Source organism: Streptomyces sp. CB00455 (assembly GCF_001905445.1).
Lineage (GTDB): Bacteria > Actinomycetota > Actinomycetes > Streptomycetales > Streptomycetaceae > Streptomyces.
The window spans coordinates 10,953-67,074 of the sequence record NZ_LIVQ01000007.1 but is presented as its reverse complement, the minus strand read 5'-3'; the positions used below and the strand labels follow the sequence as shown (position 1 = coordinate 67,074).

Below are 56,122 nucleotides of genomic sequence, written 5' to 3'. Positions count from 1 at the left end.
TTGGCGAAGTCGGCGGGCCGGCTCGTCCGCGACACCACCCTCGCCCACGACATCCCGGCGAGCACGGTACTGGGCGACGACGACATCCGCGCGATCCGCTGTCCGGTCCTCGCCCTCTACGGCGCCGACTCCGACCTGGCCGCGCAGGCACCCCGCATGCGGTCGCTGCTGCCGCGGTGCGTGACCGAATCGCTCCCCGGCCACCGGCACTCGGTCCTGGTGGAGGCGCCCGGCCGGGTGCGCGACCTCGTGCTGGACTGGATCGGCCGGCACTCGCGCACCCCCGTGGGCACCCGGGTGCGTACCCGGTGAGCCGCTTCCTGTTCGTGGTGCCGCCGCTGGTGGGACACATCAACCCGGCCGTGGGGGTGGCGGCCGCGCTCGTCGCCCGGGGCCACCGGGTGGCGTGGGCGGGCGAGCCCGCCCTCGTACACCGCCTCGCGGGACGGGACGCGACCGTCCACCCGTGCCCGCAGCCCGGGGCGGGCCGGGGACCGGCAACGGAGCCGGACGCCGCCCGGCCCGCCGACATCCGGGGGCCGGAGGCCTTGCGGTTCCTGTGGGAGCGCTTTCTCGTCCCGCTCGCCGAGGCGATGGCCCCGGGCGTACGGCAGGCGGTCGGCGCCTTCCGGCCGGACGTGGTCGTCGCCGACCAACAGGCACTGGCCGGCGCCCTCGTCGCCGAGGACCTGCGACTGCCGTGGGCCACCTCGGCGACCACCTCGGCCGAATTCACGGACGCCCTGGCGTCCATGCCCCGGGTCGCCGCGTGGAACGAGGCCCTGTTGCGCGACCTGCGCGCCCGGATCGGCGATCCGGCGGGCAGCGGCGACCCGCGCTTCTCCCCGCACCTCGTCCTCGCCTTCAGCACGCCGGAGCTGGCGGGTCCGGCCGTGCGGGGCGGGGACCGGGTGCGGTGGGTCGGGCCGTCCCTGACCGCCCGGCCCTCCACCGCCGCCTTCCCCTGGGAGCGGCTCGATCCGGGGCGCTCACTGGTCCTGGTCACCCTCGGCACCGCCAACACCGATGTGGGGGCGCGCTTCCTGGACCAGGCGGCCCGGGCGCTGCGGGCCCGGGCCGACCGGGTGCAGGCCGTCGTCGTGGACCCGGAGGGCACGCTCGGCCCCGGTCCCGGCTCCGGACCGGGCTCCGGACCGGGCTCCGGACCGGGCTCCGGACCGGGCTGCTCAGGTACCGACGGCTCGGGTACCGGCTCCGGGGACCGGGATGTCATCGCCCTGCCGGTGGTCCCCCAGCTGGAACTGCTCGCACGCGCTGACGCCGTCGTCTGCCACGCGGGGCACAACACCGTGTGCGAGGCGCTGTGGCACGGCGTCCCCCTGGTGGTCGCTCCCATCCGCGACGACCAGCCGGTGGTCGCCGCGCAGGTGGCGGGAGCCGGGGCCGGCGTACGGATCCGCTTCGGTCGGGCCGGCGCCGACACGATCGGCGCGGCGCTCGACACCGTCCTGCACGACCCCCGGCCCCGGGCCGCCGCCCGTACGATCGCGCGGTCCTTCCGCGGCGCCGGCGGCGCCCCGGCGGCCGCCCTCCACCTGGAACGACTGGCCGACGGCCGGAAGGACGAGGCATGAGCTCCGCATCCCGAAAGGCCCGTACGCTCCGGGTGGCCGCGCTGCGCACCGCCTACCGGGAGGAGCTTGCCGAGGGCACCGGCGTCTTCTTCTCACCACGCGCCCACTCGTGCCCCTGGTGCGGCTCGGCCCGCCTCGGCGGGTACCTGCACACCACGGACCTGTTCCAGCACAAGCCCGGCGTCTTCACCCTCGACCGCTGCCACGACTGCGGGCACCTCTTCCAGAACCCCCGGCTGAACGAGCGCGGGCTCGCCTTCTACTACCGCGACTTCTACGACGGCCTCGGTGAGGAGCGACTCGGCGGCGTGTTCGGCGGACGCACCGCGTCCTACCGCTCCCGGGCACGGTCCGTGCGGCCGCACCTGCCGGGAGCCGCCGAGTGGCTGGACGTCGGCACGGGCCACGGGCACTTCTGCGAGAGCGCCCGCGCCGTGCTCCCGGCGGTGGCCTTCGACGGGCTGGACCGCTCCGACGGCGCGGAGCTCGCCGAACGGGCCGGCCGGGTGCGCCGGGGCCGCCGGGGGTCGTTCCCCGATCTGGCCGAGCGGCTGCCCGGCTCGTACGACGTGGTGAGCATGTTCCACTACCTGGAGCACTGCGCCGCTCCCCAGCGCGAACTGGAGGCCGCCCGAGCCGTGTTGCGGCCGGGTGGACTGCTGGTGATCGACGTACCGGATCCCGGGAGCCGGTTCGCGCGGTGGCTGGGCCGCTGGTGGCTGCCGTGGCTCCAGCCCCAGCACCTGCACCTCGCGCCGGCGGCCAACCTGCGCCGCCGGCTGGCCGAGAGCGGCTTCACGGTCCTGGCCGAGGAACACACCGAGGCGCACGACCCGGTCGACCTGCTGGCCGCCGTGTGGGTCGCGCTGGATGCGGTGGCACCGCGGGAGGACCTGCCGTGGCTGTCCTCACCGCCCGGGGCCTGGCGCCGGGCGCTGCGCTCCGCCGTGTTCCTCGCCGGGGTGCCGCTGCTGGTGGCGGCGACCGTGCTGGACCGGCTGGCCGTGGGGCCGCTGGCCGGCCGGCTGCGGCTGGCGAACGCGTACCGCCTGATCGCCAGGCGGGAAGCGGATGACGGCGCGCGGACACCCCCGGCCTGACGACACCCCCCGGCCTGACGGACACCCCCGGCCTGCCGGATCGCCCCGGTCCACGGGCCATGCGGGCGAGGCAGCGCACCCCGTCCCTGCCCCGGGTGGCGCCGGGAGCGCACCGCACGTGCGACGGCCCGGCCCGGGCCGGGTGGGGCACCATGGGGTCATGAGAATGCGTCCGGTGCTCGTCTACGACGGGGACTGCGGTTTCTGTACGGCTTCGGCCCGGGCGGCCCGGCGCCGGCTCGACCCCTCCTGCGAGTTCACCCCGTGGCAACGCGCAGACCTGCACTCCCTGGGTGTCTCCCAGGCGCGGGCCGAGTACGAGGCGCTGTGGGTGACCCCCGGTGGGCAGGTGTACGGCGGCGCGCAGGCGGTGGCGAAGCTCCTGCTGCGCACCGGCGGGGCCTGGGCGGTCGTGGGTGCGGTGCTCACCCTGGCACCGGTCCGCTGGATCGCCCACGGCGTCTACCGGATCATCGCGGTCAACCGGCAGCGGTTGCCGGGCGGCACGCCGGCTTGCGCCACTCCCCCACAACGGCCACCCCTCGGGTGACCCGTCCCCCCGACGGGGACGGGCGGGCGCAGGTGTCAGCGTCGCAGAGCCGTACGGAGGGTGAGGCCGTGGTGGCGCCGCAGCCGGTACAGCTCCCAACAGGACAGGGCCGTCACGGTGAGGGGGGCGCCGAGGATGAAGACCACGCGGGCACCCGCCGGGACCTGGCCGTAGGCGCCGGTGATCACGTCCAGGAGCGCCATCTCCCACACCAGGACGCCGGCGAGGATCGGCGGCAGCACTTCGTGGATGTCGGCGGTGCGGAAGACGTGCACGAGCGACAGTCCGATGCCGTAGAGGGCGAAGACGACCGCCCACAGGCACATCACGACGATGGCGATCTTTCCTGGCAGCCCCACGGCGTCCCGCACCCCCGCCAGCTCCGGCGCCATGGCGAGGGCGGCGGTGCCCATGGACACCATGATGGCCACCACCGAGCCGAGCGGGCGCAGGGCCCGGCGCAGGTACACCCTGCGCAGCCCGTCCCGGGCGGCTGCCACGAAGGCGCCGACCACCACGGGGAAGGTACAGACGAGCACCAGGACGCTGGACCAGCTCTGGTCGAGGCGTTCGTTCGCCACGCCCTGGACGTCGGCGGCGCTCGCGACGGCGTTGTAGGTGACCATCAGGCCCACCCAGGCGACGAGTCCGAGGCCGGTCCGCCACAACTGGAGCCTGCGGACCTCCCGGTCGTCGATGATCCCGGGGCGTGCGGGGCGGAAGGTCCGCCGGGCGGCGTACAGGGGGTTGTAGAGGCCGCGCAGGATCCTCCGGGCCCGCGACGGCTCCAGGTGCGGGGGCGGGAGCGGCGGGTAGGGCGCCGCGTAGGGGTATCCCGGCGGCGGACCGGGCTGAACGTACGGGTATCCAGGCGGCAGACCGGGCTGGGCGTACGGGGACCCCTGCGGGGGGACCGGCGGGGCGTAGGGGTGTGCCGGCGGCGGGTTCGCGGCGCCGCCGCCCGCCGGGTCACCGTACCCGCCACTGCCGAAACCACCGCCGCCGTACCCGCCGCCGCCGTAACCGCTCATGCCACGCACCCCCGATGTCCTGCCGGTCGAACCCAGGCATCCTAGTAGGGCTTCGTCCACCCGCCGCGGTGCCGGCGTTCGCCCTCGCCCGGGGCTCGTGGCAGTGGTTCGCCACCTTCTACAGACCCAGCGGACGGGCTTCCGTGATGCTCGCCCAGTCGTTCTCCGGGTTGGCCCAGAAGGAGATCTTCAGGTAGCGCGCGTCCGTGGATCCCTGGCCGAAGAGCACGGTCTCGGGCAGAAGGGTCGTGCCGGAGCTGCGGCCTTCCCAGACCTTGGTGTACGAGACTCCGTCCTGCGAGGCGTGGATCGTGTAGTCGTTCCACCGGACGTCGCCGCGGTGCCAGGCCGTGGAGGCGCCGCACAGCCGGCGGACCGCGCCGGTGTCGATGGTCAGCGCTGCCCCGAAGCCCTGGCCGGACCAGCGTGTCACCAGGTCGCCGTCGACCGCGTTGGCCGGCGGGTTGGCCGGCTCGTAGGTGGTGGCCGAGGCGCCCGCCACCGCGGCCGGCCGCGCGCAGGACCGCTGCGGGGTGACGTCCTGGTGGGCGGCGCGCTCGTCACCCAGACGCAGGGAGTCGAAGTACATGACGCGCTCGGTGGTGCCGGAGGGAGCACCGGTGTTCCAGTCCCACTTGTAGATCCCGAACTTGAAGTAGGGCGAGCGCGGTCCGCCTCCGTGCGTCGCGCCGGTGCGGTGCACGACCCGCTCGCCGTTCCTCCACACCTCCAGCAGGCCCGTGCTGTCCGTACGCCAGGTCACGTGGAAGACCCAGTCGGTCCACGCTCCCGTGGAGTACGGGCCCAAGTCGATGCTCTCGCCCCGGAAATCGATCTTCCACCGGCCTTCGTCGGTGAGGAGCGCCAAGGGGGGCGAGCCGCCGGGGCAGCCCGCATCGCACTGGTGCCACTGGCTGACGATCTCGGCCGAGCTGTCGGCCACCCAGGTCGACGGCAGGTTGATGCCGAAGCCGTACCAGCGTTCGGCGCCGGCTGGTTGCTCGTCGCGCTGGGACACTTCCGCGCGCTTGCTCGCCGAGACGACCGGGTCGGATTTGCGCAGCTCGAAGCGGGCGGCGTAGGAGCCGTCACGGGCGGGGGCCGTGACGTTGGTGGCGCCGTACGCTGTTCCCCACTGCTTGTTGAGACCGGCGGGCGCCGTGGCGGGGAGGGTGCGGTCTGCGGACTGCTCCCAGTCAAGGGTTCGCAGTACACCTGCGGGGTCGGCCTGCGCCGTCTGTACGGGCGCCAGCGCCAGGCCTGCGGCAGCCACGGCCGAGGCCAGGGCGCAGAGCCACACCCTGGCATGCGATCGGTTCATACTCGTGCTCCTCCGGGGACGCTACGCGGACTGTTCCGATGACGCTCTGCGGTGCTGGGCACGGACTCTTCTCCCTGCGCCGGAGCCGGGCAAGGGTCGGGGCCCCGGCGCGCGGTGGCACTCGGGAAGGCCGAATGCGCCACTGCCGGAGCGCAGACCTCCCCCGCCTGAGGCCAGCCGCCGAACGGGCCGGGTTCGAAGGCAGGCGCGCGCATCGGTGGGAAGCCACAGGGGCCTGCGGCCGTCTACTCGGACCGCGCCCTGCAGATACGGTTCCGCCTCGGCGGAAGCGACTCCAGCAGCGGTCCCGGTGTCCCGGCACGTGTCCTCACCGGGGCCCGGGACGCGAAGGACAGCGGCGACTCCTTCGACGTGACCGTCTGGCGCTGGACCCCGGACGGCCACGGCCGGACCGGGCCGGCGAGGTTCCCCGGGCCGAAGGCGACCGGATCCGGGACGGAGGAAGCGCCGGTGAACACGCTCGGCATCCGCCGCCGCATCCTGCTCGCCGTCGAAGACATCGAGGACGTCGTCGCCCGCCCGCGCGCCTTCGGCGCGGAACTCGTCGCCGGGCCGGCCCCGTTACCTGGACACCTTGACTCCGCCGTGACGTCAGGCCGCCACGCCGTCCCGGTGCGCCGGAAGCACCCCCTGCGCCGGCGGTGCGACCGGCGGCTCGAGCCTTGTGGAATAGGTCATCCGGCTGAGGGACAGTGAGCCCTTGCCGCCGAACTCACTGCGTTCCAGGATGTACGGCTTGCCCTTGGCCGATACGGATTCCGTGACGGTGCCGCCCCCGGGCCCGGGTGTCTTGAAGACCGCGACCGGCTGCGTGTCGATGTACGAAGCGGAATCCAGGACGGTGGCCGAACGGTCGAGACGGAACGGGGTCATCGGACGAGCCGCCTCGCACACGGCGGTGATCGGCTGCACCAAAGGGTCGGAGACGTCGAAGTCCGCCCAGCTGCCGCGCAACCTGTCCCGCTCCCCCTCCGCGAACAGGCTTTCCAGATAGCCGTCGTCGCCCTTGACGTACACGCGTGCCCCGACCACGAGCACCGTGGCCGTTCCCGCCCTGGGGAACGTGAGGTCCCCTTCACAGCTGCCGTGGTCGTCGACGAACAGTCCGCCCATGACGGAACGGCCGTCCTCAAGGGTCAGGTGCGCCGACACCGACGAGGAACGCACGCGCTCGGCGGCCTTGCGGGACTTGGCGAAGACGTCGGCGGCCGTCGGCGTGGAAGAGCCGCACGCCGTGAGGACGAGCATTGTGGTGCAGACGAGCACGGGCAAGGTGAAGCGGTCCGTACGGATGGTGTCCCCCGATACGCATGTTCGATTTCTGTCCGGAGGGTATACACACCGGATCCCCTCCGCCATCAAGTTCTCCCGGCATCCCGTGTGCCCTGTACCGCCTGGAGCGAAGGCCCCCTCCCGTCCGCTCCCCACGGCGCCGGTGAGGGTCACGCTCGCGGCGCTGTCGGCGGCTGCCGGGGTGGGGGCGTGATGCCGGTAGAGTCACCCACCTGTACCAGGGAACTTGCCGACTGGGGGACACGTGAAGCGGCCGACGATCGCGGACATCGCGCGGCGTGCCGGGCTGTCCAAGGTGGCCGTCTCCTACGCGCTGAACGACCGGCCCGGTGTGTCCGCCGCGACCCGCGCGTCCGTCAAGGCGATCGCGGAGGAGCTCGGCTGGCGCCCCAACAGCGCCGCCCGCGCGCTCAGCGGGGCCAATGCCCAGGCCGTGGGCCTCGTCGTGCGCAGGCCCGCGCGCACACTCGGCGTCGAGCCGTTCTTCATGGAGTTCATCAGCGGCATCGAGAGCGTCCTCTACGAGCGGTCGTACGCGTTGATGCTCCAGATGGTGGATACGCACGAGCAGGAACTCGAGGTCCACCGGCGCTGGTGGGGCGAGGGCCGGGTGGACGGGGTGCTCCTCGTGGACATGCACGCCGGCGACCCGCGCGTACCCGCGGTCGAGGCGCTCGGTCTGCCCGCCGTCGTGATCGGACCGCCCGAGACCTCCGGCAGCCTGCCCGCCGTGTGGTCCGACGACGGCGAGAGCGTCCGCGAGATCGTGCGGTACCTGGCCGCGCTCGGTCACCGGCGTATCGCCAGGATCGCGGGCCCCCCGGATCTCGCGCACACCGAGGTGCGGGACGGCGCCATGCGTAGCGCTTCGCAGGAGGCAGGTCTGGCCGAGCCCACCGTCGTCCACACCGACTACTCCGGCGACGAAGGCGCCCGCGCCGCCCGGCGTCTGCTGATCGCGTCCGAGCGTCCCACCGCGATGGTCTTCGACAACGACATCATGGCGGTGGCGGCGCTGTCGGTGGCCCAGGAGCTCGGTCTCGACGTGCCCGGCGACCTTTCGATCGTCGCGTGGGACGAGTCCCCGCTGACGCAGGTCGTCCGCCCCGCGCTCTCCGCGGTCGTGCGGGACATCCCCGCCTACGGGGCGCACGCGGCCGAGGCCCTGCTCGCACGCGTGGCAGGTGAGACCGTCCTCGATGTGCGGGAGGGGTACGCCCGGTTCGTGCCCCGGGGAAGCACCTGCCCGCCGCGCGCCTGACGGAGCCCTCCCCCGCCTGCGTGCCCGTCCCGCTTCGGCCGGGCTACTTCGTGGCGCCCTGCGCGAACCCGTTGTAGATCCATCGCTGGAGCAGCAGGAAGACGGCCAGGGTCGGAAGGATGACGAGGATCGCGCCGGCCGAGATCGCCTCCCAGTGCGCTCCGAACGGCCCCTTGAACCGGAACAGCGCGGTGGAGATCGTGCCGAGGTCCGCGGAGTGCATGTAGAGGAAGGGGATGTAGAAGTCGTTGTAGGTGGTGATCCCCTTGATGATGACGACGGTGGCGATCGCAGGTTTGAGCAGGGGAAAGATGATCTTCCGGTAGATCGTGAAGGTGTTGGCGCCGTCCAGACGGGCCGCCTCGTCCAGTGAGGTGGGGATGCCCCGGATGAACTGCAGGAAGATGTACACGGAGACGATGTCCGTGCCCATGTAGAGCAGGATCGGGGCCCAGCGGGTGTCCACCAGGCCGAAGCTGTTGATCACCTGGAAGGTCGCGACCTGGGTCGTCACCCCCGGAACGAGGGTCGCGACGAGGAACAGCCCCATCACGGACTTCCTCGCCCGGAAGTCGAAGCGGTCGATGGCGTAGGCCGTCATCGACCCGATGATGACGGTCCCGCCGATGGAGGAGAACAGGATGAAGGCGGTGTTGGCGAAGGCCGCGAGCATGTCGCCGTCGGTGAACGCGGTGACGTAGTTGTCCAGGTTCAGCCAGTTGCCCGGAAGCGAGAGCGCTCCGCCGTCCGCGACCTCCCCGGACGTCTTGAGGGAGGTGAGGAAGACGACGGCCAGGGGCAGCAGGACCACCACGGCCGCGGCGAGCAGCGACAGGTAGGCCAGCGCGGTCCCGAACGGGAGTCGGCGGCGGGTCTTCGTGGCCGGACTCATACGAGGTCCACCTTGTCGTCGGGCACGAGTCGGCGCTGGACCCACGTGCTCAGGAGGATGATCGCCAGCAGCACCACGGCCGCGGCCGAGGCCAGGCCGGTCTTGTTGAACTGGAAGGCGAGCTTGACCGTCTGGATGACGAACGTCGAAGTACCGCTCGCGCCGCCGGTCATGATGTACGGGATCTCGAACACGGAGAGGGAACCGGAGACCGCCAGGACGGTGCTGAGGCTGAGCACGGGCTTGATGCCCGGGGCGATGATGTGGCGGAACTGCTGCCACTTGCCGGCCCCGTCCAGCTGAGCCGCCTCGTAGAGCTCGCCCGGGATGGACTGGATGGCGCCGAGGAAAAGGACGAAGTTCAGCCCGGAGAAGCGCCAGACGGACACGCCGGCGAGGGAGAGGTTGGCCGACGTGGGATCTGCGAGCCAGGCGTGGTCGGTCGTGACGCCGAGCCAGGACAGCACGGAGTCGAGGGTGCCGCCGTCCTGGAAGAAGTAGAGGAAGACGAAGCCGATCGCCACACCGTTGACGAGGTAGGGGAAGAACAGGATCCCCTTGAAGACATTGCGGAACCTGAGGTCGAAGCTCAGGAGGGTCGCGAAGTAGAGCGCGACCACGATCTGGACGACGGACGCGGCCAGGTAGTAGCCGCTGACGAAGAAGACCCGGAACAGCTCGGGGCGGGTGAAGATCTGCACGTAGTTGTCGACGCCCGTGAAACGGCGGTCCGGGCTGACCCCGTCCCAGTCGGTGAAGCTGTAGAAGACCATGTTGGCTACGGGGACGTAGGTGAACGTGATCAGCAGGACGAGGGGCAGCGCCAGGAACAGCCACGGCGTCACCCGCCGGAGGGGGTCGTGGCGCCAGGGACGCCCCGGCGCGCCCGGGCCGCCACCGGGGGGTCGCGCCGGCGTGGGATCCGAACCGTGCGCCGTCCTGCGGGCTTTCGCACCCGGGTGCTTCGGGCGCGGGACGGTCCCGGAGCCGGTGTGGGTTGTCTCGGTCATGTCAGCCTTTCGTATCCGCGTCCGCGCTCGCTTCCGCGTCCGCATCCGCGTCCGCGCTCGCAGAAGGACAGGGGTCCCCGGACGGCCGGTGCCGGACGGCCGGGGCCCGGGCCCGGGACCGCCGGAGTCAGGAGCCGGCGGTCTTCGCCGCCTCGTCCCACCTCTTGTCGAGATCGGCGAAGAAGTCCTCCAGGCTTCCCTTCTGGACTCCGCGCGCCGTGTCGATCAACTTCTGCCGGTAGTCGGGCTTGTTCAGACCGATCTCGGCCGCGTTGTCGATCGCGTTGACCCTTCCGGTCTCCGCCTCGGAGCGCTCCACGAACATGACATCGTTGTCAACGAACTCCGCGAGGGTGCTCGGCATGGGTGCGGCCTTCACGGCCGATACCGCACCCTCGCGCTCCGAGTAGCCGGACTTCTCCGTGAACCAGTCGATCCAGGCCCGGGCCGCCGCCTTGTTCCGGGAGTGGGCGCTGACGGCCTGCTGGTAGTCCGAGACCAGCGTGGCGCAGAACTTTCCGTCCTTCTGGACGGGGAACGGCATGAAGCCTATGTCCGAGGCGGCGCCGCCGGCTTCCCCGGCCGCCGCGTGCATCTGCGTGAGTGACCAGGAGCCCAGCATCATCGTGCCGATCCCGCCCCGGGCGAGCAGCCCCTTGGAGGTTTCCCAGTTCGTGGTGGTGGGGTCCTTCTCCGACAGCCCCTGCTTGACCACGTCGTACAACAGCGCGTCGCTCGTATGGAGTTCGCTTCCCGCCGTCCAGGGGGAGACCGGACCGGCCAGCTTGTCGCCCGCCTTCGCGTCACAGGTCACCGACCCGATGTTCGACGTCCACTGGACCATCGGCCAGCCGTCCTTGAAGTTCGTGTAGTACGGGACGGCTTCCGTCTTGTCCTTGATCGCCGCCAGCGCGGCGGTGAACTCCTGGGGGGTCTTCGGCCACGCGCTGATCCCGGCCTTCTTCCACACCGCCTTGTTGTAGACGAAGCCGTTGGCCGTGCCGAACTGGGCGATGCCGTAGACCTTGCCCCCCACCTCGCTCTTGTCGCTGAACCGGTACTTCTCCGACAGCCGGTCGGCCGTCCCGAGCGGGGCGAAGAACTTCGGGTAGTCGTTCTTGGCGACGGCGCCGGGAATCATCAGGACGTCACCGTAGGCGGTGGTGTTCATGCGGATCTTCACCTCCCCCTCGTAGTCGGTGAGGCCCTCGAACGAGACCTGCACCTTGGGGTAGATCCTGTGGAAGGCCGCCGCGTACTGCTCCAGCGCCCCGTTGTGGACGAGGTCCGTGCGGTGGGTCAGAACCTTGATCTTGCCCGATACGGCGCTCGGGTCCGCGGGGGCCGCCGCCGTCTCGCCGGAGGCGCTGCCGCCTCCGGCGCATCCCGCCACGGTCAGTACCGCGACGGTGAGAAGCGTGCCCGTGAACGCCTTCGTCTTCCCCATGCGCCCAACTCCTTCTGGGTTACGGCTCAGGTCTGCGGGTGGGATGTCGGCACTATGCCAGGGACTTGGTGAACCGGTAAAGTGGAGGTTCCCGGCACGATGCATAATCGTTACCGCATCCGCCACCCGATCGCCCAACTCAGTGAGCGATTCCCTTTCTTCACATGGCGTCGGATGTCATCCGGTCGAGCTTTACCGGTTCATGGACAGTGCTCTCCGGCGCGGCTAAGTTGTCCCGCGTCGTTCACCCGCACCCCCGCCTTGGGCGATTGGAGCCGCACACCATGAAGGACGTCACCGAGCTGACCGAGGGCTGGCGCCTGCGCCACGGCGAGGCGCTGCTCCCGGCCCGCGTGCCCGGCTGTGTCCACGGCGACCTGCTCACCGCCGAGGTCATACCCGACCCGTTCCTCGGCCGGAACGAGACCGAGACCGCCTGGGTCGGCAGGCGGGCCTGGACCTACCTCACCGAACTGCCCCGGTTCGACGGCCCGCACGAACGGACCGACCTGGTCTTCGACGGCCTGGACACCGCCGCCGAGATCACCCTCGCCGGCCGGGTCCTCGGCACGACGCGCAACATGCACCGCGTCCACCGCTTCGACGTCACGGGGCTCACCGGCGCGCTCGAAGTCCGCTTCGGCTCCGCGTACGAGGAGGCGGACCGTGTCCGCGCCCTGACCGGTGCACGGCCCAACGTCTATCCCGGACCGTTCCAGTACATCCGCAAGATGGCCAGCAGTTTCGGGTGGGACTGGGGCCCCACCGTGGTCACTGCTGGCATGTGGCGCCCGGTCCGCCTGGAGCGCTGGTCGACCGCGCGGCTCGCCCGCGTCCGCCCCCTGGTCACCGTCGAGGGGACGACCGGTCACGTCGAACTGCGGGTGGTCGTCGACCGTACCGAGACGGGTGCGGACCGCCCCCTGGTCCTGCGCGCGAGCACGGCGGGCACGAGTGCCGAGGTCACCTTCGAAGGCGACGAGGCCGTACTGCGGTGGGACGTGCCGGACCCGGCCCTGTGGTGGCCCCGCGGCTACGGCGACCAGCCGCTGCACGACCTCGACCTGACTCTGCTGGACGGCGGCGGGCACGGAGAGGGAGCCGGGCACGCGGGCGGGCACGCGGACGGGCACGGGGGCATCCCGCTCGACATGTGGCATCGCCGGATCGGCTTCCGTACGGTCGAGCTGGACCGTTCCCCGGACGAGCACGGCACCGGCTGCACCTTCGTCGTCAACGGCGTACGGATCTTCGCGCGCGGGGTCAACTGGATCCCCGGCGACGTCCTGCCCGCCCGGATGACGCCCGAACGCTACCGGACCCGGCTGGCGCAGGCGGCCGATGCCAATGTCGACCTGCTCCGCGTGTGGGGCGGCGGCATCTACGAGGACGACGTCTTCTACGACATCTGCGACGAGCTCGGCCTGATGGTGTGGCAGGACTTCCTCTTCGCCTGCGCCGCCTACCCGGAGGAACAGCCGCTGCGCGGTGAGGTCGAGGCAGAGGCACGCGACAACGTCGTGCGTCTGATGCCTCACCCCAGCCTGGTCCTGTGGAACGGCAACAACGAGACCCTGTGGGGCTTCCGGGACTGGGACTGGGAGGGGCCGCTCGCCGGCGATTCCTGGGGGGAGGGGTACTACCTGGGGGTGCTGCCGCGGATCGTCGCCGAACTGGACCCCACCCGCCCGTACACGGCGGGCAGCCCCTGGTCGGGTTCCTGGGACCACCACCCCAACGACCCGCGCCACGGCACGCACCACTCGTGGGAGGTGTGGAACCGTCAGGACTACGCCGACTACCGGGCGAGCGTGCCGCGCTTCGTCGCCGAGTTCGGCTGGCAGGCCCCGCCCGCCCTCGCGACGCTGCGCCGCGCCCTGCCCGGCGAGGAACTCGCGCCGGACTCCCCCGGCATGCTGCACCACCAGAAGGCCGAGGACGGCAACGGCAAGCTGAACCGGGGCATCGCCCGCCACTTCCCGCTGCCCGAGGGCGACTTCGACCGGTGGCACTACCTCGCCCAAGTCGTCCAGGCGCGGGCCGTGGCGGCCGGGATCGAACACTGGCGGGCCAACTGGCCGGTGTGCGCCGGCACGGTGGTGTGGCAGCTCAACGACTGCTGGCCGGTCAGTTCCTGGGCCGCGATCGACGGCGACGGCCGCCCCAAGCCGCTCTACCACGAGCTGCGGCGGGTGTACGCCGACCGGCTGCTGAGCCTGGTGCCCGGCGCGGACGGGCCGCTGCTCGCGGTCGACAACCAGTCCGGCACGACCTGGCGCACGGAAGTCACCCTGCGCCGGATCGCTGCGGACGGCCGTGTCCTGCGCGGAGCCGTCGTCGAGGTCGAGGCCGCAGCGCGGTCCGTCGTCAGGCCCGCGCTGCCGGCCGGCCTGGTGCCCGCGCCGGGATCGGTCAAGGAGTTCCTCGTCGCCGACGCCGACGGGCTGCGCGCGGTCCACTTCCCGGTGACCGACGCGGAATTCGCCTACCCGTCGGCCGACTACGACGTCCGTCTGGCGACCTGCGCCGACAGCGGCGCCGTGCAGGTGGTGGTCACGGCCCGGAGCCTGGTGCGCGACCTCCTCCTGCAACCCGACCGGCTGGATCCCGAGGCGCACGCGGACCGCGGTCTGCTGACCCTGCTCCCCGGCGAGGAGGCGCGGATCCGGGTGACGGGCTGGGCGGGCTGGGCGGACGCGGGTGTGTCCGCCGTGCGGGACGCGCTGTTCAGCGTGGCACCGGCGTGAGCACCCCCGCTGCCCGCGTCACCATCAACGACGTCGCCGCGCGGGCCGGAGTCTCCAAAGGCGCCGTCTCGATGGCCTTCAACGACCGGCCGGGGGTCTCGCAGAGGACCCGCGAGCGGATCTTCGAGGTCGCCCGTGAGCTGGGCTGGAGTCCGCACCAGACCGCGCGGAGCCTGTCCAGCCGCCGGGTCGCCATCGTGGGCCTGGCGATCTGCCGTCCGGCGCGGATGCTCGGCCTCGAACCCTTCTACATGGAGTTCATCTCGGGCATCGAGAGCGTCCTGGCACAGCGGTCGTGCTCCTTGTTGCTGCGTCTGGTGCGGGACCTCGACGAGGAGATCTCGCTCTACGAGGGGTGGTGGCGCGGCACCGTGATCGGCGGCGCCATCCTCGTCGACTTCCACGAGGACGACCCCCGCGTCCCGGCGCTCCGCGCCATCGGGCTGCCGGCGGTCGCGGTGGGGCACCCGTCGCTGACCGGCGGCTTCCCCTCGGTGTGGACGGACGACGGCACGGCGGCAGCCGACGCCGTGCGCTACTTGGCAGCGCTCGGCCACCGGCGCATCGCGCGGGTGGGCGGCCCCGCCGGCCTCGGGCACAGCGGCATCCGGGCCGCGGCCTTCGAGGCCACCATGGCCGAACTCGGTCTCAGCGGCCACCGCCAGGTCTCGACCGGGTTCGCCGGCGAGGAGGGGGCCCGGGCGACACGCGGCCTGCTGATGGCTCCTGACCGGCCGACCGCGATCGTGTACGACAACGACATCATGGCGGTCGCGGGCGCCGCTGTGGCGCAGGAGATGGGCCTCGGGGTGCCGCACGACGTGTCGCTCCTCGCGTGGGACGACTCCCAGCTGTGCCGGCTCACCCACCCGCCCCTTTCGGCCATGAGCCACGACGTGCACCGGTTCGGTGAGCAGGTCGCGCGCGCCTTGTTCGGGGTGATCGCGGGGACGCACAGCGGGGCACTGCAGGTGCCGACGCCCTCCCTCACCATCCGGGGGTCCACGGGACCTCCGGGGCGCGGGTAGCGGGCGCGAGAGCCCGGGCACGGAGCCAGTGCAGGTGCTCGACGCCCGTCGCCCCCTGCCCTCCGGCGTGGTCGGCGAAGGGCCACTCCGTGACGGCCTTGTCCCCCGCGTAACGGTGGTAGGCGGCGTAGACGGTGGAGGGCGGGCAGACCGGGTCCATCAGGCCCAGGCTGAAGAGCGCGGGGGCGGTGGCCCGGCGGGCGAAGTGCACGCCGTCGAAGTAGCCGAGCGTGGCGAAGACCCGGTCGGGATCACGGCGCGCGTGGTGGCGCACGTGGTCGGTCAGCTCCGTGTACGGCCCCTCGGTCGCGGTCTCGGCCCCGCGCCGGATGTGGCAGAGGAAGGGGACGTCGGGCAGGGCCGCCGCGACGGCCCTGCCCGCCAGGCCGGCGACGGCGAGGACGAGTCCGCCGCCCTGGCTCGCGCCCTGGACGACGATCCGGTCGGCGTCGACGTGCGGCAGGGATGCGGCCGTGTCCACCGAGCGGACGCAGTCGGTGATCAGCCGACGGTAGTAGTGGTGGTGCGGATCCTCGATGCCGCGGGTCATGAAGCCGTGGACCCACTGGGTGCCGGTGCCTTCGTGCGGGTCGGGGGTGTCGTGGCCCTGGCCCCGGTTGTCGACGACGAGGTGGGCGTATCCGGCGGAGGCGTACAGCAGGTGGTCGGTGGGCAGTCCCCGTCCGCCGCTGTAGCCGATGAACGTGATCACCGTCGGCAGGGGCCCCTCGGCCGCGGTGGGCACCAGGAACCAGGCGGCGACGGGCTGGCCCCGCCAGCCGGGAAACCGGACGTCGTACACGTCCACGCTGGTCAGTGGCCAGTCCGCGGCGGGGCGCAGGCGCACCTCCCCGCCGGCGTCGCGGGAGAGACGCAGGCTCTGCGCCCAGAAGGCGTCGAAGTCCGCCGGCTCCTCGGGGAGGGGGGTGCGGGCGGCCGGATGGCCGGCGGGCAGATCGGTGTACGGCATGGTCGGCTCTCTCGTGCGGGTGCGGAGGGGGGCGCGGGCGATGCACGGCGCGTGGCGTGTCATGCGGGGCGTGCGGCGCATGGCGTACGGCCGGCCGCGCCGGATCGGATGCGGGGCGCGGCCGGACGGGGGTGGGCGCGGCTCGTTCAGCCCTTGGTGCAGGGCGTGCCGTTGAGGCTGAAGGTGGCGGGGACCCCGTTGGCGCCGGTGGACGAAGCGCCGATGCCGAAGTCCACGGCGCCGCCTGCGGGAATGGTCTCGGTCCAGGGCTCGTGAGTGACACGTACCCGGTCGTCCTGCTGGAGGACCTTGGCGTTCCACGCGGAGGTGACCCTTTGGCCGCCGGGGAAGGAGAAGTCGAGCTGCCAGCCCTTCACGTCCTGGCCGGCGGTGTTGCGGATGGTCACGTAGGCGTTGAAGCCGCTCCCCCAGTCCTGAAGCCGGTAGTCGACGGTGCAGCTGCCGGTGGCGGGCCCGGCGGGGGTGGTGACGGTGACGGCCGCCGAGCGCGGGGAGCGGTTCCCGGCGGCGTCGCGGGCGTAGACGGCGAAGCCGTAGGACGTGCCCGGAGCGAGCCCGGTGAGAACGGCGGTCGTGGTGGGGGTGGTGGCGAGCGGCGCCTCCTGGGCGCCACTGACCCGGACGACGTCGTAGCCGGTGACTCCGGTGTCGTCCGTGGCGGCGGGCCAGCTCAGCCGGGCCCCGGTGGAGGTCACGGCGGATGCGGTGGGCGCGCCCGGGGCGGAGGGCGCGTGGGTGTCGCCTCCGCCGGTACCGCCGTAGACGCTTGCCTCGCGGGAGGTCTGCCGGATGCCGTCGGCGCCGTTGAAGAGGCGCTGACCCCAAGGGGTGAGCCGGCCCGCGTCGAAGCCGCCGGCCAGGTCCAGGTATTCGACGCCGCCGCCGTTTCCGCTCCAGGACCAGCCCAGGTAGCCGAGGTGCAGCTGCTGGGCGGTCTCCATGATGGCGTCCTCGTCGGGGTTGCCGTCCGAGTGGTCGTTGCCGAACTCGCCGACCACGACCGGCAGTCCGCGGGCCACGAAGCTGTTCAGGTAGGACCGCACCCCGGTCGCCGTGTCGTAGACGCCGTACATGTGGATGGAGAACACGGTGTTGCGCCGGGGGTCGACCGCGAGGACGGCCGGCGCGTTGTCCCGCATGGTGTTCGACCAGTCCTGACCCCAGTTGGGGGCGTCGACCATGAGCGTGTGCTCGAAGCCGGCTGCGCGCAGTCGCGTGAGCGCGTCCTTGGTGTCCTGCGTCCAGGCGGTGTAGCCGGAGTTGCCGTACGGCTCGTTGCCGAGGTTGATGACGATGTAATTTTCCTGCCCCTTGACGGCGTCGGCGACCTCCAGCCAGTAGGCGACCGCTTCGGAGAGGGAGACGGCGCCGCTCTGCTCGCCGTAGCCGGTGGTGTCGTGGGCCTCCAGGACGCAGACGAGTCTGTTCGCCTTGCACTGCGCGACGATGTCCGCGACGTCGGCGGCGCTGTTCTTCGTCCAGCGGTGGCCCGTGCTGAGCACGACCCGCGCGGAATTCGCGCCGAGCGCCTTGGTGTCGGCGAGCGCCTTCGCGGTCCTGGACGGGTACCAGGTGTGTGCGTGGTTCACGCCGCGGAAGACGAAGTCCTGGCCGTTGGCGTCCTGGAGCCGGCCGTCGACCACGTGGAAGCCTGGGGCGGCTTCCCGGTCGGCTGCGTCGGCGGCGACGGGTCCGGTCGCCATCGTCGCGGCGGCGATCGCCAGCAGCGTCCCCGCCGCGGTGGCTGTTCTCCTCATGTGGTGCTCCCAACTCGCTCGTGCCTGCGCCACGGCCGCCGGCGCGCCGGCCTACGGCTCTCGGCAGGAAATCGGATGGTGCCGCAAGTGCCCGATACATTTCCGTTTCCCCAGCGAATCGGGCAGGGGAATACCGATCCGTTTTAGCCCTACCGATGCCTCGGGATTCATACGGATTCCTATGCGCGCACCGGTAGGGCGACAGGAAGCGGTCGGGCACTGGATACGACGCTAAGGGGGTGAGGAAGCCCGGACAATAGTCCGTACGGAACCGATTAAGTTCAGTGGGCGGTTCTGCTTCCCCGGCTCCCCCGGCGCGCTGCCGGGCCGTCGCCGGACGCGATGGTGGCCCGGAAGGCCGTTCCGTCACCCGTTACCGCCACCCGTTCGCGGGCGGGGACGTAGACGGAGCGGCCGGGCCCGATCCGCAGGGAGGCGCCGTCGCCGTGCAGGCGGATCTCCCCCTCGGTGCACAGGATGATCTGCGGGGCGCCGGCTCCCAGCGTCCTTGGGACCTCACCGGCGCGCGAGTGCAGCTTCGAGAGGCGGAAGTCGGCGACGGGTGCGGGGTAGAGCAGTTCGCCCCGGTCCTCGCCCGGGCGGGGGGTCAGGACGGGAGTCGCCGACGAGGTGAAGCGGACCACCTTCAGCAGCTCGGGGAGGTCGACGTGCTTGTCCGTCAGTCCGCACCGCAGGACGTTGTCGGAGCACGCCATGACCTCCACGCCGAGCCCGGAGAGGTAGGCGTGCGGGATCCCGGCGCCGAGGAAGAGCGCTTCACCGGGTGCGAGCCGGACGTGTCGCAGCATCAGCGCGGGCAGGAGTCCCCGATCGCCCGGGTGCGCCGTGGCGATCGCTTCGTATGCGGCGAAGTCCGCACGGTGCGGGCCCTCGCGCCGCGCCTGGCGACGGACGGCGGCGCCGACGGCGCCGAGCAGGCCGGGCGGTGGGGACAGGAGCGCGGTGAAGACGTCCCTGAGGCCCCCTCCGTCGGCACGGGTGCGCAGGACACCGGCCAAGGGGTCCAGGCCGGGCACGGCCAGGGCCTCCAGGAGCTCGGCACACCGGTCGGGCGGCCGGAATCCGCACAGGCCGTGGAAGCCGGTGAGGGCGACGATCATCTCGGGCTTGTGGTGGCTGTCCCGGTAGCTGCGGTGCCGGGCGTCCAGGGGGATGCCCAGGGCGTTCTCCCTCGCGTAGCCCGCCGCGGCCTGGAACCGGTCGGGGTGTACCTGGACGGAGAGGGGGGCGTCGGCCGCGAGCAGCTTCAGCAGGAAGGGCAGGCGGGGGCCGAAATGGCGGACGGCGGACGGCCCGAGTTCGGCGGTCGGGTCGGCGGCTATGACCGCGTCGAGCGGCACAGGGCCGCCGCCGCGGTCGACGTGTGACGGCGCGGCCGGGTGGGCCCCCATCCACAGCTCGGCCTGGGGGCGGCCGGTGGGTGGTGTGCCCAGCAGTCGGGGCAGCGCGGTGACGGAGCCCCACGCGTAGGGCTGGACGGTGTTGAGGAGAAGATCCACGACTTCGGTTCCGGTTCGTCGGAGCTCAGGGGCGGGAGGCGAAGGGCCCGGTCGCACCGTGGCCGGCCGGGGGACCGGCCGGTGCCGGTGCGGCTGTCGCTCCGCCGCCGCGGGACGAGCCGCCGCCTCCGGACGAGCCGCCCCCTCCGGACGAGCCGCCCCCTCCGGACGATCCGCCCCCTCCGGACGATCCGCCGCCTCCGTACGATCCGGCCCCGTCGGCCGATCCGGGCCCTCCAGCCACTGCGGATGCCCCGGCTGCCCCAGCGGCCCCGGCCGCCGCGGCGCCGATCAGCCCGGCGTCCAGGGCGAGCGCTGCGGGCACGACGCGTACCTCTCGGGTGAAGTCCAGGACGGCATAGGCGGCCAGATGGTGCCGGAGCGGATCGAAGAGCACCTCCCCCGCCTGGGCGACGCCTCCGCCGATGACGACGAGGTCGAGTTCGACGAGGGCGGTCGTCGCCGCGATGGCCGCGGCCAGGGCGCGCCCGGCCCGGTCGAAGGCGGCGAGGGCGATCAGGTCGCCGCGGCGGGCCGCGGCCTCCACGCCGACGGTGCTCGGAGCCTGACCGGGCGGCGGGGCCCAGCCGGACTCCAGGGCGAATGCGGTGATGGCGGTTCCGCTGGCGAAGCGCTCCACGCACCCGCGCGCTCCGCACGGACAGAGGGGACCGTTCTGGTCCACGGTGATGTGACCGATGTGGCCGGCGTTCCCCGACTTTCCGGTGTGCAGGGCGCCGCCGAGGACGAGGCCGCCGCCGACTCCCGTCGAGACCACCATGCACAGCGCGTTGGCCACCCCCTTGGCCGCACCCAGCCAGTGCTCGGCCGCTGTCATCGCGACCGCGTCACCGACCAGGACGGGCCGCATGCCGGGCGGCATCCCGGGGTGGGCGCGGACCCGGTCGACGAGCGGAAAGGCGCGCCAGGCCGGGATGTTGACGGGGCTCACCGTGCCGGCGCGCGTGTCGACGGGGCCGGCGCTGCCGATTCCGAGGCAGGAGAGCGAGGTCCACGCGGGATGGGCCGACAACTCGTCCAGGACGGCGCTCACCGCGGACATGAGTTCCTGCGCCGTCCCTCCGGCCGGGGTGGCCCGCTGCGTCCGGGCCACCAGCCGCCCGCCGGCGTCGACGAGAGCGCCGGCGATCTTCGTGCCGCCGATGTCGAGTGCTCCGTACACCATCCTTGTCCGCCTCTCCTCGAACTGGCATTGGGTTCAGGACACTGTGCCGCCCCTTGACAACGTTGTCCAGTAAACCGGTTAAGTTAAGCATTGGTTCAGTAAAGTCTGGTGACGTGCGGCAAGAACGGCCCGTTCGCGTCCATGGATTGCCCGGCACGTCCCGCGCAATGGGTGCGGCTCGTCATGGCGTTCGTCCCGGCGCCCGGGTTCATGCGCCGGACACGTTCCCGCCATTTCCCCTTGGCCGTTGGTACCAGCGGGTAGCCGACGTTTGATCTCGCCTTCCGAACCCACCCGGCCGGTGCTCTCCCCCTGCACCGCCTCGACATCCCAGGAGCCCTCGTGCGCCCCCTTTCCCACCGCGGTCCGGCCGTGGCAGCCGCCCTTGCCGTGATCCTCGGGACGACAACCCTGCCCGCGTACGCCTCGGGCGACCCGCGGCCCCGGACGGGCCCGCTGCCCACGGTCACCGCCACGACCGAGACGCCCTCGCTCTTCGACGACAAGGCGGGCGGCAACGCCAACGCCGACGACCCGGCCATCTGGCGCAACGACCGCGACCCCGACGCCAGCCTGGTCATCGCCACCGCGAAGCAGGGCGGCCTGCGCGTGTACGACCTGGACGGACACGAGGTGCAGGCGCTGCCGGCGCCCGCGGCGCCCCGCGCCGGCGGCAAGCCGGGACGCTTCAACAACGTCGACCTGGTCACCGGACTGCGCTTCCCCGACGGCCGCCGCTACGACGTCGCCGTCGCCTCGGACCGCGGCCGCGACCAGCTGCGCATCTACCGGATCGACCCGGCCCGCCCCTCCGCACCCTTGGTCGACGTCACGGACGAATCGGCCGCGCCGCTGGTCTTCTCGGCCGACCAGGCGGAGGTCGACGACCAGCACACCGCCTACGGGCTGGCCACCTGGACCGACCCGAAGACCGGCCGCGCGTACGCCGTCGCGAGCCGCCGGCACACCACCACGCTCGCGCTGACCGAGCTGACCCCCTCGGCGTCCGGCAAGGTCGGCTACCGCCTCGTCCGCACCGCCTCCCTGCCTTCCCGGTTCACCCTGCCGAACGGCAGCACGTGGACTCCGTGCGCCGCGCCCGGTGAACTGCCGCAGGTCGAGGGCATGGTGATCGACCCGGACAGCGGTGACCTGTACGCCGGTCAGGAGGACGTGGGGATCTGGAAGCTCGACGCCGACCTGCGCGACGGCGCCGAGCTGATCGAAAAGGTGCGCTCCTACGGAGTTCCCGGCACCTACGACGCGCAGAGCGACGCGTGCACGGCCGGCGCGGACCCCGGTTACGGCGGCCGGCACATCGCCGCCGATGTGGAGGGTCTGACGATCTGGCGCGACCCCGAGGACACCGAGGACGACGGCTATCTGATCGCCTCCAGCCAGGGCGACAACACCTTCGCCGTCTTCGACCGTGACGACGACAACGACTTCGTCCGGAGTCTGCGCATCGGTAACGGCGCCGCGGCGGGCGCGCCGGACGGGTCCGAACAGTGTGACGGCGCGGCGGTGACCAGCGCGCCGCTGGGCAAGCGTTTCCCGAAGGGGCTCCTGGTCGTGCAGGACGGCGCGAACACGCCCGGCAGCACGGACACGGACGGGGAGGCCCGCACCGACACGAACTTCAAGTTCGTGGACTGGCGCAAGGTCGCGCACGCCGCCGGCCTCTGATCCACGAACGGGCCGCGGCCGCCGGCCGGTGCGGGCACGCCGGGAGCGTGCCCGCACCGGCGCGCGCGCCGGCACGGGACGGCTCCACCGCGGGACGGACCCACCGAGGGACCGACCCACCGCGGGACGGCGCTACTGCGGAACGTCCGTGTGGAGGCGGATGGTGGTGCCCCGGTCGCGGGTGGAGCGGATCTCGACGAGGTCACACAGCTGGTGCGCGAGCCACAGGCCTCGGCCGCCGAGCTGGCCGACGGTCGGGCGGGTACGGCCCGCCATCACGTCCCGGATGTAGCCGGCGTCACGGAACTCGCAGAGGAACGTCGAGTCCTGCGCCCAGGTGCGCAGGGTCCCCCCGCCCCCGCCGTGGCGGATGCTGTTCGTCGCGATCTCCGTGACGGCCACGGCCAGCCTGGGCAGGCGATCTTGCGCGACGCCCGCGTCGGAGGCGCACTGGGCGACCTTCGAGCGGACCGCGCCGAGGTCACCGTGCGTGTAGCTCAGCTCCTGGTACGGATCGCAAGGGCCGGCCAGGGCCTCGAAGGGGTACTCCTGCGCGGTGAGGTAGTCGGCGTTGCGCTCGTACTGGCCGTCCTGGCGGATCAGCGGGTGGCAGCGGGAGAGGGACTGCAGGGCGTCCTTGTCCTCATCTGCCGCGTCGTAGGGGCACAGCATCGACCAGGCCGGGCTCTGCGCGAAGGCCCGGTTCAAGAGCCACTCGTGGTAGCGCAGTTCGGTCAGGTGCGCCGCGCTGCGGGTCCGGCGCCAGTCGGTCTCGCCGATGCCGCGTACCGGCCTGCCTCCTTCTCCCCTCTCGGCCAGCCAGGCCGCCCAGGCGGCGACGAGCCGGCCGGGGTTGGGTCCGGCCGTCGTCGTGTCGACGAAGGTGACGGCCGACTTGTCGGTCAGCTCGTCCCGCAGGAGGGACGCCTTGTCGGAAGGGACGGCGACGACCACCGCCTCATCGGCTTCCAGTGCGTCGTGGATGAAGCCCAGCGTGCCGTTGAGGAACTGCTCGTCCCCGCGGTAGGGGTAGAGCTCGTGGCGGAACGCCGTTCCGTCCCGGCCGCACGTCTTCGGGGGCAGGGGCGCGCTCATGCGGCCATCACCACCGGCACACCGGCGGTCTCGTAGCCCGCGAGTTCCCAGCACAGGCGTACGGTCTCGCTGGCGCCTTCCACCACGATCCGGCGATCCGGCAGGTGGCGGGCAGCGTCGACGAGCGCGTGCATGCCCGCGGCGTCGATCATGTCGAGGGTGTCGAAGCGCAGCTTCACCTCGGGCGTGCGTCGTATCGCCGCGCGCAGCGCGCCGTTGAAGGCGGGCGCGCACTCCGAGTCGATCACTCCGTCCACGCTCCAGCTGTCGGCGCCCGTACTGAACATCCGAAAGGCCGGACGCTCAGCACGTGTGCCCATCTCGTGCGGATGCACACATGCCACGTCGTCCAGCGTAGTCGCCGGCCAGCGCGCCGGTTCGAAGGCGCACACCACGATGGCGCCGGTCTCCGAGGCGAACTCGTCGAGCTTCAGCTCCTGGGCCAGCAGCTCCTCGGCGCCGCCGGGTGCCGTCGCGGGCGTCCGTTCGGCGAGGACACGGACGGACCGGTAGCCCTCGCGGACCGCGGTACGGGCCTCTCGTCGTACGGCGGCCAGGACGGAATCGGTGTCGGTGGCGGCCGGGAAGTCGAGGATCACCGAAGCCGGCGGCACCGCGTGACGCGGGGCGGGCGTGGAGCCGACGACCACGATCTTGTCCCCGTACAGGGCGCCGTCGGCCACATAGCCGCGCGCGTCTCCGGCGAACGCCGAAGCCGGGTTCATGCGCCAGCAGACGTGGTCACCGAGCTCGACCTCGTCCAGCGTCGCCAACGTCCGTGCCGCTCGCACCTGGCCCCCTTCCGGCTTTCCATCTCGTCCTGCGGATACTGCAGCGTACTGACCCGGGCCGGACCGTCGTGCGCCGAACCGGCGACCGGTCCGGACACGCCGGGAAGCGGGCCGGGTGAACACGCTCTGCGCCTGCCCCGCCCCCGGGGGCTCAAGCGGCGGCCGGTGTGCGGCGAAGCGGGGGGACGGGTGGACGGCGCGGCTCAGTAGGCGACGCTGATGCGCGCGTGCGGGTGGCTGCCCTGTTCGAGTTCGTTGACGAAGGCGACGGCATAGTCTTCGGCGCTGATGGCGCTGTTGCCGTCCCGGTCGGTGAGGAGGGTGTCGCCGCCGACGCGGAAGAGGCCCGTCCGCTCGCCGGGGGCGATCATCGCCGCAGGGGAGACGGAGGTCCAGGTCAGGTCGTCGACGTCCCGGAGGGCGGCCAGCAGGCCGGCGTGGGCGAGCGCTTCGGGCTTGTAGTCGGCGGGGAAGCCCGGGGTGTCCATGAGGGGCGTGCCGCCGTCCACGGTCAGCGATCCGGCGCCTCCGACCACGACCACCCGCGGTCCCCCGCCGCCCCGGATCCCGGTGAGGAAGGCGCGGTACAGCGACAGGAAGGGTTCCCGCGGGTCGGTGCCGTCCCGGAGGGGCACGAGTGCGGACGCCACTACGTCCGCATCCCTGACGACCTCGGCGACCTGCTCCTGCGCGCCCGCGTCCGCGGCGACTGCGGTCAGCAGGCCGTCGGTCAGGGGCGCCTTCCCCGACCGGGAGGCGGCCACCACGTGGTGGCCGCGGTGGACGGCTTCGGCGGCGATGCGCCGGCCGACCATGCCGGTGGCACCGAAAAGGGCGATCTTCATGGGGACTCCTCGCTCGACGGATCCGCCGGCGTGCGGATCCACGGTGTGGTGGCCGGTGAACCGGCCCGTCGCACGGCGGTCCGGGCATCCGGCGTCAGGGCCCCGCCCCGCTCCTTTCCGTAACCGGACGGGAGCCGCGATCGGGGCACACACCCAAACTACGAGCTCATCCACGGGTGCGCCCGGGTAGGCGATCCGCGCGAGCGCCGCGGCCCGTCAAAGCAGCGGCTTTGCACATCTCCGGGTCGCTCACCACCGGTCAGGTCCGCGCGACCCCGGCCTCGCGCACCTTCGGCGAGAGCCGAGCGTCACGCCGGCGGCCGGGTGAGTTTGGCGGCCACGGCGTCCAGGACCCAGTCCAGACCGGTCGCGAAGGATGTCTCGGCTTCCACGTCCGTGCCGTCGTACACGGCCTTGGCCAGCGCCGGGAAGTGCCCCGTGGCAAGCATTCTCGTCACATGCGGGCCGGAGGCGCGCTGCCAGTCTCGCTTGGACAGGCCGGTGGCGCGCTCGGCCCGCAGGTTCGCGATCTCGCGCCTGATCGCGCCGGTGTAGTAGGCGCTGACGGTCTCCACGGCGCGCAGGACGGTGTCGATGTCGGTGAGGCCCTCGAGGGGAGCCAGCATGGCCTCGGTCACGGCGAGGCCGTTCGGGCCCAGGGTCGGGCGGCCGCCGAGCAGGTCGGCCAGCCATTCATGACGAAGAGCGGCCTGCCTGGTGCGGTGGGCGAGGATGCGCAGCGCCTCCCGCCAGTCACCGGGCTGCTCCTCGGGGAGAATCTCGGCCTGGACCTCGTCCACCATGAGGTCGAACAGCTCCGGCTTGGTGGAGATGTATCCGTACAGCCGCATCGGGCCGGCGTTCAGGCGGGCGGCGACCTTGCGCAACGACACCGCTTCCAGCCCGCCCTCGTCGGCCAGGGCGATGGCGGCGGCGACAATCCGCTCGCGGTCGAGCGGCACGGGGCGAGTCGGCGGCTCCGGCCGGTCCCACAGAGTCATGGTCACACCGTTCTCTTGCGATGCATCGTAGGGGGGAAATACAGTGTATCGATATGAGACGTCGTATCGCCGTGGTCGGCAGTGGCCCCGCCGGCCTTACCTTCGCCCGTGTTATGCACCGCCACGGCTACCCCGTCGCCGTCCTCGAACGTGATCCCGCTCCCGACGCGCGCCCCCCGGGCGGCACGCTGGACCTGCAGGAAAGGCTGGGCCAGCTCGCGCTGGACAAGGCGGGACTGCTGGCGGAGTTCCAGGCGCTGTCCCGCCCGGAGGGGCAGGCCATGCGCATCCTGGACACGGACGGGACCGTCCTGCGCGACTGGCGACCCCGCCCGGATGACCGGGCCAATCCCGAGATCGACCGCGGGCAACTCCGTGACCTGCTGCTCGGCCCTCTCGACGTCCAGTGGGGCCGGGCCGTGACGCAGGTGGAGCCGGGGACCCGGGATGGCGTACTGGTCCATTTCGCGGACGGGCGGCAGGAGACGTTCGACCTCGTGGTCGGCGCGGACGGCGCCTGGTCCCGGGTCCGCCCGGCACTCTCGCCGGTGACACCGCACTACACCGGCGTCACCTTCCTGGAGACCTCCCTGGACGACGTCGACACCCGCCACCCCGCCCTCGGCCGGTTGATCGGCGACGGTTCCGTGGGCGTGTACGGCGTGAACCGAGCTCTCGTCGCCCAGCGCAACAGCGGCGGCCACATCAAGGTGTACGCCCAGTTCCGCGCGCCGCTGGACTGGCATGCGAACCTGGATCTGGCCGACGCCCGGGCCGTGCGATCGAGCCTGCTGGCTCTGTTCGACGGCTGGGCCGCTCCCGTCCTCGACCTCCTCCGCCACGGCACCGGTTTCGTCCACCGCCCCCTCTACGTCCTGCCCGCGTCCCACACCTGGACCCACGTCTCGGGGGTGACGCTGCTGGGCGACGCCGCCCATCTGATGGCCCCGTTGGGGGCGGGCGCGAACCTCGCGATGCTGGAAGGCGCCGAACTCGCCGAGTCCATCGCCACCGGCCCGGGGGATCTGGACGAGGCCGTCCGCGCCTTCGAGGAACGGATGTGGGCACGGGCCGGCAGGTGGGCGAAGATCACGATGGCCGGTCTGGAACGCCTTGTGAGCCCGGACCCCGCCGAAGCCCTCGCCCTCTTCGACCAAGTCCAGCCATCCTGACCTGCCGCACGCCGTGCCCGGGACCGTCCGGGCGCGGCGTACGTGCGCGGTCTTCCCCGGGCGCGGCCGGGCCGCGCGGGTGTCGCGGCGTCAGGCGGAGCGGGCTTCCCGGATCGGGGCGCCGGCGTCGTGGAGGCTGGCGAGCGTCTGCCGGTAGGAGTTGATCAGGCTGGTCTCCAGATAGCTGATTCCGAGCTCCTGGCAGTGGCTGCGCACGATGGCCTGGGCCCTGCGCAGGTGCGGGCTGGGCATGCTCGGGAAGAGGTGGTGCTCGATCTGGTAGTTCAGGCCGCCGAGAACGATGTCGGTGACGATGCCGCCGCGCACGTCGCGGGAGGTCAGCACCTGGCGGCGGAGGAAGTCGGGTCGGTCCGCGCCCCGCAGGATCGGCATGCCCTTGTGGTTCGGAGCGAAGATGGAGCCCAGGTAGACACCGAAGAGGCACTGGTGGACGACCAGGAAGGCGATCGCCTTGCCGGGCGGAAGCACCAGGAACAGGGCACCGAGGTAGGCCGCGATGTGCGCGAAGAGGAGGCTGCCCTCCGCCGCCCGGTTCCCCAGCGACTTGTCCGCCAGCGAGCGGATCCCGGACACGTGCAGGTTGAACCCTTCGAGCGTGAGCAGCGGGAAGAACAGGAACGCCTGCGAGCGGCCCAGGAGGCGCGGTAGTCCTTTCGCGGCGCGGGCCTGGTCCTGCGTCCAGACGAGGATGTCCGGATCGAGATCGGGATCGAGGTCCTCGTGGTTGGGGTTGGCGTGGTGCCGGGTGTGCTTGTCCTGCCACCAGCCGTATCCCATGCCGATGCCGAGGTTTCCCGCGAGCCGCCCGGACAGTGCGCTGGCCCTGCGCAGGCGGAAGACCTGGCGGTGCGCCACGTCGTGCGCCAGCAGTGCGACCTGCCCGAAGACGAAGGCGAGGAACACCGCGGCGAGCAGCGTCCACCAGCTGTCGCCGATCAGCGCGAACGCCGCCCAGCCCATGGCATAGAGACCCGTGACGGCGGTGATGCGGCACGCGTAGTAGCCGGGACGCCGGGCCATCAGTCCGGCTGCCTGGATCTTCTTGGAGAGCCTGGCGAAGTCGCTGCCCGCTTCCGCCCGTGCGGGAGGGGGACGCACCTTCTGCAAAGGGTTCATGATCAGAATCGCTTTCCGTAGTCCGCCTGAAAAGGGCAGGCGGCGATCGTGCACGTACTGCGCATACCCGTTTTCGAGACATTGACGTGCGCGGACCCGGGCGGCACCAGGCTTGTCCGCGCCTTGTCTCCCGCTCGTGGACGGGGCGCCGGCCACCTGCCGCGGACACCGCCTTGCCCGAGGCCGCCACGTTCGGCGTGGTCAGCTGAGCAGCGGGGGGCCGCCGAGCCGGGCGAGTTCGGGCAGGGGACGGGCGGCGGCCCGCCGCACCCCGGTCACGACGGCGCAGGTGGCCAGGCAGTACAGGAACGCCACCCCCGAGACGATCAGACTCGCGAAGACGGCCCCCGCGTTGGCGTTCGGCACGGCGGCCGCCGCGAGGGCCATGGCCGCGTTGCTGTTGCGCAGGAAGCGGAGCGGCTTGCTGGTGTAAACATGCAGCGGCTCGCTGCCGTGGTGGTGGATCCTGTCCCGCGAGAAATCGACCAGCAGCCCGATGGAGGCGACGACCGTCGCGATCACGGTCCACATCGCGGTTCCCCGGAGGATGAACAGCAGGCCCAGGGCAGCCACCGAGATCAGCATGCACAGCATGCTGGTGCGCAGTACGTCACGGAACTCCTGGTCCGTAGGCCGGAACCCCAGGTCCACCTCGATCCGGGCCAGGCCCTCGTCGTCATCGACCCCCTCCGGCGCCTCGGATCGTTCGACGTCGAACCGTTGCGGCGCGCGGGCCCCCCTCTCGCTGTGGACCGGTACGAGCCGGTCGCCCGACCGCTGGCGGAAGCCGGCGGGTTCGAGGCCGTCGGGAGTGAGGAACTCCACCCGGTTGCGGACCTCGCGCGGGAGCGTCAGGGAGAGCGACACGGCGGCGCGGCCCCAGCCCACACGCCGCGTGGTGCAGTCCTCCTGGTACTCGTACGTCACCTCGCAGGACAGGCCCGGATAGACGTCGAGCAGGGCCACCACCGGCATGTGGCGCATCAGGCCGCCGACGCGCTGCCGCAGGTGCTGGTCCACGTCCTGCGCCTGCCGGGTCCGCTCCAGGAGGGCCGTGAGCTCGTCCGTCCCGCTGCGCCAGCCCAGGGTGCCCAGCCGCCGGACCAGCTCGGCACGGGTCGAGCTGCCGGCCGGTTCCTCGCCGGTGTCCAGGAGGCGGTGGACGCCCCGCGCGACGGCACGGACCATCTCGTTCGGTCCCAGCACGTTCACCGGCCGCGAACCGCGTTCGCTCAGGTGCATCCCTTCGAGACGGTCCTCGTGGTCCCACGGCAGGAGGTCCGCGAGGACCATGGTCCGTCCGGCACGGTCCTCGGTCGCCAGTTTCGTCGTGACCTGGTGCAGGACGGTGGTGGTGGAATCCAGTGCCACCCGTTGGGTGCGGGCCGTGATGGCCCTGGACGGGGCGGCGATGTCCTGCAGCAGACGCAGCTCGCCCCCGAGTACCGGCATGCCGCGCGGGTCGACCGTGGCGTTCGCCCCCGGGAGCGTCAGGGCCGTCAGCGAGGTGACCGGTTCCGGGCGCTCGGTGTAGTACGTGACGAGGTCGCGCGCGAGCAGCACGAGACGGGTGGCAGCCGGATCGGAGGGGACCCTGTAGCGGGCGATGAGACCGTCCAGTGCCACGACCGTGCCGTGCTCGACCCTGGTCGGCGCGTTGAGGATCTCGGCCAGGGCCTTGATGACCCCCGCCAGTAACCGGTCGTCGGGCACCGGGGAGGCGTCGGCCACCACGGTCGCGGCTCGGCCGGCTGCCTCCGCGTACCCGGCGATCAGGGCGGCGTGGGCGAATGCGGCCAGCCGCTCCGACGCCAGCTCGGCCCGCACGGCCGCCAAGTGCCGCAACTCGTGCACGTACCAGGTGAGACGGTCGGCGCGAAGTGCGCCCAGCGGTTGGTGGTAGTAGGACGCGGCGATCCGGTGGGCCTGCCCGTACGCGGCCGGCCGGTCCGCGCGCATGCGCTCGTAGAGCGCGGTCCGCAGGACGGGGCGGACGCCGTACTGCTCACCGATGTCGCCGGCGGGGGCTGACGCGCCGAACGGAACCCGGTCCGCAACGACGAAAGCGGAGGTGTACATCGCGGGCGGCACGCCGACGTCGAGATCCGCTGCGGTGTACGCCGCGAGGTCCGCGGTGAACCACGTGTGCACGGTCAGCGCTTCGAGCAGCCGTGCCTCGTCCGCCGGGAGCTGGTCGAAGCGGGCCAGGGCCTGCTGGACCACGGACTGCGTCATGTCGTCACCCGTCCCGGCCGCCGTCCGGATGCCCCTGAGTCTGTTCCTGTTCCTGTTCCCGCGTCTGCCCCCGCTCCCGCTCCGACGCGGCCTCGACCGGCTCGATGTGCAGCTTGAAGAACTCGTCGAGCAACTCCGGGACACCCCCGTGCACCTGGTGGATCGCCGCCGCCTCCCCCTTGAGGCTGGCGAACCCGAGCCCCTCGATCCACTCCCGTACGGCCTGCACGTCGAACGGCGGCAGCACCATCGTGTGCACGGCGCCGGCATACGGGCGGCCCAGGCTCGGCAGCTGACGTCCGGCCACGAATACGCTGACCACCCTCCTGGACAGCAGGTTCGGCAGCAGACTCCGGCCGAGCCAGTCCCGCATGGGCTGAGCGCAGGCCTCGAAGCCGTCGAGGCAGATCACCGGTCTCCGGGCGTCGGCGACCAGGTTGTCCAGCAGGGCGTCGCTGAGCGAGGCGGTCCGCAGGGTGCGGTCCTCGGCCGCGGCAAGCAACTGGAACGTTCCGTTCCGGAGTCGGACGTTGGTGAAGTCCACCTGCGTCTGCGCGGACTGCTCGGCGAACCGCGTGCGCGTGTTCTCGTAGCTCGGCACCGCGACGTCCTGCCCGCGCGCCTGCATCGCCAGATGCTCGAGGACGTGGTTCTCCGCGGGCATCCGGGGCAGGTCGAGGAAGTAGGCGCCGTCCGCGGCATGCCTCTCGTAGATCTCCCAGAGCAACGACGACTTCCCGATGCCCTGCGGCCCTTGGAAGAACAGCGCCTGGCGATCCCTTCGCCCGGCCCCCTCCCCTTCCCCGTCCCGAGCCGTGAGACGTGCCGCGCTCTCCAGCTGCTCGGCACGGTCGACGTGCCGACGCCGGCCTGCTGATCCGGGCACCCGTTCCCCCCGCCCCCTCTGGCCCTCCTGCATGCCTGCGCCGCGTCAGCGCGGGTCCCGGCCCGATGCGGGACCGGGCGGTTCCGGTGGGGCCGGGTGCCCGGTGCCGGCGTCGTCGGGCACGATCTCCACCAAGCTGTTCTTGAAGCTCGACCTCCTGAAGGAGGTCTTCGCACCGAGCATGATCCTGAACCGCGACGACCTGGCCTTGACCTCGTCCGTCTGCACCGTCTGGTCGGCCAGCGGCCGGGACTCCGGCGCGCCTTCGATACGGGCCCCCATGCCCATCCCCCTGACGCTGGCGCTCCGGAGCGAACCGCGCCGCAGCCCCCACACCAGAAGGGCGACGACGACCAGCACGACGCCACCGATGATCAGCAACTGCGTGGGACTGAGATCCACCATGAATGCCGCGCCTCCCCCGGCCCGCTTCCCCATCGGGCTGTAGAGACCATCGCACAACAGCGTTTGCGCCATCAGGCATTGCCGACGACTACCCGCCGGTAGCGTTCCGCCCCGGCAGGAACGGGTGAGCATCAAGGGCGTCACATGGAAGGAACTCCCCGCAGAGCCGGCGGCTCACGAGCTTGCCCGCGCCGGGCTGCGGCCAGTGCTGAACTGCACCTCCTGGTCCTTCTCGGTGGCAACGGCGGACGCGGAAAGGAGCGTCGCCGAGGCGAGGGTGCCCCAGAGGGCGGCCGGGCCGTGGGGGGCGAGAGCGGTGATGGCCGCCGGGGAGACGGCGAGGCCGAAGCCCGTCGAGAGCTCGAAGCGGGCGAGGACGCGTCCGAGGACATGGGCCGGCGCGAGCGCGGTGACGAGCGCGGTGGCGCTGCCGGCGTAGATGATCTCGCCGATGGTGCAGAGCACGGACACCACGGCGACGGCCGGGGCGCCCCAGCCGTGTCGCAGGGAGGCGGCCGCGAGGAAGCCGAGGTAGGACGCGGTGAGCACGACGCCGGCGAGGGCCAGCACGCTCCGGCGGGAGAAGCGGGACATCAGGACGGTGACCGGGACCTGCAGAGCGCTGAGGATCTGCGGTCTGCCCGGAGACGGGCGGCGGGAGACGGGAGACGGGCGGCAGGCGGCAGGCGGCGGGCTGCGGGCTGCGGGCTGCGGGCTGCGGGCTGCGGGCTGCGGCCACTGTCCAGCAGGGCGGAGGCCGGAGCGCCGCGTCGTGGAGGGGGCCGTGACGCGGCGCTCGGTCATGCGCGGGCGTGGCGGGGCAGGCGTACGGACAGGCCCAGCGCCGCCGCCAGCAGGGCGACCGTCACCAGGGCGGTGCCGGCGAGGGCGGTTGCGGGGGTGCGGCCGTGGTCGGTGAAGGCCGACCAGACGGTGACCAGCAGCGCCACACCGACCGCGTTGGCCAGTTGCTGTACGGCGTTCAGCACGCCGGAGGCGGAGCCCACTTCGGTTTCGGTCACGTCCGCCAGGATCACGTCGAACAGCGGCGGGATCACCAGCCCCATCCCCAGCCCGGTCACCAGCGTGCCGGGCAGCAGCCGCCAGCCGTCCACCGCGCCCTCGGTGAGGACGGCCAGCAGGCACAGGCCGCCGGCCGTCAGGACGATGCCGGCCTGGATCACGACCCGGCCGTGCCGGCGGGCGAGCGCTCCGGCCGGGCCGGCGCTGACCGCGATGCCCAGGGCCAGCGGTGCGATGGCGTAGCCGGCGCCTTGCGGGGAGAGGCCCAACGGCCCCTGTAGGAAGAGGGAGAGCACCAGCATCAGCCCGGTGAAGGCGGCGAAGAAGGCGACGGCGACCAGGATGCCGCTGGTATAGCCGCGGCGGGCGAGCAGGCCGGGGGCGACCAGCGGGGCCGGCCGGCGGTGCTGGAGCCGGGCCAGCAGCCAGAAGGCCGGCGGTGCGGCGGCCAGGAGGACGAAGCTCCAAGCGGGCCAGCCCAGTTCGGGCCCCTGGACCAGGGGGTAGACCAGGGCCGCGGAGGCCGCCCCCGCGAGCAGCATGCTCGGTACGTCCAGGCCCGGGCCGGGGTCGGGGGCGGTGCGCGGGATCCAGCGGGCGGCCCCGAGCAGGGCGGCGAGGCCGAGCGGCAGGTTGACGAGGAAGACCGCCCGCCACCCGGTCCCGAACAGGTCGGCGCCCGCGAGCAGTCCGCCGAGGACGGGCCCGCCGACCGCGCACAGGCCCATCACGGGTCCGAACAGGCCGAAGGCCTTGGCCACTTCGTGGCCCTGGAAGGTCTCCTTGACGATGCCGAATCCCTGCGGCAGGAGCAGGGCGCCGAAGGCACCCTGGACGGCGCGGGCCGCGAGGAGCGTGGTGGGGTCGGGGGCCAGCGCGCAGAGGGCGGAGGCCAGGGTGAAACCTGTGGCGCCGATGAGGAAGAGGCGGCGGCGGCCGAACCGGTCGCCGAGCCGGCCCGCGGTGATCAGCAGGACGGCGAAGGGCAGGGTGTAGGCGGCCTGGAGCCATTGCGCGGTCTCCCGGCCGCCGCCGAGGGCGGCGGTGACGGCCGGGGCGGCCACGCCGGTGATGGTGGCATCGAGCAGGTCCATCACCTCGGCGGCGAGGACCACCGCGAGGACGGCCCAACGGTGTGGATAGGGGTGGCGCAGCGGCTGCTGCGGCGTGCGGATCATGAGCGGTGTCCCCCCAGGGGCAGTCGGTCGCACGGGCATGACGGAGAAGCAGCACGGACGAACGACGTTCGCCACGAACGCTGTTCGTCAGGAACAACGTTCGCTACGAACACCGTTCGCTGTCAAGTGCTAACCTGCCGGGCATGCAGACCGCACCCCGCAAGAGCACCCGCTCCCGCCCCGCCAAGCCCGCACTCAGCGAGACGGCCGTCGTCGAGGCGGGACTGCGCGTCCTGCGCCGCGAAGGGGTGGACGCGGTGACGATGCGCAAGGTGGCCGCGGAGCTCGACACCGGCCCCGCTTCGCTCTACGTCTACGTCTCCCACCGTGATGAGCTGCTGCGCCTGATGCTCGACGCCGTCGTCGCGACCGTCCCGCTGCCGGACGTGCCGGCCCCACCCGCGCCCGCCGGCCCCGTGACGGGCGGGGAGGACTGGAGCGACCGGCTGGTCACGCTCGTCATCGACGTGGTGCACGCGCTCAACGGCCATCCCGGCATCGGCCGCGTCTCGCTCGGGGACATCCCGACCACCCCGGCCTGGCTCGACCTCTTCGACCGGATCCTCGGCCTCCTGCTGGCAGGCGGGATCCCCCGGCAGCGCGCCGCCTGGGGCTGCGACCTGATCGCCCTGCACATCGGCGCGGTGACCTACGAGGTCGGCGCCGCCGCCGTCGGGGGCGACGGCCCGGGTGCCCTCCAGGAGGCCCTGGACGCACGGCACGCCCGCAGCGCGATCACGGACCGACTCGCCACACTGGACCCGGCCCGCCATCCGCACCTCGCGGCGAGCACGGCCGAACTGGCCGCCGGACCGGCCGCCGCCCGCCTCGCGCTCGGGATCGAAGTACTGATCAGCGGCCTGGCCCGGCCCGCCGCAGGTGGTCCGTGACCCCCTGCGTCGACATCGGCATGGACAGCTACGACCAGCCGCCCGGCGCCACCTTCGACGAGCAGGTCTCCCAGCCCTACGGCCTCCAGCAGCAGGTCGACTTCGCGCAGTCACACGGCAAGCGGATCTCCTACCCCGAGTGGGGACTGTTCCGCAACGGCAACAACCCCGCGTACATGCGGCGCATGCTGGAGTGGATCGCCGAGCACGAGCCGCTGTACCACAGCATCACCGACTACTGTCCGCACGGCGTGTGGCAGTGCGGCAAGAACCCGCGCTCCGCACGCGTGTTCCGGGAGTTCCTGTCCGCCCGGCACGGCCCCGCGGGGCCGCCGCGGCCGGCCTGCCCGAGATGCGGCCCCCGCTGCCGCAGGCTCCCTTACCCGCCCCCGCCAGGGGTCGCGGCTGCGAGGGGCGCGGCTTCGGAGGCAGCCGCCCGGCGGTCGGCGCGCACCACCAGCAACGAGATCGCCGAGGTCGTCACGAGGATGATGCCGACGGTGATGTCGAGGATGCGGTTGCCGTTGTCCACGGCGGTCTTCTGCAGCCCCAGCACGAAGGGCGACGCGATCAGCCACAGGCCCACGACACCGACCAGCACGTCGGAGCGCCAGGTGCTGCCCCGGTACAGCCTCATCCCGACGACGAACAGCAGGACCATGCCGATCATCGCCTCGTTGACCTGCGCGTCCTTCGACCCGTCGTGAGTCGCCATCGGGAACACCCACAGCGCCAGGGAGGCGGCGAACATGATCAGCCCGAGGACCTGGTCGTGGATGCCCTGCCGGAAGGCGTGCTCCTGGCCCGGCGGAACGGATGGCCGGTGATGGGCGAGGGATGCTCGGTGATGGGAGTGGACAGCCATGGAATCCTCCTGGGCCCCCCTGCCTGACATCTCACCCGCCGCCTGCCCCGTCAGCGGGCGGGCACGCGCGGCAGCGCCGTACTCCTCGGTCGCGCCCCCGGTTCCCACCGGTGCGGGCGTCGGCGAATAGGCGCGGGCCGCGGTAGGCCAACCGGGCTATCACGCGTCAGCGACCTCGCATTCGGTCACTTTCCGTAGTAGAAAAGGCAACTGGGCGTAACCCCCCTGCGAGGGGGTCCGGCACGTCCGTTCGTGTGTTCCGACGCAAAGGAATCGTCCATGGTGACGTCGACCGAGCCCGTCACGCCGATCCCGGTGCCGGGGCGCAAGAGGGGCAGTGTGCTCGTGTCGTGGCTGACGACCACGGACCACAAGAAGATCGGGCACTTGTATCTGATCGCGTCGTTCGCGTTCTTCGTGATCGGTGGTGTGCTGGCGCTGCTGCTGCGGGCGGAGCTGGCCCGGCCGGGTATGCAGATCGTTTCCAACGAGCAGTACAACCAGGTGTTCACGCTGCACGGCACGGTGATGCTGCTGTTCTTCGCGACGCCGACCTTCGCCGGTTTCGCCAATGCCATCATGCCATTGCAGATCGGCGCGCCCGATGTGGCGTTCCCCCGGCTGAACATGCTGTCGTTCTGGCTGTTCCTGTTCGGTGGGCTGATCGTGGTGTGCAGCCTGTTCACGCCGCAAGGCACGGCCGACTTCGGCTGGACCGCCTACACGCCGCTCTCCGGTGGTGAGCGCACCCCGTACGTGGGCGGGGACATGTGGGTCATGGGGCTGGCGCTGGCCGGCTTCGGCACGATCCTGGGTTCGGTGAACTTCGTGACCACGATCGTGTGCATGCGCGCGCCGGGGATGACCATGTTCCGGATGCCGATCTTCACCTGGAACATCCTGCTGACGTCGATCCTCGTGCTGTTCGCCTTCCCCGTCCTGGCGGCGGCGCTGCTGGTGCTGGAAGCGGACCGGCGCTTCGGTGCGCAGGTCTTCAACCCGGAGAACGGCGGCGCCATCCTCTGGCAGCACCTGTTCTGGTTCTTCGGGCACCCGGAGGTCTACATCATCGCGCTGCCGTTCTTCGGGATCATCACCGAGATCATTCCGGTGTTCTCCCGCAAGCCCATCTTCGGATACCTCGGTCTGATCGGTGCCACGGTCTCCATCGCCGGCCTGTCCCTGACCGTGTGGGCCCACCACATGTTCGCGACGGGGGCGGTGCTGCTGCCGTTCTTCTCCTTCATGACGTTCCTGATCGCGGTGCCGACAGGGGTGAAGTTCTTCAACTGGATCGGCACGATGTGGAAGGGGTCCCTCTCCTTCGAGACACCGATGCTCTGGTCCATCGGCTTCCTCGTCACCTTCCTCTTCGGCGGTCTGACCGGCATCATCCTGGCCTCGCCCCCGATGGACTTCCACGTCACCGACTCCTACTTCGTCGTCGCGCACTTCCACTACGTGGTCTTCGGGACGGTCGTCTTCGCCATGTTCGCCGGGTTCTACTTCTGGTGGCCCAAGATGACCGGCACGATGCTCGACGAGCGCCTCGGGAAGATCCACTTCTGGACCCTCTTCGTGGGCTTCCACATGACCTTCCTGGTCCAGCACTGGCTCGGCGCCGAGGGCATGCCCCGCCGCTACGCCGACTACCTCGCCGCCGACGGCTTCACCGCGCTGAACTCCTTCTCCTCCATCGGCGCGTTCCTGCTCGGCGCCTCCACACTGCCGTTCTTCTACAACGTGTGGAAGACGGCGAAGTTCGCGCCCCGCGTCCAGGTCGACGACCCGTGGGGCTACGGACGATCGCTCGAATGGGCCACCTCGTGCCCCCCGCCCCGGCACAACTTCGTCACCCTTCCCCGGGTGCGCTCCGAATCGCCTGCCTTCGACCTCCACCACCCCGACATCGCGGCCTTCGACTACGCCGACGGCCACAAGCGCGACGTCATCGACCAGGACAAGGCCTCCGCACCCCGCGGTGCGGTTTCCGGCCAGGACCCCGACCAGCCCAAGTAGCCGGGGACCGTGCTGATGAGCGAGCGCTCGGACGAAACGGCGGCGGGGCTGGCCCGGATCGAGGGATACCTGATCAGCCAGGCCGCCCTGGGCGAGGCACGTAAGGAAGGACAGGCGTTCGCCCGCGCCCTGACCTGGCTCGGCCCCGGCGAGCAGGACGAGATCGGCGACCGCTTCGCCCAGTACCACCTGCGCCTGCGCCGGGACATGCTCGCGGCCACGGTGGCACGGTCCGCGGAACTCAAAGAGGAATACACCCGCCGCTACGTCCGGCTGCGCCGGCGCGTGACCGGCCTGGCACTGGCGGCGTTCGGGCTCTGTACCGCCGCCGTGGTGCTCCTCTGCCGGCTTTGAGCGGACCGGAGGGGGGAGCCGGCTGCCACGGGATGTCGTGGGGGGTGGCGCCCTCAGACCTGGTCCCGCCCTTCAGACCTGTACGTGTCCGTCGGACGCGGAGGTTTCCTCGACGACGCTCGCGAGCCTCTTGAGCATGTCGCGGTGGCGCAGCTGGATCAGTGCGTCGAGCGCCGCGTTGTGGAGCGTTCCGCCTATGCCCCGCAGCGGGTGTTCGTCCACGATGGCCAGGGATTCGCGGCCCCAGGAGCGGACCTCGATCGCCACCCGGGCCGTCCCGAGGGGGCCGCTGTCGACTTCCAGCTCGAGTTCGCCGGGCGCGTCCACCCGTCGTACGACGGTGAGGCCGGAAGCCGTCCATGGTCCGATCCGGACGGTGTACTCCAGAGCGGATCCGAGCTCGGGCCACAAGCCGCGCGCGACGCGCGATTCGCTGGTGCCCACCACCCAGTCCGCGTAGCGCGAGGCGTCGGCCAGCACGGCCCACACCTGGTGCGGCGTGGCATGGATCAGTTGGTGGCGTACGGCCATGGTTCCTCCCCGGAACGGTGGTGTCGATGTCGGTCGGTCACGCGGAGGTCCGGCGGTGACCACGGCGACGCGGCCGTCCGACGGGCCCGGGTCCGCGTGCGGGCGGGCGGCTGCGGGTCCTCATGGCAGGCCCCTGCCCGGCCGGCTTCGCTTCCATACGCGGGCGCTGGCCGGGCATGCCCCGGCCGCCCTGTGCAGGCGTGTGCGGGCCGCCTCCGGGTAGGCGTCCGGCAGCATCCGTGGTGCCGCACGGTCCACGAGGACGGGAACGATTGCCCGAGCGGGCGGAACGAGGCATGTAGATGGGGACACTTCAAGGTCTGCGGTCCCACACCGGGCACCTTGGCGCGGTGGCCGGGTTCGCCGGTTACGCGGCCGGCTGGGCGGTGCTGCGGCGCCGGGCCGGGCAGCCGCTGCCGGCCTCCCCCGGGCCCTGGGACCTGTTGCTCACCGCGACGGCCACCTTCCGGCTCAGCCGGCTCATCGGCAAGGCGACGGTGACCCGCCCGCTGCGCGCCCCCTTCACCCGGGTGGACGGCGCCGGCGCTCCGGCGGAACTCAACGAGACGCCGCGCGAGGAGCCGGGTCGCACCACGCTGGGCGAGCTGATCAGTTGCCCGTTCTGCCTGAGCGTGTGGGTCGTGACCACCTTCACCGGGGCGCGGGCGATCTGGCCGGAGGCCACCCGCACGGTGACCGGGGCCCTCACCGCCCTGGCCGTGTCGGATGCCCTGCAGCTCGGTTACACGGCGCTGTCGGAGCGTACGGAACACTGAGCCTGGTGGACCGGCCGTAGGCGGCGGACAACACGGGTGGGCGCTCGCGAGGGGGTGTGCAGGTCCCAGGAGGTGTCGAAGGCCGCCCTTCGCGAACCGCCCTCCGCGATCGGCCGCCCGGGTGGGTCCGCGCCTCTCCCGAACGACCGACCGCGTAACAAGCCGGGTCAGCTCAGGGTGGGGAAGCGTTCCCAGACGCGGTGCGCGGCGAGCAGTTCGGTGACCTGTCGCAGGGCGTCCGGAGCGCTTTGCGCGACGACGACGCCGGGTTCGCCGGCACTGATGCCCGCGGATTCGAAGAGGCCCTCGGCGCCGTTCCAGCCGGCCAGCGCCTTGCCGTGGCGGTACGCCTCGGCGAGCAGCAGCAGGACGCGCGGGTCGCCGGCCGCGGGCCGGGGGTCGCCGGCTTTGGCGTCGCGGGCGCCGTGGGCGTCCGCGCCGGGCGCGGGGACTCCGGCGAAGAGCAGGGCGTCGTACTCCACCGAGCGTGCGGTGGCGAAGGTGCGCTGGACGGTGACCGGTCCGCCGTCGGCGCCGCCCAGTACGCCACCCGCCGGCGCGATGACGAGGGGCACCATACCGGCGTCGAGGACGCTCTGGCGGACCTCGCTCACGCCCGCAAGATCACCGCCCTCACCGGTGACGATGCCGATGACGCGGCCGTCGAGCGGCCAGCCGGCGCGTACCTGGGACAGGGCGGGACTGGGGCGGACGTCCGCGAGTGGCTCGGTGGCGGCGGGCACCGGAAGTCCCAGCCCCGTCGCGACCTGGGCGCACAGCTCGCCGTCGATGTTGGCCAGTACGGCCAGCGTGCGTTCCTTGACGGCCTGCTCATAGCACTTGGCCAGTTCGAAGGTGTAGGCGGCGATGATGTGCTCGCGTTCGACGGGGCTCATGCTGAGCCAGAACATCCGCGGCTGGGAGAAGTGGTCGGCGTAGGAGGCGGGCGCGTCGCGGACCTTGCGCCCGGCCGGGACCTCCACCGGGACCTCGATGAACGCGCCGGCGTCGGCGCCTGCGAAGAAGGGGCAGCCGCCGTCGAGGCTGTTGGGCTTGTAGGGCGCGACGCCGCGGTGCACGGCGGTCTGGTGCATGCCGTCGCGGAGCATGTCGTTGACGGGTGCGTGGGTGCGGTTGATGGGCAGTTGCGGGAAGTTCGGGCCGCCGAGCCGGGTGATCTGGGTGTCCAGGTAGGAGAAGTTCCGTCCGGCGAGCAGCGGGTCGTCGGTGGCGTCGATGCCGGGGACCAGGTGGCCGGTGTGGAAGGCGACCTGCTCGGTCTCGGCGAAGAAGTTCGACGTGTTGGCGTTCAGTGTCAGCAGCCCGACCGGTTGCACGGGCGCCAGTTCCTCGGGGACGATCTTCGTGGAGTCGAGGAGGTCGATGCCCTCGAAGGTCTGGTCGGGGGTGTCGGGGAAGGTCTGGATGCCCAGTTCCCACTGCGGGTAGGCGCCGGTCTCGATGGCGTCGAAGAGGTCCCGGCGGTGGAAGTCGGGATCGACGCCCGCGAGGATCTGCGCCTCTTCCCACACCAGCGAGTGCACCCCGAGCCTGGGCTTCCAGTGGAACTTGACCAGCGTCGTGGCGCCTTCGGTGTTGACCAGGCGGAAGGTGTGGACGCCGAAGCCCTCCATCATCCGGTAGGAGCGGGGGATGCCCCGGTCGGACATGTTCCACAGGGTGTGGTGGGTGGCCTCGGTGTGCAGGGACACGAAGTCCCAGAACGTGTCGTGCGCGCTCTGGGCCTGCGGGATCTCCCGGTCGGGGTGGGGTTTGCCGGCGTGGATGATGTCGGGGAACTTGATCGCGTCCTGGATGAAGAACACCGGGATGTTGTTCCCGACGAGGTCGAAGACGCCCTCGTCGGTGTAGAACTTCGTGGCGAAGCCGCGCGTGTCACGCACCGTGTCGGCGGAGCCGCGCGAGCCGAGCACCGTGGAGAAGCGCACGAAGACCGGGGTCTCCGCGTCGGGTGCCAGGAACGCGGCCTTCGACACGCCCGACGCCGTGCCGTACGACTGGAAGACGCCGTGGGCGGCGGCGCCGCGGGCGTGGACCACGCGCTCCGGGATCCGCTCGTGGTCGAAGTGCATGAGCTTCTCGCGCAGGTGGTGGTCCTGCAGCAGCACCGGTCCCCGCGGGCCCGCCTTGAGCGAGTGGTCCGTGTCGGGCAGGCGGGTGCCCTGCGCGGTGGTCAGGTACGCGCCGCTCTGCGCGAGCCTGGCCTGTTCCGCGCCGGTGGGCTGGCCGGTCGGGCTGACCGTCTCCGGACCGCTCTGGTCCGCCTTCGGCGGCAGCGGCTCGACCGGCTCCTCCGGCTCACTCGGCTGCGGGGAGAACGGACCGGGCTTGCCCGGGATCCCTTCCTCGGGCCCCTCGGCCACCGCCGCGCCACCGTGCACGATCCCGGAGATCTTCTCGGTGACCGCCTGCACCGGGTTCTTATCGGGCATGACTTCTCCAGTTGTAGGGGCTGGGCCGTACAGATGTCACCCGAAACCGTGCGTCCCAAACGGGGGATTGACCCGTCTGCCCGATCACGCCGCGGGAGCGCCCGCGGGTGCTCCCGCGGGCGGGGTCGAGTCCCGCTGCGGTCCATGCGCCGCGGCAGGACGCTCGCCGCAAACAGGCTTGCCGTCCGGGAACGGAGCAGGCGTACCGGGCAACAGCCGCAGGCCCGGGCGGAAAGGCGGCGTCCACCGGCAGCGGCGCCCGGCAGCCGCCGCTCCCGCTCGTCGTCGCCGCGCATGGGCCCACCGGTGCCCGGGCAGGCGTCGTGTACCGAATCAACCGTTTCGAGCATTTTGGAGGCCGATTCCCCATGGCTACCGCACGCGAGATCATGACCTCCGACGTCACCTGCATCGGCGCCCAGGACAGTGTTCTGGACGCGGCGAAGAAGATGACCGAGCTGGGCGTCGGCGCCCTGCCCATCTGCGGGACCGACGACAAGCTCAAGGGCATGCTGACCGACCGCGACATCGTCGTGAAGGTCCTGGGCGCCGGGAAGGACCCGGCCGAATGCCGGGCGGGCGACCTCGCCCAGGGAGAAGCCGTCACCATCGGCGCCGACGACGACGCCGCAGAGATCCTGCGCACGATGACCGAGCACCGGGTCCGGCGCCTGCCCGTGATCGACGGGCACACCCTCGTCGGCATCGTCGCCCAGGCGGACGTCGCCCGCGCCCTGCCCGACCCGCAGGTCGGCGACCTCCTCCAGGCCCTGTCCACCGACTGAACCAGGCACGCACCGGGCGCCCTGCGCGGACGGACCGGCAGCACCGCGGAAGGCGGGTACCTCCATGACGGGTACGGCAGTCATCGTGATCGACATGCTCAACACCTACGAGCATGAGGACGCCGACGCCCTCGTCCCGGCCGTGCGCGAGATGCTGCCGGCCGTACAGAAACTGCTCGAACGCGCCCGGAGCGCCTCGGTGCCGGTCATCTACGTGAACGACAACTTCGGTCAGTGGCGCTCCCACCACGGCGAACTCGTCGAGGCGGCCCTGGCCGGCCGACACCCCGAACTCGTCGAGCCCATCACGCCGGACGAGGACTCGCTCTTCATCGTCAAGGCCCGGCACTCCATCTTCTTCGAAACCCCCTTGGCCTACCTGCTGGGACAGCTCGGAGCCCAACGGCTCGTCATGTGCGGGCAGGTCACCGAACAGTGCGTCCTCTACTCCGCGCTGGACGCGCACATCCGCCATTTCGACGTCACCGTGCCCCGGGAGGCCCTCGCCCACATCGACGTGGAGCTGGCCCGGGCCGCCTTGCGCATGATGGAGACCAACATGTCCGCCACCATCTGCTCTCTGGACGCCGTCACCCTCGAAGAACCGGCGGATTCCTGACGGCCGGGGTCAGGTGCGCGGCGCGGGCGGACATCCCGCCGACAGCGCCGGTGCGAAAGGGGGTTTTCGACCACGGGAGGGGGCAGGCGGGATACGAGCCCACCGGGCGGAAGGAGGCTCAATGGCCACACCCGTCCTCGACACGCCTCTGCCGCGCGCCGGTCAGCCCACGACATCGGCCCGCGACGCGACCCGCGCCTTCCTCCACCGCGCCGCGCAGGTCAGGCCCCCCGCCCGGCCCGAGAACGCCGACGGCGTACTCCTGGTCGTCGCGGAGCTCGTCACCAACGCGATCCGCCACACCAGCGGGCCCTGCACCCTCCACCTGGAACTGCACCGTGATCACGTCGCGGTCCGCGTCACCGACACGAGCCCGCGCCCGCCGCAGCCCCGGCCGCCCCACACGGACGGCACCGGCGGCTGGGGCTGGCTCCTGATCGACCACCTCACCACGTACGTCCACATCGACCCCACCGCCGACGGCGGCAAGACCATCTGCGCCCACACCCCGTGGTAGCCGTACGGCTCGGTCTGCCGCGGTCCCGGCCCTGACCACGTCCTGCGGCCCGGCACGCCCGCCTCGCCGACCGGCACTTCCACGTAATACGTCACGTCTCCCGCTCTGCGTGTCGTGGTCGTAGACTGCCGCTCGCCACGCGGCGACCGTGCATCACAGGCCCGCTTCGCGAGTGGCGCGATCCGGCGTGGAGTTCCCCCTCCAGGACTGGAATTTTTTCCGGAAATAGATCCAAAAACGGTGTCCTAGGCTTTAGGCGACGAGGACCGCGAAGATCCACCGATACAAAACCGAGGACGCCTCCCCCGATGAGCCCGAAGCAGCAACGCGGCGAAGCCACCGTCGAACAGGTCCTGGACGCGGCGCTCCGCCTCTATGCCGAGTCGGGAGAGGCCGGTCTCACGCTCGGCACCATCACCAAAGCCAGCGGGGTCAGTTCCGGAAGCATCTACCACCACTTCGGGAGTCTGGACGGCGTGGTCTCCGCTCTCGCTCAGCGCTCCCTGGGAAAAATGCTGCAGACACTCGTGTCGGCGTTGGTCCGGGCGACCGACGCCCGTTCCGGTATCCAGGCCGTTGTCCTGGCCTACCTGGACCACGCCCAGGCCCACCCGGACGCGGCCCGTCTCATGCACTCCGTCACCGCGGATCGGGAATCCATGGCCCACGCGGGGCAGCTCCGGGACTCCCAGGAAGCCCGGCTGACACCGATCGCCCACTGGATCCACGCACACCGGGAATCCGGGGAACTCGCCGAACTCTCGACCCCGATGATCGAATCCCTCGTCATGGGGCCGGTCGTCGGCGCCGTCCGCCGCTGGCTGACCGTAGGGGACCTCGATCTGAACGAAGCGGCCGACGCGCTGCCCGAACACATCTGGCGGTCGGTCCGCCGCTAGCCCGTGCCGATGCCCGATGCCGATGCCGATGCCACTGCCACTGGCACCGGCGCCGGCACCACCGCCGGCCGGGACCTTGCGACCGCTGTCGCCACCGACCCGCCTCGCGTTGCGGAGAGGCCCGCTGCCGCGGCCGGTCGGCTCACGCCTGCGGCGGGCCCTCGGGGATCGGGTGCACCTCGACCGGGTCGCTGCCGGGCTTTCCGCCGGGGCCGGGGCACGCCGACGCCCGTGCGGCGATCTCCAGGGCCCGCTCCTCGCTCTTGACGTCGACCACCCAGTACCCGGCCAGGATGTGTCCCGCCTGGGCCGGCCCCTCCGTCACGTGTGGCCGTCCGTCGCTGCCGGCCCGCACCGTTTTGACCAGGGCGGGACCGCCGAGGCCCTGCCCCTCCACCCATTCGCCGGCGGCGGTGAGGTCGTCGTTGAGCGCGCTCATGTGGGCGAACACGGCCTCCATGTCGTCCTGGGAGTACGAGGACATGACGGCGTCCCACTGGGCGGCCGGCACGTTCATCTGGATCATGTACTTCACGCTTCTCACCCTTTCCGGGGCGGCCGCGGACTTTCCGGGCCTACGAGGAGGCAGACGGCCGGGCGCCGGAGAACTCATCGGTGTCCTCGCCCCGGCCGACGGCGGCGGCCGCGCTGCGGAGGTACGCCGCCTCCACGGGGGTGGCAGCCCAGCCCGTGGCCCGCGCCGCGGCCACCTCGGCAACGGACAGGCCGTACAGCTCGCGCAGCAGGCGAAGCGGAATGCCGTGGGCCCCGCCGACCGGCAGCGCCACCGTGCCCTCGTCGGCGATGATCAGCCCACGCACGTCCTGCGGCGGCACGCCCCAGCCACCGCGGCAGGCCTGGAAGACGTAGCGGGAACATGAGGACGACGAGTCCCAGCGCAGCCGTCCCCCGGTGACGCGCTGCACCACCTCGCTGACACAGTCCTCGCAGGGCTCGCAGTGCAGCATCACGTGGTCGTCTGCCATGTGCGCATCATGCGGCACGACCTGCGGAGCCGTCGACCGACATGGCCGCCGAGCACCGGGCCGGTGATCGAACGGGGCCGCGGCCACGGGGCGGGTCTTCCACAGTTCCCGGGCGGAGCCCTGGAATATTCCTCGCCGTTCCGGGCGGCAGACGGGCAGACTCGCTGCATGGCGGACATGCGCGCGTTCCGGGAAGCGGTCGGCCGCTGGGCCGTCGGGGGCCCTGGCGGGCCGGCGAGCGAGCTCGCCGTGCACCTGGGGCTGCGGACGGCGGTCCTGCTGGAAGGGCCGAGCGACCTGGCGGCCGTCGAGGCACTGGCCGCACGGCGTGGCCGGGACCTGGCCGCCGAAGGGGTGTGCGTCGTCCCGATGGGCGGGGCGATGAGTGTCGGTCGCTATGCCGGCCTCCTCGGACCGCCCGGCCTCGGCCTGCGCCTGACGGGGCTGTGCGACGAAGGCGAACGGCGCTTCTACGACCGCGCACTGGAGCGGGCCCGGGCGCCGCTGCCGGGCTTCTTCGTGTGCGTGGCGGACCTGGAGGACGAACTCATCCGCACGCTGGGCACACCGCGGGTGGAGGAGATCATCGAGGGCGAGGACGACCGGCGCGCCTGGCAGACCTTTCTGCGCCAGCCCGCCCAGCACGGCCGGCCCCGGCAGCAGCAGTTGCGCCGCTTCCTCGGCACGAAGAAGGGTCGAAAGATCCGCTACGGCCGTCTCCTGGTGGAGGCGCTCGACCCCGGGCAGGTACCGGCTCCGCTCGGCGGCCTCCTCACGAGCGTGTGACCGGCGCGCGCCGCGGCGCAGGCACCGCCCCTGACCGCTGACCCGGCAGGCACTGCGTGGTACGCGCTCCAGCTGCCGCGTGGGGTGCACGAGCAGACTGCGCCTGCCCATGATCAGGTGGAACGGCGTCCGGATCGAGCCCAGTTTGTCGTCCGCGAGCGGCAGCGGCGCGGGACGGCGGATCCGGAAGGCGTGCACGCCGCCCTGGATCCACGCGTGCAGCTCGGGAACGACGATGACGGGCTGTACCAGCCAGGCGGCGAGCCGCGGGCGCAGCGCTCGGGGCACATGGGTGGCGAAGAGACGGGCGAAGATCCAGACGAAGAACCGCGGCCATGCCCGACCCCGGGCACTGGCCGGGACCGACGCGCACCGTCCATGTCACGGCGGTCACCACCCGATCGGCATGACGCGCGGCCCGCGCACCAGCATCTGCGTCTTCCACGTGACGTCGCCGACGACTTTGAGACCGGGAAAGCGCAGGAGGAGGGCGCCGAGGGCTTCCTGGAGTTCCATGCGGGCCAGCTGCGCCCCCAGGCAGTGGTGGACGCCGTGGCCGAAACCGAGGTGCTGGTTGGCCGGGCGTTCGACGTCGAGGACCCCGGGGGCGGTGAAGCGCAGTGCGTCGCGGTTGGCGGCGCCGGTCGCGACCAGCAGCGGGTCCCCGGCCCTGACGAGGGTGCCGCCGACCTCGATGTCCTCGGTGGCGTACCGGGCCTGCCCGGCCCCGCTGCCGAGCGGCACGAAACGCAGCAGCTCCTCCACCGCCCGTCCGATCAGGCCGGGGTTCTGCCGCAGCAGCGCGAGCTGGTCCGGGTGGTCGAGGAGGGTGAGGACGAAGTTGGGGATCTGGGACGCCGTCGTCTCGTGCCCGGCCACCAGGACCGCCACGCACAGGTCGATGAGCTCCAGCTCGGAAAGCCGGTCGTCGTCGCCGTCCCGGGCCTCGATGAGCGCCGTCATCAGGTCGTCCTGCGGGTCCCGGCGGTGCAGTTCGATCAACTCCGCCATGTAGGAACGCAGTTCCTCGCGGCTGGCGTGGAACTCCTCGGCCGTGAGGGAGCTGGTCGACAGCGCGGCGTCGCTCCACACCCGAAAGCGCGGGCGGTCCGCCACCGGCACCCCCAGCAGCCGGCAGATCACGGCCACCGGGATGGGCAGCGCGTAGCGGTCGACGAGGTCGACCGGTGGCCCGGCCGCCTCCAGCTCGTCGAGCAGCCCGGCGGTGAGCGCGCGTACCCGGGGCCGCAGCTTCTCGACCTGGCGAACGGTGAACGCCTTGGCCACCAGGGACCGGAGCCTGGTGTGGTCGGGCGGGTCCATGCCGAGGATCCCGCTGTCGGTACGGCCCTCGGACTGGCGGGGCTCGTCGCGGGTGCTGCCCGCCGCACGGCTGAAACGCGCGTCGCCCAGCACGAGGCGGGCGTCCGCGTAGCGGGTGACCAGCCAGGCCGGCTCACCGTACGGCATCTGCACGCGCAAGAGGCCGGGCCGGTCGCGCACACGCTCGTACTCCTCGGCGAGCCCGAGTCCCTCGGCGGTGTTGAAGGGGTAGGCGAGGGGGGTGGTGCCGGTGGTCGTCATTGCGGCCTCCCTGGATGTAAGCAGCTGCTTGCAACGTAGGACCAGCCATCCGGCCGGTCAACGACGCCTCGTGGCGGTTATCCTGACGGACCGTCGGAGAGGACCATGAGCGTGGACGAATCCCCCCGCCCCCCGCAGCCCGCGGAGCGGCCGAGGAACGCCGCGGGCACGCGTCTCAGGCTGCTCGAAGCCGCCGCTGACCTGTTCGCCGAAAGGGGCTACGAACGCACCACGGTCCGGGCGATAGCCGAGCGCGTCGGGGCCAACCAGGCGCTTCTCTTCCGCTACTTCGGCTCCAAGCACAGGCTCCTGACCGAGGTCGTCGCCCGGGGCGATCTGGAGCAGCTGCGCGCGACCGCGCCGCAGGACCTCTTCGAGACCGCGCTGCGCTCGCTGCTCACGCGCAGCGCGGCGGGAGCCGACCGCTCGCAGGAGGTGTACCTGAGGTCCGTCGGGCGTGGGGACGAGGCGAGCGGGACCTTGCGGGAGCTGGGCGGGGAGTACCAGAAGGTGCTGGCCGGCCTGTCCCCCTCCGGCGACGGCGCCCTGCGAGCCGACCTGGCCATGGCCTGGCTGCTGGGCATCGGCCTGATGCGGACGGTCGCCGCCCGCGAACCCCTCGCCGGCGCCGACCCGGAGACGGTCTGCCGGCTGGTGCTGGCCACCCTCGACGGTTTCTGGACCATGCCGGTGGACGGACCGCGAGACCGGTCGGCGGGCGGCGGCGCCGGAGGGCCGGACGGACCGGAGACGGACTGAAGGGGGTTGGCGCGGCCTCCTGGTGCGCTCCGAGGCCCGCCGGTCGCCGTGGCGTCGGACCGGCAGCCGCGGGGGCGCCGCGGCGAACCAGGCGGCCGCCGTTGTGGCGGCGGCGCCCGGCGCACACTTCGCGGCACCACCCGATGCCATCGCGATGACGGCCACGGTCTCGGCAGTCAGCCGGGCCGGCTGGCGGGTGAGCTGGTCAACCGGTCAACCGGTCAGGGCGACGAGCCGTCGGTAAGCCAGCTCCTCCTTCGCCTTGGCCGTGTGGTGGACGTGCACGCCCGTGAGGAACGCCTTCAGGTCGCGGAAGCCGAGTGTGTAGGGCTCCTCTTGTCCGTCCGCCGCCGGTGGCACCCACAGGATCAGCAACCGCTCGTGCCTGCGCATGCCCTCCCGGGTCGCGAAGGACAGCTCGTGCACGATCAGGCGCGGCTCGTCCGGGGGCAGGGCCTCCAGCAGCTCGTCATGGGTCAGGTTCCCCTCCAACTCCACGGCCAGGACGCGGGGTGTGTCTGCGTGACGGAGGATCACGGTGTTGACCTCCCGCCTGTCCTTCAGGCGCTGGAGGGCGCCGGCACCTTCCTCAGACAGGCCGATCGGGCTGCTCACGTAGGTCTCGCTTTCGGTTGCGGGCCGGGACCTGAAATCAACGACGCAGACCTGCCGAGGATGCGACGCGCGTACCGGACCCACTGCCGGCTTCGGATGCCGGACGGCGACGGTTCGCCCCGGGCGCCGACGGCGTGGTCCGGGGCGAACCGTTTGCCTTCCCGTGTCAGGGCACGGGAGCTCGCACCTCCTGGAACGGAGGCTCCGGGAAAGGAAGTACCGGACGAAGCATGGTGGGAGCGCTCCCACCATGCTCCTGGAGGGGGCGAGAGGTCAAGATGCGCGGGCCGGGGAAGCAGGGCGAGGCGGCCCCGGGGCGGAGCGTCCTCATCCCCCTGCACCGGCGGCCAGGTTGTCCTCGGCCGGGTTGGTCCGCCCGGCCGGCCCCCGTGCGAACGCCCGCAGGACGTTGGCGGTGACCGTGCGCGTGAACTGCCCGGCCCGGGCGTCCAGGCCGTGGTTGGCCTTGCCGCCACCGGGCCCGCTCGCGTCCAGGGCCTCGACCCAGCGCATGGTGCCCGTCGCGAAGACCGCGGCGCCGCCCGGCAGGGACAGGTAGGCCGTGTCCGCGTACGAGGCCCGGCCCTTGCAGACCACCGGGGAATGCGCGAGGACCTCGATCGGGCGCGGCGTCGGGAAGGCCGGGTTCACGCGGTCGAACTCGACCCCCACCAGGTGCGGGAAGGAGTCACCGGCCCGCGCCCCGGTACCGGCCAGGAGCCAGTGGTCCGGGTGGGTCACCACATAGGGGGCGTCGACCGGGTAGCCGTCGTACATCACGCCGAGCAGCGAGCTCTCCGGGTCGGGGGCGGGCGCGCGCCGGAAGTCGTTCGTGGGCGCGGAGCCCTGCTGGAAGCCGGGGTCCTGGGCGTAGTCGCCCTTGTAGCAGACGACGATGCGGTCCGGCCCCGCCGGGGAGGCGGCGAAGCGGACCCGGCGGTAGCAGCAGTTGGCGCCGAGCACGGCCAGGTTCGTCCCCGCGTCGCGCGCCCGGGTGACGTGGCGGCGCTGCTCGGGACTCCAGTACTCGTCGTGGCCCGGTGAGACCAGCGCGGCGGCCCCGCTCAGGAAGCCCGGGTCGCGGGCCACGTCCAGCCCCGTCGCGTACGCCAGGGGGAGGCCCAGACGCTCGGCGAGGGCGATCAGGGGCGCCTCGAACACCAGGAACTGCCCGGCCCCCCGTCTGTTGGCGTACGGGCGGTCGAAGGAGACCTGGAGGGAGCGCGATCCGCTCCTGCCCGTCGGCCCCCGGTAGAGGTCGGCGCCGCCCCACCGGTTGTACGCCTGCCAGGTGGCCACGGCGTTGACCAGGACCGTGCGGCCGGCGGCCGAGGAGGACCGGACGGTGACCGGCACGTAGCGCTGGGCCTGCCCGTCCCGGGTGTCCAGGCGCAGCAGGTAACAACCCTCCGGCCACCCGGAGGTGTCCACCCGCGCCGTCGGCTCCCAGGCGGCGTGCGCCATGCGGGTGCCGGGATCGATCCTGGCCGGCGGTTGCCGCATGCCGGGCAGGGCGGCCGACCGCCAGACCAGTCGGGCCCGGGCGCCGCCGTACCAGCCCATCCGGTAGGCCGAGACGGTGTAGGACGGCGAGGTCGTGGAGACCCGCAGGGCGAGCGGCTCGCCGGCGCGGACGCTGACCCGGTCGGCGTAGCCCTCGACGGCGCGCGCCGGACCGGTCCGGGTGATCCGCCAGTCGGGAGAGCCGGGCAGCGCGTTCTCCGCGCGTACGTCGAGCCCGCCGCTCCCCCCGGGTCCGGAGCCTGAGGCGTCCCCGCCGCTGGGGCCTGAGGCGGTTTCCGCCGCCGCGGCCGTCTTCAAACCGGAGGGCCACGAGGCGAGCGCGGCGGCGGCAATCCCCAGCACCACCCGGCGGCGCCCGGGCCCTTTGCGGCATCCTCCGGTCCCGCTCGGCTCGCCCGTCTGCGCCACGACATCACCCCGGAAGTCCGAACCGTCTGGGTGCCCGTTCTACCCGTGACAGCCGGCACTCCCCCGCGCGCCACGGCGGGGCAGCGGCCCAGGTGGCGCCAGAAGAGCGACCGGGAGGGTTCCTTCACCCGTCCGGCGCGGCGGCGGCCGGCGAGCGGGCCGGGCCTTCCCACAGGCCCCCCGCGGCAGAGGAACGCCCGGCCGGGGGCAGAAGCCGCCGGCCGGGCGCGGGAGGGGCTGTGTCGCGTCAGCGGCGGGGGGCCTTCCGGCCCTCACCGCGGCGGGAGTCCTTGCCCTCCTCGTAGCGGACCTGTTCCTTGCGGATGGTGTCCGAGACTTCCTGCTGCTCCGTGACCTTGTCCGTCTCCATGCGCACGCGCTCGACGGGCACGGCCTCCTTGCGCGTCACCGCGCGCTCGGCGTGGAGGGTCACCTCCGTCTGCGCCCCGCCGATGCCGCCCCGTACGCGCTCGCCCTCGCGGACGGGCTCGCGCACGACCCGGACCTCCTCGTGGCTGACGGGGACGGTGGTGGTGACGTTCTCGGTGACGACGACCTTCTTCAGGCGGGCGCGGCCGACTTCCTCGGTGGTGGTGCCCGCGTGCAGCCGCTCCTCCGAGCGGATCAGCTCGTCCTTGCCGCGGCCTTCACTCCGCTCGTCGACGTACGTCCCCGTGGCGATGCCGGGTGCGTCCACGGCGGTGCGGTGCCCCTTGCCGTTGCCATTGCCATTCCCCTTGGCCTTGCCGTTGCCCTTGGCCTTGCCGTTGCCGTCGGAACCGGCCAGGCCGTAGTGCTGGTAGAGCCTGTGCTCCTCGGCGGCGTCCAGGTGCTGGTCGGCGTCGACGCGCGGGGCGTCCTTGACGACGTCCTTGACGTGCGGGACGTGCAGGGCCCGGCCGTCGCTGCGGGCACCCGCGAGGGGGACGAAGGACTCCTTCATCCCGAACCAGCCGGTCTTGACGGTGACCCACTCGGGCCGCCCGGTCGCGTCGTCGCGGTACACCTGCCCGATGCTGCCGATCTTCTCGCCCTCGGCGTCGTAGGCCGTCAGGGTCATCAGCTGCTCGGTGTTCAGGAAACCGTTTCCAGCGCTCATCGGTGAATCCTCCAGTGCGGTACGGCACGCGACGCGCGGCGACCTCGATGTCCCGCGCTCATCCCGTGCCCCTCCCCAACACCGCGCCCCGATCGGGTCCGCCGCAACTCGACGGCGGGCCCGGGGAGGGCGCACCGGCCGCCCCGGGACCGTGCTGCCGTGGCGTACCGGCAGGATGACGCCCTGCTACGGCATTGCTCCGAACGGGGCCCGTGGCGGCAGGCTTTCCCAGAGGAAAGCGAGAGGGCGCCGCTCGTGCTGTGAACCTTTCCGGTCACATCACTGAGCGCGCAGTTCGCCGATGTGCCGCTGGAGCGTCAGGATGTCCGTCATCGTGTAGAGCCCCTGCGCGGGACCGGGTTCGCCGCCGCGGGGCCCTTGTCCGTGCGCGGCCGCCACCGCCCGCACCTGGTGGGCCGGGTCGGGGAGGTACGTCAGCCCGTCGACCAGGAAACGTGCGCGGCCGCCCGGCCGGGCCGCCTCGCGGCCCGCCAGGTCCGCGAGCGCGGGCGGACGGGTGAAGGTGCCGCAGTAGAACTCGATCACCGGTGCCTCGTTCAGCCCGGTCACCTGCCACACGTACGCGGCGTGGAACGCGCCGTCCAGCTCGATCGACAGGACGTCGCCGACGCGCAGGAACGTGAGGGACCGGGCTGAGGCCGGGCGCCGGGACAGCGGGGCGGGCGGCGTGCCCAGCAGCTGCTTGATGTCCTCGGACCGGCGCTCGAACGCGTCGGAGAGCACCACTGCGCGGTTCAGCGCGTCCACCGCCGCGACCGCCTGGGCGGTGACGGCGGCGTCCTGGAAGCCGTACTTGTGCAGCAGCGTCGCGAGCGCCACCCGGACCACGTCCTTGGTGGCGGGGCGCACCTCCTCGGAGTCGAGCAGGCAGCGCCACCGGGCGAGCACCGGGGGGATCACCCTATGGGCGAGTTCCTCGTGCGAGAGGCCCGGCAGGAGCATCTGCCCGCCCACCCAGCGCGCCAGTTCCTCGTCCAGCGCCCGGACGTGCCCGCGCGCCGCCAGTTTGTCCAACACCTGCTGGTGCCGCATGCCGCTCCCCGCCCCGCCCGCCCCGTCGTTTCGATGACGACCAGGCTACTCACCGCCCGTCCCGTCCCCGGCGGGGTGGGGGCCGCTCACCGCAGGAGAGCGGGCAGTGGGCCGGTGGACCTGCCGTTCGGGCGTTCGTGGCGCGTGCACGGCGTCAGGTCGCGGGCGCGGGGAAGGAGATGCGCCATGAGTGCATCCCGCCCCACCGCCCACCGTGCGGACCCCGCCGAACTGCTCCCCCTCCTGACGCCCTCGGCCGATGCCGTGCTGCGCACCGCGGGCGCCCTGACCGACCCTCAGGTGCACGCACCCAGTGCGCTCCCCGGCTGGACCCGCGCGCACGTGCTGACCCACCTCGCGCGCGCCGCCGATTCCCGCGTACGGCTGCTGACCGCCGCCCGCACCGGCGCCGACCTGGAGCAGTACCCGGACGAGGCGACCCGGGACCGTGAGATCGAAGAAGGTGCGCGCCGCGGCGCCGGGGCCATCCGCAGCGACCTGGACGCCTCGCTGCGGCGGGTCCTGGGGGCGATCGCCGATCACCCGGGAGACAAGTGGGACGTGGAGGTCAGTTGGCTCGGCGGGGGCCTGCGGCCGGCGCGGGGCGTCCTGTGGAGCCTGCTGCGGGAGCTGGAGGTCCACCACGTCGACCTGGCCGCCGGTCACACCCCGGCGCAGTGGCCGGACGCCTTCGTGGCCCGGGAGACGCGCCGGACGCTCGGGCGGCTGCTGCACGACCCGGCGATGCCGCCGCTGCGGCTGCGGGTGGAGGGGGATCCGGCGGTCCATTCCTTCGGTGACGGCCGCGGTCCGCTGGTGAGCGGCCCGGCGGCCGAGGTCCTGGCCTGGCTGGCCGGTCGCACGGACGGGAGCGCCCTCACGGTCGAGCCGCCCGGCGACCTGCCCCCGCTTCCGGACTGGAAGCGGTGAAGCGTGCCGGGACCGGGCGGCGCGGCGCCACCGGGCTCGGGTCGCCGGCGCCCGCGCCGTGCAGGACCGCTCCGGGAGGAACACGCGCTGCCCGGCCGCGTCGATGATGTGGCGCGCGTCACCGGTGCGTGAGGATGGGAATCTCGCCGGCCGTCCGGTCTCGCGTTGCTGCCGCGGTTCTGGGAAGGCGTATCGAGTCGGCGGGCTCCAGGGCGTGCCACGAGTGCGGTCCCCGCGCTCGGTGCCACCAAGGCGACCGGCGTCAGGAGAAGGCAGCCGACAGCAGGAAGCACCGAGACAGGAAGAAGGACTGACGTGTCCGGCAGCGACAGCGAGAACCCGGTAATCCCCTCCCCGACCCCCACGTCGACCCGGCCAAGGACGAACCGGGACTGGTGGCCGAACCAACTGGACCTGCAGGTTCTTCACCAGCACTCGCCCCGCTCCAATCCGATGGACGAGCACTTCGACTACGCCGAGCAGTTCGCGTCGCTCGATGTCGACGCGCTGAAGCGGGACGTCTTCGAGGTGATGACGGCCTCTCAGGACTGGTGGCCGGCCGACTACGGCCACTACGGGCCGCTTTTCATCCGGATGAGCTGGCATTCCGCCGGGACGTACCGCATCGCCGACGGCCGGGGTGGCGGCGGCAGCGGCGCCCAGCGCTTCGCGCCCCTCAACAGCTGGCCGGACAACGCGAGCCTCGACAAGGCGCGCCGCCTGCTGTGGCCGGTCAAGCAGAAGTACGGCTCGAAGATCTCCTGGGCCGACCTCCTGGTGTTCGCCGGCAACTGCGCCATGGAGTCGATGGGGTTCAAGACGTTCGGGTTCGGCTTCGGCCGTGAGGACATCTGGGAGCCCGAGGAGATCTTCTGGGGGCCGGAGGACACCTGGCTCGGCGATGAGCGCTACAGCGGCGACGACCGGGAACTGACGGGCCCGTTCGGTGCCGTGCAGATGGGCCTGATCTACGTCAATCCCGAGGGGCCCAACGGCAATCCGGATCCGCTGGCCGCCGCCAGGGACATCCGCGAGACCTTCGGGCGCATGGCGATGAACGACGAGGAGACGGCCGCACTCATCGTCGGCGGGCACACCTTCGGCAAGTGCCACGGCGCCGTCGGTCCCGAGTACATCGGTCCGGAGCCCGAGGCCTGTCCCGTCGAGCAGCAGGGCCTCGGCTGGCGCAACACCTGCGGCAGCGGCGCGGGTGTCCACACGCTCACCAGCGGGCTGGAGGGGGCGTGGACCTCCGAGCCGACGAAGTGGGACAACGGGTACCTGGACAACCTCTTCAGGTACGACTGGGAGCTGACGACGAGCCCGGCGGGCGCCAAGCAGTGGACCCCCAAGGACCCGTCGGCGCAGGGCACCGTGCCGGACGCCCATGATCCGTCGAAGAGGCACGCTCCCATGATGCTGACGACCGACCTGGCGCTGCGGGTGGACCCGGTCTACGGGCCGAT

At 72.1% G+C, this 56,122-nt stretch carries 49 protein-coding genes and 4 pseudogenes (1 of these 53 running past the window's edge); 22 read left to right on the top strand and 31 right to left on the bottom strand.

The features are described 5' to 3' along the window. The 4 genes from AMK16_RS25545 to AMK16_RS25530 form a co-directional block, all read left to right on the top strand. A protein-coding gene (locus AMK16_RS25545; protein WP_073919701.1) for an alpha/beta fold hydrolase crosses the window boundary here: on the top strand, window positions 1-312 show its final stretch. The gene continues 522 nt to the left of window position 1, outside the view; the window shows 312 of its 834 coding nt (coding positions 523-834); the start codon falls outside the window, past its left edge; the stop codon is at window positions 310-312. After that, a complete protein-coding gene (locus tag AMK16_RS25540; RefSeq protein WP_073919700.1) occupies window positions 309-1,595 on the top strand; it encodes a glycosyltransferase in 1,287 nt (428 codons plus the stop codon). The genes AMK16_RS25545 and AMK16_RS25540 overlap by 4 nt, the downstream gene beginning before the upstream one ends. Then, window positions 1,592-2,695, top strand: coding sequence for a class I SAM-dependent methyltransferase (locus AMK16_RS25535; RefSeq protein ID WP_199885575.1), 1,104 nt, complete (start codon window positions 1,592-1,594; stop codon window positions 2,693-2,695). Before AMK16_RS25540 ends, AMK16_RS25535 begins: the two co-directional genes overlap by 4 nt. 160 nt (window positions 2,696-2,855) lie before the next feature. Beyond that, entirely contained in the window at window positions 2,856-3,245 is a 390-nt protein-coding gene (locus tag AMK16_RS25530; RefSeq protein WP_073919699.1) for a thiol-disulfide oxidoreductase DCC family protein, read from the top strand. A 35-nt stretch (window positions 3,246-3,280) separates the two neighbouring features. Here AMK16_RS25530 and AMK16_RS25525 read toward each other — a convergent pair whose 3' ends face one another. From AMK16_RS25525 to AMK16_RS25510, 3 genes are all read right to left on the bottom strand, one after another. Continuing rightward, complete coding sequence (locus AMK16_RS25525) at window positions 3,281-4,276, bottom strand: hypothetical protein (protein WP_073919698.1); 996 nt, start codon at window positions 4,274-4,276, stop codon at window positions 3,281-3,283. A gap of 118 nt (window positions 4,277-4,394) precedes the next feature. Continuing rightward, on the bottom strand, window positions 4,395-5,597 hold the full coding sequence (locus AMK16_RS25520; protein ID WP_079191717.1) for a heparin lyase I family protein: 1,203 nt from the start codon (window positions 5,595-5,597) through the stop codon (window positions 4,395-4,397). A 612-nt stretch (window positions 5,598-6,209) separates the two neighbouring features. Further along, window positions 6,210-6,890, bottom strand: coding sequence for a hypothetical protein (locus tag AMK16_RS25510; protein WP_143196866.1), 681 nt, complete (start codon window positions 6,888-6,890; stop codon window positions 6,210-6,212). 265 nt (window positions 6,891-7,155) lie between these two features. Between AMK16_RS25510 and AMK16_RS25505 the strand changes: the two genes are divergently transcribed. Continuing rightward, window positions 7,156-8,172 (top strand): LacI family DNA-binding transcriptional regulator, encoded by a 1,017-nt coding sequence (locus AMK16_RS25505; protein WP_073919694.1) that lies wholly within the window; start codon window positions 7,156-7,158, stop codon window positions 8,170-8,172. 43 nt (window positions 8,173-8,215) lie between these two features. On the opposite strand, the gene AMK16_RS25500 is transcribed toward AMK16_RS25505, so the two are convergent. The 3 genes from AMK16_RS25500 to AMK16_RS25490 all read right to left on the bottom strand — a co-directional run bounded on the left by AMK16_RS25500 (window position 8,216) and on the right by AMK16_RS25490 (window position 11,521). Next, window positions 8,216-9,064: a carbohydrate ABC transporter permease gene (locus tag AMK16_RS25500; protein WP_073919693.1), complete on the bottom strand. Its 849-nt coding sequence runs from the start codon at window positions 9,062-9,064 to the stop codon at window positions 8,216-8,218. After that, window positions 9,061-10,074: a carbohydrate ABC transporter permease gene (locus AMK16_RS25495; protein WP_073919692.1), complete on the bottom strand. Its 1,014-nt coding sequence runs from the start codon at window positions 10,072-10,074 to the stop codon at window positions 9,061-9,063. The genes AMK16_RS25500 and AMK16_RS25495 overlap by 4 nt, the downstream gene beginning before the upstream one ends. 127 nt (window positions 10,075-10,201) lie before the next feature. After that, complete coding sequence (locus AMK16_RS25490) at window positions 10,202-11,521, bottom strand: ABC transporter substrate-binding protein (RefSeq protein WP_073919691.1); 1,320 nt, start codon at window positions 11,519-11,521, stop codon at window positions 10,202-10,204. 284 nt (window positions 11,522-11,805) lie between these two features. On the opposite strand from AMK16_RS25490, the gene AMK16_RS25485 reads away from it, so the two are divergent. After that, window positions 11,806-14,268, top strand: a complete 2,463-nt coding sequence (locus AMK16_RS25485) for a glycoside hydrolase family 2 protein (RefSeq protein ID WP_073919690.1) — start codon at window positions 11,806-11,808, stop codon at window positions 14,266-14,268. After that, window positions 14,265-15,296, top strand: a complete 1,032-nt coding sequence (locus tag AMK16_RS25480; protein ID WP_073919689.1) for a LacI family DNA-binding transcriptional regulator — start codon at window positions 14,265-14,267, stop codon at window positions 15,294-15,296. Before AMK16_RS25485 ends, AMK16_RS25480 begins: the two co-directional genes overlap by 4 nt. On the opposite strand, the gene AMK16_RS25475 is transcribed toward AMK16_RS25480, so the two are convergent. From AMK16_RS25475 to AMK16_RS25460, 4 genes and pseudogenes are all read right to left on the bottom strand, one after another. Beyond that, window positions 15,256-16,266 (bottom strand): acetylxylan esterase, encoded by a 1,011-nt coding sequence (locus tag AMK16_RS25475; protein ID WP_073919688.1) that lies wholly within the window; start codon window positions 16,264-16,266, stop codon window positions 15,256-15,258. The two genes, AMK16_RS25480 and AMK16_RS25475, sit on opposite strands and share 41 nt — an antisense overlap. A 146-nt stretch (window positions 16,267-16,412) precedes the next feature. After that, window positions 16,413-18,044, bottom strand: coding sequence for a cellulase family glycosylhydrolase (locus AMK16_RS25470; RefSeq protein ID WP_073919687.1), 1,632 nt, complete (start codon window positions 18,042-18,044; stop codon window positions 16,413-16,415). Between the two features lie 281 nt (window positions 18,045-18,325). Next, on the bottom strand, window positions 18,326-19,564 hold the full coding sequence (gene manA / locus AMK16_RS25465; protein ID WP_073919686.1) for a mannose-6-phosphate isomerase, class I: 1,239 nt from the start codon (window positions 19,562-19,564) through the stop codon (window positions 18,326-18,328). Window positions 19,565-19,802: 238 nt separating this feature from the next. Then, window positions 19,803-20,750: pseudogene (locus AMK16_RS25460) on the bottom strand (ROK family protein); the annotation flags it as partial. Between the two features lie 342 nt (window positions 20,751-21,092). Between AMK16_RS25460 and AMK16_RS25455 the strand changes: the two are divergent. Next, complete coding sequence (locus AMK16_RS25455; protein WP_443333605.1) at window positions 21,093-22,436, top strand: phytase; 1,344 nt, start codon at window positions 21,093-21,095, stop codon at window positions 22,434-22,436. Between the two features lie 132 nt (window positions 22,437-22,568). On the opposite strand, the gene AMK16_RS25450 is transcribed toward AMK16_RS25455, so the two are convergent. The 4 genes from AMK16_RS25450 to AMK16_RS25435 form a co-directional block, all read right to left on the bottom strand. After that, window positions 22,569-23,531, bottom strand: coding sequence for a sensor histidine kinase (locus AMK16_RS25450; RefSeq protein WP_073919685.1), 963 nt, complete (start codon window positions 23,529-23,531; stop codon window positions 22,569-22,571). Next, complete coding sequence (locus tag AMK16_RS25445; RefSeq protein WP_073919684.1) at window positions 23,528-24,322, bottom strand: MEDS domain-containing protein; 795 nt, start codon at window positions 24,320-24,322, stop codon at window positions 23,528-23,530. Before AMK16_RS25445 ends, AMK16_RS25450 begins: the two co-directional genes overlap by 4 nt. Window positions 24,323-24,525: 203 nt before the next feature. Next, window positions 24,526-25,167: an NAD(P)-dependent oxidoreductase gene (locus AMK16_RS25440; protein WP_073919683.1), complete on the bottom strand. Its 642-nt coding sequence runs from the start codon at window positions 25,165-25,167 to the stop codon at window positions 24,526-24,528. A 308-nt stretch (window positions 25,168-25,475) separates the two neighbouring features. Further along, window positions 25,476-26,168, bottom strand: a complete 693-nt coding sequence (locus AMK16_RS25435; RefSeq protein ID WP_073920015.1) for a TetR/AcrR family transcriptional regulator — start codon at window positions 26,166-26,168, stop codon at window positions 25,476-25,478. Window positions 26,169-26,221: 53 nt separating this feature from the next. Here AMK16_RS25435 and AMK16_RS25430 point away from each other — a divergent pair, with 53 nt between their 5' ends. Continuing rightward, window positions 26,222-27,340: an FAD-dependent oxidoreductase gene (locus AMK16_RS25430; RefSeq protein ID WP_073919682.1), complete on the top strand. Its 1,119-nt coding sequence runs from the start codon at window positions 26,222-26,224 to the stop codon at window positions 27,338-27,340. A 90-nt stretch (window positions 27,341-27,430) separates the two neighbouring features. Here AMK16_RS25430 and AMK16_RS25425 read toward each other — a convergent pair whose 3' ends face one another. From AMK16_RS25425 to AMK16_RS25400, 6 genes and pseudogenes are all read right to left on the bottom strand, one after another. Then, on the bottom strand, window positions 27,431-28,477 hold the full coding sequence (locus AMK16_RS25425) for a fatty acid desaturase family protein (protein WP_073919681.1): 1,047 nt from the start codon (window positions 28,475-28,477) through the stop codon (window positions 27,431-27,433). 201 nt (window positions 28,478-28,678) lie between these two features. Then, window positions 28,679-30,712 (bottom strand): hypothetical protein, encoded by a 2,034-nt coding sequence (locus tag AMK16_RS25420; RefSeq protein ID WP_073919680.1) that lies wholly within the window; start codon window positions 30,710-30,712, stop codon window positions 28,679-28,681. 4 nt (window positions 30,713-30,716) lie between these two features. Further along, window positions 30,717-31,439 carry a hypothetical protein gene (locus AMK16_RS25415; RefSeq protein ID WP_143196865.1) on the bottom strand — a complete coding sequence of 241 codons (723 nt, stop codon included), beginning with the start codon at window positions 31,437-31,439 and terminating at the stop codon, window positions 30,717-30,719. A gap of 204 nt (window positions 31,440-31,643) precedes the next feature. Continuing rightward, on the bottom strand, window positions 31,644-32,003 hold the full coding sequence (locus AMK16_RS25410; protein ID WP_143196864.1) for a hypothetical protein: 360 nt from the start codon (window positions 32,001-32,003) through the stop codon (window positions 31,644-31,646). Between the two features lie 174 nt (window positions 32,004-32,177). After that, a pseudogene (locus tag AMK16_RS25405) lies at window positions 32,178-32,633 on the bottom strand (MFS transporter); the annotation flags it as partial. Window positions 32,634-32,803: 170 nt separating this feature from the next. Further along, window positions 32,804-34,204 (bottom strand): MFS transporter, encoded by a 1,401-nt coding sequence (locus tag AMK16_RS25400; RefSeq protein WP_073919677.1) that lies wholly within the window; start codon window positions 34,202-34,204, stop codon window positions 32,804-32,806. Window positions 34,205-34,347: 143 nt separating this feature from the next. Between AMK16_RS25400 and AMK16_RS25395 the strand changes: the two genes are divergently transcribed. Next, complete coding sequence (locus AMK16_RS25395) at window positions 34,348-35,094, top strand: TetR/AcrR family transcriptional regulator (RefSeq protein WP_073919676.1); 747 nt, start codon at window positions 34,348-34,350, stop codon at window positions 35,092-35,094. A 14-nt stretch (window positions 35,095-35,108) separates the two neighbouring features. Beyond that, a pseudogene (locus AMK16_RS37500) lies at window positions 35,109-35,403 on the top strand (glycoside hydrolase family 26 protein); the annotation flags it as partial. Window positions 35,404-35,473: 70 nt separating this feature from the next. Here AMK16_RS37500 and AMK16_RS36740 read toward each other — a convergent pair. After that, window positions 35,474-35,959 carry an SPW repeat domain-containing protein gene (locus tag AMK16_RS36740; protein ID WP_199885573.1) on the bottom strand — a complete coding sequence of 162 codons (486 nt, stop codon included), beginning with the start codon at window positions 35,957-35,959 and terminating at the stop codon, window positions 35,474-35,476. 279 nt (window positions 35,960-36,238) lie between these two features. Between AMK16_RS36740 and ctaD the strand changes: the two genes are divergently transcribed. Together ctaD and AMK16_RS25380 are read left to right on the top strand one after the other, a co-directional pair. Further along, window positions 36,239-37,978 carry an aa3-type cytochrome oxidase subunit I gene (gene ctaD / locus AMK16_RS25385; protein WP_073919675.1) on the top strand — a complete coding sequence of 580 codons (1,740 nt, stop codon included), beginning with the start codon at window positions 36,239-36,241 and terminating at the stop codon, window positions 37,976-37,978. Window positions 37,979-37,993: 15 nt separating this feature from the next. Further along, on the top strand, window positions 37,994-38,332 hold the full coding sequence (locus AMK16_RS25380; protein ID WP_073920014.1) for a hypothetical protein: 339 nt from the start codon (window positions 37,994-37,996) through the stop codon (window positions 38,330-38,332). A 72-nt stretch (window positions 38,333-38,404) separates the two neighbouring features. Here AMK16_RS25380 and AMK16_RS25375 read toward each other — a convergent pair whose 3' ends face one another. Continuing rightward, a complete protein-coding gene (locus tag AMK16_RS25375) occupies window positions 38,405-38,863 on the bottom strand; it encodes an SRPBCC family protein (protein WP_073919674.1) in 459 nt (152 codons plus the stop codon). Window positions 38,864-39,213: 350 nt separating this feature from the next. Here AMK16_RS25375 and AMK16_RS25370 point away from each other — a divergent pair, with 350 nt between their 5' ends. Then, window positions 39,214-39,639, top strand: coding sequence for a DUF1360 domain-containing protein (locus AMK16_RS25370; RefSeq protein ID WP_242438901.1), 426 nt, complete (start codon window positions 39,214-39,216; stop codon window positions 39,637-39,639). A 167-nt stretch (window positions 39,640-39,806) separates the two neighbouring features. Here AMK16_RS25370 and AMK16_RS25365 read toward each other — a convergent pair whose 3' ends face one another. Next, on the bottom strand, window positions 39,807-42,092 hold the full coding sequence (locus tag AMK16_RS25365; protein WP_073919672.1) for a catalase: 2,286 nt from the start codon (window positions 42,090-42,092) through the stop codon (window positions 39,807-39,809). Window positions 42,093-42,460: 368 nt separating this feature from the next. Here AMK16_RS25365 and AMK16_RS25360 point away from each other — a divergent pair, with 368 nt between their 5' ends. From AMK16_RS25360 to AMK16_RS25345, 4 genes are all read left to right on the top strand, one after another. Continuing rightward, on the top strand, window positions 42,461-42,877 hold the full coding sequence (locus AMK16_RS25360) for a CBS domain-containing protein (RefSeq protein WP_073919671.1): 417 nt from the start codon (window positions 42,461-42,463) through the stop codon (window positions 42,875-42,877). A gap of 64 nt (window positions 42,878-42,941) precedes the next feature. Beyond that, window positions 42,942-43,496 (top strand): isochorismatase family cysteine hydrolase, encoded by a 555-nt coding sequence (locus AMK16_RS25355; RefSeq protein ID WP_073919670.1) that lies wholly within the window; start codon window positions 42,942-42,944, stop codon window positions 43,494-43,496. Window positions 43,497-43,617: 121 nt separating this feature from the next. Continuing rightward, window positions 43,618-44,013, top strand: coding sequence for an ATP-binding protein (locus tag AMK16_RS25350; RefSeq protein ID WP_073919669.1), 396 nt, complete (start codon window positions 43,618-43,620; stop codon window positions 44,011-44,013). A 308-nt stretch (window positions 44,014-44,321) separates the two neighbouring features. Further along, window positions 44,322-44,912 carry a TetR/AcrR family transcriptional regulator gene (locus tag AMK16_RS25345; RefSeq protein WP_073919668.1) on the top strand — a complete coding sequence of 197 codons (591 nt, stop codon included), beginning with the start codon at window positions 44,322-44,324 and terminating at the stop codon, window positions 44,910-44,912. A 142-nt stretch (window positions 44,913-45,054) separates the two neighbouring features. On the opposite strand, the gene AMK16_RS25340 is transcribed toward AMK16_RS25345, so the two are convergent. Together AMK16_RS25340 and AMK16_RS35905 are read right to left on the bottom strand one after the other, a co-directional pair. Next, window positions 45,055-45,438: a YciI family protein gene (locus tag AMK16_RS25340; RefSeq protein WP_242438937.1), complete on the bottom strand. Its 384-nt coding sequence runs from the start codon at window positions 45,436-45,438 to the stop codon at window positions 45,055-45,057. A 49-nt stretch (window positions 45,439-45,487) separates the two neighbouring features. After that, complete coding sequence (locus AMK16_RS35905; protein ID WP_143196863.1) at window positions 45,488-45,898, bottom strand: hypothetical protein; 411 nt, start codon at window positions 45,896-45,898, stop codon at window positions 45,488-45,490. 168 nt (window positions 45,899-46,066) lie between these two features. On the opposite strand from AMK16_RS35905, the gene AMK16_RS25335 reads away from it, so the two are divergent. Further along, window positions 46,067-46,684, top strand: coding sequence for a TOPRIM nucleotidyl transferase/hydrolase domain-containing protein (locus tag AMK16_RS25335; protein ID WP_073919667.1), 618 nt, complete (start codon window positions 46,067-46,069; stop codon window positions 46,682-46,684). Here the strand turns inward: AMK16_RS25335 and AMK16_RS37495 are convergent. Both AMK16_RS37495 and AMK16_RS25325 read right to left on the bottom strand, forming a co-directional pair. Next, window positions 46,671-47,062, bottom strand: a pseudogene (locus AMK16_RS37495) (alpha/beta fold hydrolase); the annotation flags it as partial. The gene AMK16_RS25335 and the pseudogene AMK16_RS37495 sit on opposite strands and share 14 nt — an antisense overlap. Window positions 47,063-47,074: 12 nt before the next feature. Beyond that, window positions 47,075-48,268, bottom strand: coding sequence for a cytochrome P450 (locus AMK16_RS25325; protein ID WP_073919666.1), 1,194 nt, complete (start codon window positions 48,266-48,268; stop codon window positions 47,075-47,077). A 105-nt stretch (window positions 48,269-48,373) separates the two neighbouring features. Here AMK16_RS25325 and AMK16_RS25320 point away from each other — a divergent pair, with 105 nt between their 5' ends. Then, on the top strand, window positions 48,374-49,027 hold the full coding sequence (locus AMK16_RS25320; protein WP_073919665.1) for a TetR/AcrR family transcriptional regulator: 654 nt from the start codon (window positions 48,374-48,376) through the stop codon (window positions 49,025-49,027). 213 nt (window positions 49,028-49,240) lie between these two features. Here AMK16_RS25320 and AMK16_RS25315 read toward each other — a convergent pair whose 3' ends face one another. From AMK16_RS25315 to AMK16_RS25300, 4 genes are all read right to left on the bottom strand, one after another. Next, the gene (locus AMK16_RS25315) at window positions 49,241-49,642 is read right to left on the bottom strand and encodes a cofilin family protein (RefSeq protein WP_073919664.1); all 402 of its coding nucleotides are present in this window, start codon (window positions 49,640-49,642) and stop codon (window positions 49,241-49,243) included. Between the two features lie 327 nt (window positions 49,643-49,969). Further along, window positions 49,970-51,511 carry a N,N-dimethylformamidase beta subunit family domain-containing protein gene (locus AMK16_RS25310; RefSeq protein ID WP_338014474.1) on the bottom strand — a complete coding sequence of 514 codons (1,542 nt, stop codon included), beginning with the start codon at window positions 51,509-51,511 and terminating at the stop codon, window positions 49,970-49,972. A 310-nt stretch (window positions 51,512-51,821) separates the two neighbouring features. Continuing rightward, the gene (locus AMK16_RS25305) at window positions 51,822-52,673 is read right to left on the bottom strand and encodes a DUF2382 domain-containing protein (RefSeq protein ID WP_073919662.1); all 852 of its coding nucleotides are present in this window, start codon (window positions 52,671-52,673) and stop codon (window positions 51,822-51,824) included. 279 nt (window positions 52,674-52,952) lie between these two features. Continuing rightward, a complete protein-coding gene (locus tag AMK16_RS25300) occupies window positions 52,953-53,726 on the bottom strand; it encodes a hypothetical protein (RefSeq protein ID WP_073919661.1) in 774 nt (257 codons plus the stop codon). Between the two features lie 186 nt (window positions 53,727-53,912). Here AMK16_RS25300 and AMK16_RS25295 point away from each other — a divergent pair, with 186 nt between their 5' ends. Next, window positions 53,913-54,656: a maleylpyruvate isomerase family mycothiol-dependent enzyme gene (locus AMK16_RS25295; RefSeq protein WP_158071239.1), complete on the top strand. Its 744-nt coding sequence runs from the start codon at window positions 53,913-53,915 to the stop codon at window positions 54,654-54,656. 315 nt (window positions 54,657-54,971) lie between these two features. Next, window positions 54,972-56,122 (top strand): peroxidase family protein (locus tag AMK16_RS37490; RefSeq protein WP_338014473.1); only part of this gene is annotated, 1,151 nt, incomplete at its 3' end.

Bases quoted from the DNA above. Each gene is read 5' to 3' on its own strand.
- AMK16_RS25535 (WP_199885575.1), top strand. From the start codon at position 1,592: ATGAGCTCCGCATCCCGAAAGGCCCGTACGCTCCGGGTGGCCGCGCTG.
- AMK16_RS25530 (WP_073919699.1), top strand. From the start codon at position 2,856: ATGAGAATGCGTCCGGTGCTCGTCTACGACGGGGACTGCGGTTTCTGT.
- AMK16_RS25525 (WP_073919698.1), bottom strand. From the start codon at position 4,276: ATGAGCGGTTACGGCGGCGGCGGGTACGGCGGCGGTGGTTTCGGCAGT.
- AMK16_RS25520 (WP_079191717.1), bottom strand. From the start codon at position 5,597: ATGAACCGATCGCATGCCAGGGTGTGGCTCTGCGCCCTGGCCTCGGCC.
- AMK16_RS25500 (WP_073919693.1), bottom strand. From the start codon at position 9,064: ATGAGTCCGGCCACGAAGACCCGCCGCCGACTCCCGTTCGGGACCGCG.
- AMK16_RS25495 (WP_073919692.1), bottom strand. From the start codon at position 10,074: ATGACCGAGACAACCCACACCGGCTCCGGGACCGTCCCGCGCCCGAAG.
- AMK16_RS25490 (WP_073919691.1), bottom strand. From the start codon at position 11,521: ATGGGGAAGACGAAGGCGTTCACGGGCACGCTTCTCACCGTCGCGGTA.
- AMK16_RS25485 (WP_073919690.1), top strand. From the start codon at position 11,806: ATGAAGGACGTCACCGAGCTGACCGAGGGCTGGCGCCTGCGCCACGGC.
- AMK16_RS25475 (WP_073919688.1), bottom strand. From the start codon at position 16,266: ATGCCGTACACCGATCTGCCCGCCGGCCATCCGGCCGCCCGCACCCCC.
- AMK16_RS25470 (WP_073919687.1), bottom strand. From the start codon at position 18,044: ATGAGGAGAACAGCCACCGCGGCGGGGACGCTGCTGGCGATCGCCGCC.
- AMK16_RS25450 (WP_073919685.1), bottom strand. From the start codon at position 23,531: ATGAGCGCGCCCCTGCCCCCGAAGACGTGCGGCCGGGACGGAACGGCG.
- AMK16_RS25440 (WP_073919683.1), bottom strand. From the start codon at position 25,167: ATGAAGATCGCCCTTTTCGGTGCCACCGGCATGGTCGGCCGGCGCATC.
- AMK16_RS25435 (WP_073920015.1), bottom strand. From the start codon at position 26,168: ATGACTCTGTGGGACCGGCCGGAGCCGCCGACTCGCCCCGTGCCGCTC.
- AMK16_RS25430 (WP_073919682.1), top strand. From the start codon at position 26,222: ATGAGACGTCGTATCGCCGTGGTCGGCAGTGGCCCCGCCGGCCTTACC.
- AMK16_RS25425 (WP_073919681.1), bottom strand. From the start codon at position 28,477: ATGAACCCTTTGCAGAAGGTGCGTCCCCCTCCCGCACGGGCGGAAGCG.
- AMK16_RS25420 (WP_073919680.1), bottom strand. From the start codon at position 30,712: ATGACGCAGTCCGTGGTCCAGCAGGCCCTGGCCCGCTTCGACCAGCTC.
- AMK16_RS25410 (WP_143196864.1), bottom strand. From the start codon at position 32,003: ATGGTGGATCTCAGTCCCACGCAGTTGCTGATCATCGGTGGCGTCGTG.
- AMK16_RS25400 (WP_073919677.1), bottom strand. From the start codon at position 34,204: ATGATCCGCACGCCGCAGCAGCCGCTGCGCCACCCCTATCCACACCGT.
- AMK16_RS25395 (WP_073919676.1), top strand. From the start codon at position 34,348: ATGCAGACCGCACCCCGCAAGAGCACCCGCTCCCGCCCCGCCAAGCCC.
- AMK16_RS36740 (WP_199885573.1), bottom strand. From the start codon at position 35,959: ATGGCTGTCCACTCCCATCACCGAGCATCCCTCGCCCATCACCGGCCA.
- ctaD (WP_073919675.1), top strand. From the start codon at position 36,239: ATGGTGACGTCGACCGAGCCCGTCACGCCGATCCCGGTGCCGGGGCGC.
- AMK16_RS25380 (WP_073920014.1), top strand. From the start codon at position 37,994: ATGAGCGAGCGCTCGGACGAAACGGCGGCGGGGCTGGCCCGGATCGAG.
- AMK16_RS25375 (WP_073919674.1), bottom strand. From the start codon at position 38,863: ATGGCCGTACGCCACCAACTGATCCATGCCACGCCGCACCAGGTGTGG.
- AMK16_RS25365 (WP_073919672.1), bottom strand. From the start codon at position 42,092: ATGCCCGATAAGAACCCGGTGCAGGCGGTCACCGAGAAGATCTCCGGG.
- AMK16_RS25360 (WP_073919671.1), top strand. From the start codon at position 42,461: ATGGCTACCGCACGCGAGATCATGACCTCCGACGTCACCTGCATCGGC.
- AMK16_RS25355 (WP_073919670.1), top strand. From the start codon at position 42,942: ATGACGGGTACGGCAGTCATCGTGATCGACATGCTCAACACCTACGAG.
- AMK16_RS25350 (WP_073919669.1), top strand. From the start codon at position 43,618: ATGGCCACACCCGTCCTCGACACGCCTCTGCCGCGCGCCGGTCAGCCC.
- AMK16_RS25345 (WP_073919668.1), top strand. From the start codon at position 44,322: ATGAGCCCGAAGCAGCAACGCGGCGAAGCCACCGTCGAACAGGTCCTG.
- AMK16_RS25340 (WP_242438937.1), bottom strand. From the start codon at position 45,438: ATGATCCAGATGAACGTGCCGGCCGCCCAGTGGGACGCCGTCATGTCC.
- AMK16_RS35905 (WP_143196863.1), bottom strand. From the start codon at position 45,898: ATGGCAGACGACCACGTGATGCTGCACTGCGAGCCCTGCGAGGACTGT.
- AMK16_RS25335 (WP_073919667.1), top strand. From the start codon at position 46,067: ATGGCGGACATGCGCGCGTTCCGGGAAGCGGTCGGCCGCTGGGCCGTC.
- AMK16_RS25325 (WP_073919666.1), bottom strand. From the start codon at position 48,268: ATGACGACCACCGGCACCACCCCCCTCGCCTACCCCTTCAACACCGCC.
- AMK16_RS25320 (WP_073919665.1), top strand. From the start codon at position 48,374: ATGAGCGTGGACGAATCCCCCCGCCCCCCGCAGCCCGCGGAGCGGCCG.
- AMK16_RS25305 (WP_073919662.1), bottom strand. From the start codon at position 52,673: ATGAGCGCTGGAAACGGTTTCCTGAACACCGAGCAGCTGATGACCCTG.
- AMK16_RS25300 (WP_073919661.1), bottom strand. From the start codon at position 53,726: ATGCGGCACCAGCAGGTGTTGGACAAACTGGCGGCGCGCGGGCACGTC.
- AMK16_RS25295 (WP_158071239.1), top strand. From the start codon at position 53,913: ATGAGTGCATCCCGCCCCACCGCCCACCGTGCGGACCCCGCCGAACTG.